Annotated in this window: 54 protein-coding genes; 31 read left to right on the top strand and 23 right to left on the bottom strand. The window is 70.6% G+C overall.

The features are described from left to right. The first annotated feature begins 424 nt into the window (after positions 1-424). The 3 genes from VGX25_RS34080 to VGX25_RS34070 all read left to right on the top strand — a co-directional run bounded on the left by VGX25_RS34080 (position 425) and on the right by VGX25_RS34070 (position 2046). The gene (locus tag VGX25_RS34080; RefSeq protein ID WP_326922101.1) at positions 425-1195 is read left to right on the top strand and encodes a hypothetical protein; all 771 of its coding nucleotides are present in this window, start codon (positions 425-427) and stop codon (positions 1193-1195) included. A 243-nt stretch (positions 1196-1438) separates the two neighbouring features. After that, positions 1439-1726, top strand: coding sequence for a hypothetical protein (locus VGX25_RS34075; protein ID WP_326922100.1), 288 nt, complete (start codon positions 1439-1441; stop codon positions 1724-1726). 2 nt (positions 1727-1728) lie between these two features. After that, positions 1729-2046: a methyltransferase domain-containing protein gene (locus VGX25_RS34070; RefSeq protein ID WP_326922099.1), complete on the top strand. Its 318-nt coding sequence runs from the start codon at positions 1729-1731 to the stop codon at positions 2044-2046. A gap of 67 nt (positions 2047-2113) precedes the next feature. On the opposite strand, the gene VGX25_RS34065 is transcribed toward VGX25_RS34070, so the two are convergent. Next, on the bottom strand, positions 2114-2941 hold the full coding sequence (locus tag VGX25_RS34065) for a PhzF family phenazine biosynthesis protein (RefSeq protein WP_326922098.1): 828 nt from the start codon (positions 2939-2941) through the stop codon (positions 2114-2116). A gap of 169 nt (positions 2942-3110) precedes the next feature. On the opposite strand from VGX25_RS34065, the gene VGX25_RS35875 reads away from it, so the two are divergent. The 3 genes from VGX25_RS35875 to VGX25_RS34055 all read left to right on the top strand — a co-directional run bounded on the left by VGX25_RS35875 (position 3111) and on the right by VGX25_RS34055 (position 4160). Beyond that, positions 3111-3536 carry a response regulator gene (locus tag VGX25_RS35875; protein WP_414636074.1) on the top strand — a complete coding sequence of 142 codons (426 nt, stop codon included), beginning with the start codon at positions 3111-3113 and terminating at the stop codon, positions 3534-3536. A 7-nt stretch (positions 3537-3543) separates the two neighbouring features. Then, a complete protein-coding gene (locus VGX25_RS35870; protein ID WP_414636072.1) occupies positions 3544-3717 on the top strand; it encodes a LuxR C-terminal-related transcriptional regulator in 174 nt (57 codons plus the stop codon). Positions 3718-3824: 107 nt separating this feature from the next. Continuing rightward, on the top strand, positions 3825-4160 hold the full coding sequence (locus VGX25_RS34055) for a hypothetical protein (protein ID WP_326922097.1): 336 nt from the start codon (positions 3825-3827) through the stop codon (positions 4158-4160). A gap of 13 nt (positions 4161-4173) precedes the next feature. Here VGX25_RS34055 and VGX25_RS34050 read toward each other — a convergent pair whose 3' ends face one another. From VGX25_RS34050 to VGX25_RS34035, 4 genes are read right to left on the bottom strand one after another with little or no spacing between them, the layout of a single operon-like run. Then, positions 4174-5238 (bottom strand): NAD(P)H-dependent flavin oxidoreductase, encoded by a 1065-nt coding sequence (locus VGX25_RS34050; protein WP_326922096.1) that lies wholly within the window; start codon positions 5236-5238, stop codon positions 4174-4176. Continuing rightward, on the bottom strand, positions 5235-5948 hold the full coding sequence (locus VGX25_RS34045) for a CoA-transferase (protein WP_326922095.1): 714 nt from the start codon (positions 5946-5948) through the stop codon (positions 5235-5237). Before VGX25_RS34045 ends, VGX25_RS34050 begins: the two co-directional genes overlap by 4 nt. Next, positions 5945-6736, bottom strand: a complete 792-nt coding sequence (locus tag VGX25_RS34040; RefSeq protein ID WP_326922094.1) for a CoA transferase subunit A — start codon at positions 6734-6736, stop codon at positions 5945-5947. Before VGX25_RS34040 ends, VGX25_RS34045 begins: the two co-directional genes overlap by 4 nt. Further along, positions 6736-7500, bottom strand: coding sequence for an enoyl-CoA hydratase family protein (locus tag VGX25_RS34035; protein WP_326922093.1), 765 nt, complete (start codon positions 7498-7500; stop codon positions 6736-6738). The genes VGX25_RS34040 and VGX25_RS34035 overlap by 1 nt, the downstream gene beginning before the upstream one ends. 45 nt (positions 7501-7545) lie before the next feature. Here VGX25_RS34035 and VGX25_RS34030 point away from each other — a divergent pair, with 45 nt between their 5' ends. Continuing rightward, the gene (locus VGX25_RS34030; RefSeq protein ID WP_326922092.1) at positions 7546-8307 is read left to right on the top strand and encodes an SDR family oxidoreductase; all 762 of its coding nucleotides are present in this window, start codon (positions 7546-7548) and stop codon (positions 8305-8307) included. Further along, positions 8291-9082 carry an alanyl-tRNA editing protein gene (locus VGX25_RS34025; protein WP_326922091.1) on the top strand — a complete coding sequence of 264 codons (792 nt, stop codon included), beginning with the start codon at positions 8291-8293 and terminating at the stop codon, positions 9080-9082. The genes VGX25_RS34030 and VGX25_RS34025 overlap by 17 nt, the downstream gene beginning before the upstream one ends. Here the strand turns inward: VGX25_RS34025 and VGX25_RS34020 are convergent. Both VGX25_RS34020 and VGX25_RS34015 read right to left on the bottom strand, forming a co-directional pair. Further along, entirely contained in the window at positions 9058-12540 is a 3483-nt protein-coding gene (locus VGX25_RS34020; protein ID WP_326922090.1) for a P-loop NTPase fold protein, read from the bottom strand. The two genes, VGX25_RS34025 and VGX25_RS34020, sit on opposite strands and share 25 nt — an antisense overlap. Positions 12541-12543: 3 nt before the next feature. Beyond that, positions 12544-15396: a helix-turn-helix transcriptional regulator gene (locus VGX25_RS34015; RefSeq protein WP_326922089.1), complete on the bottom strand. Its 2853-nt coding sequence runs from the start codon at positions 15394-15396 to the stop codon at positions 12544-12546. Positions 15397-15563: 167 nt separating this feature from the next. Here VGX25_RS34015 and VGX25_RS34010 point away from each other — a divergent pair, with 167 nt between their 5' ends. Then, positions 15564-16328, top strand: coding sequence for a class I SAM-dependent methyltransferase (locus tag VGX25_RS34010; RefSeq protein ID WP_326922088.1), 765 nt, complete (start codon positions 15564-15566; stop codon positions 16326-16328). On the opposite strand, the gene VGX25_RS34005 is transcribed toward VGX25_RS34010, so the two are convergent. Together VGX25_RS34005 and VGX25_RS34000 are read right to left on the bottom strand one after the other, a co-directional pair. Continuing rightward, positions 16325-16477, bottom strand: coding sequence for a hypothetical protein (locus VGX25_RS34005; RefSeq protein WP_326922087.1), 153 nt, complete (start codon positions 16475-16477; stop codon positions 16325-16327). The two genes, VGX25_RS34010 and VGX25_RS34005, sit on opposite strands and share 4 nt — an antisense overlap. Before the next feature lie 81 nt (positions 16478-16558). Next, on the bottom strand, positions 16559-17677 hold the full coding sequence (locus tag VGX25_RS34000) for a steroid 3-ketoacyl-CoA thiolase (RefSeq protein ID WP_326922086.1): 1119 nt from the start codon (positions 17675-17677) through the stop codon (positions 16559-16561). A 166-nt stretch (positions 17678-17843) separates the two neighbouring features. Here VGX25_RS34000 and VGX25_RS33995 point away from each other — a divergent pair, with 166 nt between their 5' ends. Then, positions 17844-19070, top strand: a complete 1227-nt coding sequence (locus tag VGX25_RS33995) for a cytochrome P450 (RefSeq protein ID WP_326922085.1) — start codon at positions 17844-17846, stop codon at positions 19068-19070. 4 nt (positions 19071-19074) lie between these two features. Here the strand turns inward: VGX25_RS33995 and VGX25_RS33990 are convergent, their stop codons facing one another. Further along, on the bottom strand, positions 19075-19560 hold the full coding sequence (locus VGX25_RS33990; RefSeq protein ID WP_326922084.1) for a MarR family winged helix-turn-helix transcriptional regulator: 486 nt from the start codon (positions 19558-19560) through the stop codon (positions 19075-19077). Positions 19561-19627: 67 nt separating this feature from the next. Between VGX25_RS33990 and VGX25_RS33985 the strand changes: the two genes are divergently transcribed. Both VGX25_RS33985 and VGX25_RS33980 read left to right on the top strand, forming a co-directional pair. After that, the gene (locus VGX25_RS33985; RefSeq protein ID WP_326922083.1) at positions 19628-20266 is read left to right on the top strand and encodes an NAD(P)-dependent oxidoreductase; all 639 of its coding nucleotides are present in this window, start codon (positions 19628-19630) and stop codon (positions 20264-20266) included. Between the two features lie 88 nt (positions 20267-20354). Next, on the top strand, positions 20355-20735 hold the full coding sequence (locus VGX25_RS33980; protein WP_326922082.1) for a hypothetical protein: 381 nt from the start codon (positions 20355-20357) through the stop codon (positions 20733-20735). Here the strand turns inward: VGX25_RS33980 and VGX25_RS33975 are convergent. The 5 genes from VGX25_RS33975 to VGX25_RS33955 all read right to left on the bottom strand — a co-directional run bounded on the left by VGX25_RS33975 (position 20732) and on the right by VGX25_RS33955 (position 25268). Next, on the bottom strand, positions 20732-21154 hold the full coding sequence (locus VGX25_RS33975) for a nuclear transport factor 2 family protein (RefSeq protein ID WP_326922081.1): 423 nt from the start codon (positions 21152-21154) through the stop codon (positions 20732-20734). The genes VGX25_RS33980 and VGX25_RS33975 overlap by 4 nt on opposite strands. Continuing rightward, the gene (locus tag VGX25_RS33970) at positions 21154-22020 is read right to left on the bottom strand and encodes a TIGR03619 family F420-dependent LLM class oxidoreductase (RefSeq protein ID WP_326922080.1); all 867 of its coding nucleotides are present in this window, start codon (positions 22018-22020) and stop codon (positions 21154-21156) included. The genes VGX25_RS33975 and VGX25_RS33970 overlap by 1 nt, the downstream gene beginning before the upstream one ends. Continuing rightward, entirely contained in the window at positions 22017-23165 is a 1149-nt protein-coding gene (locus VGX25_RS33965) for a thiolase domain-containing protein (RefSeq protein WP_326922079.1), read from the bottom strand. Before VGX25_RS33965 ends, VGX25_RS33970 begins: the two co-directional genes overlap by 4 nt. A gap of 69 nt (positions 23166-23234) precedes the next feature. Beyond that, on the bottom strand, positions 23235-24299 hold the full coding sequence (locus tag VGX25_RS33960; protein ID WP_326922078.1) for a thiolase domain-containing protein: 1065 nt from the start codon (positions 24297-24299) through the stop codon (positions 23235-23237). A 9-nt stretch (positions 24300-24308) separates the two neighbouring features. Next, positions 24309-25268, bottom strand: coding sequence for a Zn-ribbon domain-containing OB-fold protein (locus tag VGX25_RS33955; protein WP_326922077.1), 960 nt, complete (start codon positions 25266-25268; stop codon positions 24309-24311). Between the two features lie 65 nt (positions 25269-25333). On the opposite strand from VGX25_RS33955, the gene VGX25_RS33950 reads away from it, so the two are divergent. Next, positions 25334-25699, top strand: a complete 366-nt coding sequence (locus VGX25_RS33950; RefSeq protein WP_326922076.1) for a DUF1801 domain-containing protein — start codon at positions 25334-25336, stop codon at positions 25697-25699. Positions 25700-25959: 260 nt separating this feature from the next. Here the strand turns inward: VGX25_RS33950 and VGX25_RS33945 are convergent, their stop codons facing one another. Then, a complete protein-coding gene (locus VGX25_RS33945) occupies positions 25960-26394 on the bottom strand; it encodes a DUF6247 family protein (protein ID WP_326922075.1) in 435 nt (144 codons plus the stop codon). 7 nt (positions 26395-26401) lie between these two features. Here VGX25_RS33945 and VGX25_RS33940 point away from each other — a divergent pair, with 7 nt between their 5' ends. Together VGX25_RS33940 and VGX25_RS33935 are read left to right on the top strand one after the other, a co-directional pair. After that, entirely contained in the window at positions 26402-27433 is a 1032-nt protein-coding gene (locus VGX25_RS33940) for an LLM class F420-dependent oxidoreductase (protein WP_326922074.1), read from the top strand. Positions 27434-27454: 21 nt separating this feature from the next. Further along, positions 27455-29005, top strand: a complete 1551-nt coding sequence (locus VGX25_RS33935; protein WP_414636071.1) for an acyl-CoA synthetase — start codon at positions 27455-27457, stop codon at positions 29003-29005. On the opposite strand, the gene VGX25_RS33930 is transcribed toward VGX25_RS33935, so the two are convergent. Continuing rightward, positions 29002-29799, bottom strand: coding sequence for a crotonase/enoyl-CoA hydratase family protein (locus VGX25_RS33930; RefSeq protein ID WP_326922073.1), 798 nt, complete (start codon positions 29797-29799; stop codon positions 29002-29004). The two genes, VGX25_RS33935 and VGX25_RS33930, sit on opposite strands and share 4 nt — an antisense overlap. Before the next feature lie 61 nt (positions 29800-29860). Here VGX25_RS33930 and VGX25_RS33925 point away from each other — a divergent pair, with 61 nt between their 5' ends. Both VGX25_RS33925 and VGX25_RS33920 read left to right on the top strand, forming a co-directional pair. Next, entirely contained in the window at positions 29861-31459 is a 1599-nt protein-coding gene (locus tag VGX25_RS33925; RefSeq protein ID WP_326922072.1) for an acyl-CoA synthetase, read from the top strand. Between the two features lie 9 nt (positions 31460-31468). Further along, positions 31469-32572 carry a nitronate monooxygenase family protein gene (locus VGX25_RS33920; RefSeq protein ID WP_326922071.1) on the top strand — a complete coding sequence of 368 codons (1104 nt, stop codon included), beginning with the start codon at positions 31469-31471 and terminating at the stop codon, positions 32570-32572. Here VGX25_RS33920 and VGX25_RS33915 read toward each other — a convergent pair. Further along, the gene (locus VGX25_RS33915) at positions 32569-32901 is read right to left on the bottom strand and encodes a hypothetical protein (RefSeq protein ID WP_326922070.1); all 333 of its coding nucleotides are present in this window, start codon (positions 32899-32901) and stop codon (positions 32569-32571) included. The genes VGX25_RS33920 and VGX25_RS33915 overlap by 4 nt on opposite strands. 79 nt (positions 32902-32980) lie before the next feature. Between VGX25_RS33915 and VGX25_RS33910 the strand changes: the two genes are divergently transcribed. Beyond that, positions 32981-33874 (top strand): helix-turn-helix transcriptional regulator, encoded by an 894-nt coding sequence (locus VGX25_RS33910; protein ID WP_326922069.1) that lies wholly within the window; start codon positions 32981-32983, stop codon positions 33872-33874. Next, positions 33871-34086 (top strand): DUF397 domain-containing protein, encoded by a 216-nt coding sequence (locus VGX25_RS33905; protein WP_326922068.1) that lies wholly within the window; start codon positions 33871-33873, stop codon positions 34084-34086. The genes VGX25_RS33910 and VGX25_RS33905 overlap by 4 nt, the downstream gene beginning before the upstream one ends. A 131-nt stretch (positions 34087-34217) precedes the next feature. Here VGX25_RS33905 and VGX25_RS33900 read toward each other — a convergent pair whose 3' ends face one another. The 4 genes from VGX25_RS33900 to VGX25_RS33885 all read right to left on the bottom strand — a co-directional run bounded on the left by VGX25_RS33900 (position 34218) and on the right by VGX25_RS33885 (position 38410). After that, complete coding sequence (locus VGX25_RS33900) at positions 34218-34361, bottom strand: DUF5302 domain-containing protein (RefSeq protein WP_414636070.1); 144 nt, start codon at positions 34359-34361, stop codon at positions 34218-34220. A 99-nt stretch (positions 34362-34460) separates the two neighbouring features. Next, entirely contained in the window at positions 34461-36113 is a 1653-nt protein-coding gene (locus VGX25_RS33895; protein ID WP_326922066.1) for a long-chain-fatty-acid--CoA ligase, read from the bottom strand. Positions 36114-36127: 14 nt separating this feature from the next. Further along, complete coding sequence (locus VGX25_RS33890; protein ID WP_326922065.1) at positions 36128-37225, bottom strand: acyl-CoA dehydrogenase family protein; 1098 nt, start codon at positions 37223-37225, stop codon at positions 36128-36130. Between the two features lie 3 nt (positions 37226-37228). Then, positions 37229-38410 (bottom strand): acyl-CoA dehydrogenase family protein, encoded by a 1182-nt coding sequence (locus tag VGX25_RS33885; protein ID WP_326922064.1) that lies wholly within the window; start codon positions 38408-38410, stop codon positions 37229-37231. A 99-nt stretch (positions 38411-38509) separates the two neighbouring features. Here VGX25_RS33885 and VGX25_RS33880 point away from each other — a divergent pair, with 99 nt between their 5' ends. From VGX25_RS33880 to VGX25_RS33825, 12 genes are all read left to right on the top strand, one after another. Next, positions 38510-39595 (top strand): Zn-dependent alcohol dehydrogenase, encoded by a 1086-nt coding sequence (locus VGX25_RS33880; RefSeq protein ID WP_326922063.1) that lies wholly within the window; start codon positions 38510-38512, stop codon positions 39593-39595. Further along, positions 39592-40428, top strand: coding sequence for an SDR family NAD(P)-dependent oxidoreductase (locus VGX25_RS33875; protein WP_326922062.1), 837 nt, complete (start codon positions 39592-39594; stop codon positions 40426-40428). The genes VGX25_RS33880 and VGX25_RS33875 overlap by 4 nt, the downstream gene beginning before the upstream one ends. Beyond that, positions 40425-41936 carry an aldehyde dehydrogenase family protein gene (locus VGX25_RS33870; protein WP_326922061.1) on the top strand — a complete coding sequence of 504 codons (1512 nt, stop codon included), beginning with the start codon at positions 40425-40427 and terminating at the stop codon, positions 41934-41936. The genes VGX25_RS33875 and VGX25_RS33870 overlap by 4 nt, the downstream gene beginning before the upstream one ends. Beyond that, on the top strand, positions 41933-42682 hold the full coding sequence (locus tag VGX25_RS33865; RefSeq protein WP_326922060.1) for a glucose 1-dehydrogenase: 750 nt from the start codon (positions 41933-41935) through the stop codon (positions 42680-42682). Before VGX25_RS33870 ends, VGX25_RS33865 begins: the two co-directional genes overlap by 4 nt. Before the next feature lie 24 nt (positions 42683-42706). Then, positions 42707-43495, top strand: coding sequence for an ABC transporter permease (locus VGX25_RS33860; protein WP_326922059.1), 789 nt, complete (start codon positions 42707-42709; stop codon positions 43493-43495). A gap of 4 nt (positions 43496-43499) precedes the next feature. Continuing rightward, positions 43500-44363, top strand: a complete 864-nt coding sequence (locus VGX25_RS33855; protein WP_326922058.1) for an ABC transporter permease — start codon at positions 43500-43502, stop codon at positions 44361-44363. After that, entirely contained in the window at positions 44360-45688 is a 1329-nt protein-coding gene (locus VGX25_RS33850; RefSeq protein ID WP_326922057.1) for an MCE family protein, read from the top strand. The genes VGX25_RS33855 and VGX25_RS33850 overlap by 4 nt, the downstream gene beginning before the upstream one ends. Then, positions 45685-46734 (top strand): MlaD family protein, encoded by a 1050-nt coding sequence (locus tag VGX25_RS33845; RefSeq protein ID WP_326922056.1) that lies wholly within the window; start codon positions 45685-45687, stop codon positions 46732-46734. Before VGX25_RS33850 ends, VGX25_RS33845 begins: the two co-directional genes overlap by 4 nt. Positions 46735-46824: 90 nt before the next feature. Continuing rightward, entirely contained in the window at positions 46825-47844 is a 1020-nt protein-coding gene (locus tag VGX25_RS33840; protein ID WP_326922055.1) for an MCE family protein, read from the top strand. Next, positions 47841-49037, top strand: coding sequence for an MCE family protein (locus VGX25_RS33835; RefSeq protein WP_326922054.1), 1197 nt, complete (start codon positions 47841-47843; stop codon positions 49035-49037). The genes VGX25_RS33840 and VGX25_RS33835 overlap by 4 nt, the downstream gene beginning before the upstream one ends. Next, complete coding sequence (locus VGX25_RS33830) at positions 49034-50191, top strand: MCE family protein (RefSeq protein ID WP_326922053.1); 1158 nt, start codon at positions 49034-49036, stop codon at positions 50189-50191. The genes VGX25_RS33835 and VGX25_RS33830 overlap by 4 nt, the downstream gene beginning before the upstream one ends. Further along, positions 50191-51414, top strand: coding sequence for an MCE family protein (locus VGX25_RS33825; RefSeq protein ID WP_326922052.1), 1224 nt, complete (start codon positions 50191-50193; stop codon positions 51412-51414). The genes VGX25_RS33830 and VGX25_RS33825 overlap by 1 nt, the downstream gene beginning before the upstream one ends. Before the next feature lie 374 nt (positions 51415-51788). On the opposite strand, the gene VGX25_RS33820 is transcribed toward VGX25_RS33825, so the two are convergent. After that, positions 51789-52794: HNH endonuclease signature motif containing protein (locus VGX25_RS33820; protein ID WP_326922051.1), on the bottom strand; the 1006-nt coding region annotated here is incomplete at its 5' end.

Genomic DNA, 52794 nt, shown 5'->3' with positions numbered 1-52794 from the left:
ACGGGCGGTGGCGCCGGTGGCGGTGGTGCCGGTGGCGATGGCGCGGGTGGTGGGGGCGGCACGGGCGGGGGCGTGGTCGGCGGCGGGGGTGGCGGTGGCGTCGGCGGCTCGGGGGACGGCGGGTGCGGATCGGGGCAGGGCGCCAGCAGCGGCGGCAACGTGAGTATGTGGCACAGGATCGGAATCGGCGGCAGGAGCTGGGACCGGCAACCGGCGGAATCACATTCCGCAGTAGGCGCCGCCGCTGCCGGCGCGACCGCTACCAGCACAATCACCGCAATCGACGCGAGCACGGCCGCGGAAAATGACGCTCCGCGATCCATAAATGATGTTGATGAATTTCGCATCCGTGCCCGATCTCGAGTCGACGTATTCACACGCAACGGTAGCCGGTGATCTAATGGAGTACCAGAAAGGAATGCGGATGAACATCTATGTGGCCGGTGCCGTCTGGGTGCTCGGCATCGCCGCGCTGGCCGCGGGGGTCACCATTCTGGTGCATCGTTACCGCTCGGCCGACGGCGACGGCAACGACGCGATCGCCACGGTGTTCGGCGTGATCGGCGGCCTGCACGCGGTGCTGATGGCGTTCGTCCTGATCTCCCTGTTCGACACGGTGACCACCGTCAACGAGGGTTCCCACACCGAGGCGAACAGCCTGGTCGCGGTGTACTGGGCCAGCGACGCGCTGGCCGAGCCGGCCAGGGGGCAGATTCAGGAGCTGGCCAGGTCATACGCCAGAACAGTGACCGATCAGGAGTGGCCGAGCATGCGCGAGGGCGCGCCGGTCGGCCCGCAGGGCTTTGCGCTGCTCGAGCGAATGCGGTCCACCATTGACGGCGCCGCCGCCGATACCGACTGGCAGCAGGAACGCAAGACCGAGGCGGCCAGTCAATTGTGGAACGTGTACCAGGCCCGCGATGCCCGGTTGACCGCCGCCGGTAATGCCGGAGTCAGCACGGTGGTCTGGCTCGCCCTCATCGTCGGCAGCGCATTGTCCATCGGCGTCCCGTACCTATTCAGGGGGCCGAAACTGGCCACCCACGTGATTCTCATGGCGTCGCTGGCCGCGGCGATCGCGTTGCTGATGTTCGCGATCTACCAGCTGCAGAACCCGTTCAGCGGGGGAGCGCGGGTCGAGCCGGACGCGTTCACCGCCGCCATCGACCGGTTCGAGGCCAGCCGCGCCGGCTGACTACGTGCCGGCACGGATGGCGGGATCCGCCGGGCCCGACCGATCATGACCGGGTGATCCGACCGGTGTCCCGGCCATGAGCCGTCCGGCGCTCGCGCTGACCAACGCGGTCGCCACGGTGCCGCTTCTCCGCGGCGGTCCAATTGGGACTGCTCGACCGGATCGACCGGGAGCCCGGCCCGGCCGGAGGAGCTGGCCCGCACCTGCGGGGCGGACGAGCGCGGGGTTCGGCTGCTGCTGAACGTGCTCGAGGCCGGCGGATTCGTCGAACGGTTGCCCGATGGGCGGTTCCGGCCCGCGCTCACCGGTCTGGCCAACCTGCACCCGGTGATTCCACTGTGGAACCGCCTGGCGGACGCGGTGCGCACCGGCGTTCCCGTCCCAGGAGGCTACCCGCCGTCGATGGCGCTGCCGGCCGGCGGCCCGCCGAGGCGGCGGCGGCCCTGCTGCCCGCGGCGGTCCGGGTCCTGGCGGCCGGTGCGGCGCCGTGAGGCATCGCTTACGCCGCACGGAATCCGGGTAGCCGGGTGAGCGTGTCCGAGCTACCGGAGACCCGGCGCGCGGTGCGTATGTCGGGTCTCGCGGACCGGTTCGACCACCTCGTGGGAGCCGTGTTCTCGGTGCCATTGGCGCCGGCCGCCCACGACCTGGTCCTGCTGCCGCACGTCTGCCACCTGCTCGAGGAGCCGGCCACGCTGATCCGGCGGCTGGTGCCCGCGCTGGCCACCGGTGGCACGCTTGCCGTGATCGAGCCGGTGCCCGGTGGCCGGGACGTCGCGGTGCACGAGCTCGCGCTGTACCTGCGCACCTCCGGCGACCGGACGCATCCGCCGGAGTCCTATGTGGACTAAATGCGGGACGCCGGGCTGGCCCAGGTGTCCACCGCGGAGCTGCCGTCCGACCCGGCCACCCTGCTGATCACCGGTCGCCGGGACCCAGGATCTCGCCGTCCAGGACCGTGACCGCGTGACCGGTCAGGTGCACCCGGTCGCCGTGCACGCTGGTGCGGATCAGCCCGGTGCGGGCGGAGGCCTGCAGCCCGACCAGCCCGTCCCGGCCGAGCCGGCGCGCCCAGTACGGCCCGAGCGCGGTGTGCGCGCTGCCGGTGACCGGATCCTCCGGGATTCCCACCGCGGGGCCGAAGAAGCGCGAGACGAAGTCGTAGCCCCGCGCGGGATCGCCGGCATCCGCGGTGACGATGACACCGCGGATGCCCTCGCGGCGGCCGAGCGCCGCGAGATCGGGCTCGAGCGCGCGGACCGCGGCCTCGTCCGGCAGGATCGCCAGCAGATCGCCGAGCGAGCCGGTGTCGAAGATCGCGTCCGGCTTGGCGCCGAGCGCCTCGGCGAGCCCGGCCGGCGCGTCGATCTCGGTGAGCTGCGCGGCCGGGAAGTCCAGCGTGATCGCGCCGTCCGCACGCGTGTGCGTGACCAGCACGCCGCTGCGGCTGGTGAACCGGACCGTGCCCGGCGTTCCCCGGTCCGCGTGCATGGCGTGCGCGGTGGCCAGCGTGGCGTGCCCGCACAGGTCGACCTCCACCAGCGGCGTGAACCAGCGCAACGCCCAGTCCGCCTCCGCCTGGCCGGCCAGCGGGTGGGCGAACGCCGTCTCGGCCAGGTTCAGCTCGGCGGCCACCCGCCGCATCCACGTCTCGTCGGGCCAGGAGTCGCCGTCCAGCAGGCACACCCCGGCCGGGTTGCCCGCGAACGGCCGGTCGCTGAAGGCGTCGATGATGCGGATCCGCATGGATCCACGGTACGTGGCCGGTCGAGCGAAAATGACGTGCTGGCCCGGATGGTTCGCGGGGCCGCGTCCGGCCAGCATGGTCGCCATGACGACCGGTTGCGCGCGAACGTCGTGGCGTTGCGGCCGGCGGAGGCGTCGCTGACCGTGGTGCTGGCCGACGAGCCACCCGGTGGTGCGCGGCGGGTTGCGTGCGCTGGTCGAGGCCGACGGGGTGCGGGTCGTCGGGGAGGCGCGAACGGGGCGGGCGGCGGTGCGGCAGGTGCAGCGGCACCGCCCCGACGTGCTGCTGACCGACCTGGAACCGGGGGAGCCCGACGGGATCGCGGCGATCGAGGAGGTGCGCAGGCCCACCCCGGCCACCGCGGTGCTGGTGTTTCACGCGGTGCGAGGACCCCGCGTCGCTGCGCGCCGCGCTGCGGGCGGGCGCGCGGGGGTTCCTGCACAAGGCGGACGAGGCGGACGACATCCTGCGCGCGATCCGGAGCGTCGCCGCCGGCGCGGCGATCTTCGGCCCGACCATCGCCGGCCGGCTGGCCGACCTGTTCGGCGGCAAGGGGCCGGATCGCCACCCGTTTCCCGACCTGACCGCGCGTGAGCGCGAGGTGCTCGACCTGATCGCCGGCGGGCTGCCCAACGCGACGATCGCCGGGCGGCTCCACCTCGCCCCGAAGACGGTCAGCAACCACATCTCGACGATCTTCGCCAAGCTCGGCACTCCCGACCGCGCCGCCGCGATCGTCCGCGCCCGTGAGGCAGGTCTCGGCCGCCTCGCCTGACCAATGTGTACGAACGGCCACTCATCGCGTTCCGCGTGCCCTAGCATGTCGGCGACATGTCGCCCCCTGCGCACGTTCGTGCCGAGATGCACCGGAAGGAAGCGGTCATGGACAAGCCGTTCGGATTCTGGACTGCGGTCGGAGGGCTCGGCGTCCTCGCCCTGATCACTCTGGTCGCGATCTTCCGCTACCCGAGCACGGCGGACGCCACCGATGTCATCACGGCCGCGGGCGCGGTGATCGGAACGGTGATCGGGGCGTTCTTCGGCGTGCAGACCGGAGCGGCCGGCCGCGCGAAGGCCGAGGAGGGCAAGGATCAGGCCATGGCCGCCCTTGTCCGGGTGGCGGCCCTGTCCGACAGCGGCAGCCCGGCCGCGCGGGCGGCACGCGAGGCCTTTGAGGAAACCCCGACGTCCGCGGTCGGTGACAAGGCCGGGGAGTAGCGGGGAAGTCGGATCAGGCGCGCACGGCGGCGCCCAGCTTGTCGATCGCCGCACGGGCCTGGTCGACCATGCCGGTGATCAATTCCTGGCAGCTTGGCAGGTCGTGCAGGACGCCGACGACCTGGCCGGAGGCGAGCACGCCGGCGTCCGTGCGGCCGTCGACGAGCCCGGAGCGCAGCAGCATGGGCGTGTTGGCGGCCATGATCACCTGTGCCCAGGTCAGCTCATGACCGCGCCGCATGGCCAATCCCTCGCGCGCCATCGAGGTCCAGCTCAGTCCGGTGAGCCGGCGGAACCGGGCGGCGTTGCGCACCGCGTGCAGCAGCCCGCGCGCCGCGCCCGACCGCTCCAGCCGCTCCACCAGCTCGGTGCGCAGCACGCGGTGCGGCCGGCCGTCCACCCGGGTGGTGACGACCGTGTCGGCGAGCCCGCGCTCGAGGTAGGCGCGCTTGACCGCGTCGGGCACGGTGCTTTCCCTGGTGAGCAGGAACCGGGTGCCCATGGCGACGCCGGCCGCGCCGTAGGCCAGCGCGGCGGCCAGACCGCGGCCGTCGAAGAACCCGCCTGCGGCGACCACGGGAATGTCCACGGCGTCCACAACGGACGGAACGAGCAGGGTGGTGGCAATGCTGCCGGTGTGCCCGCCGCCCTCGCCACCCTGCACGATCACCGCGTCCGCGCCCCAGGCGGCGACCTTCTCGGCGTGCCGGACCGCGCCGACCGACGGGATCACCACGACACCGGCCTCCTTGAGCCGGGCGATCATGCCGGCTTTGGGCGCAAGGGCGAACGAGGCGACCCGCACCCCCTCCCTGATCAGCAGCTCGATCCGGTCCGCCGCGTCCACCGCGTCGGCGCGCAGGTTGACGCCGAACGGTTCGCTCGTGCGGCAACGGGTTTCCCGGATCGCGGCCGCCAGCTCCCGGTAGGTCATCGTCGCCGAGGCGAGGACGCCCAACCCGCCCGCCTCGGCCGTGGCGGCGACCAGGCGCGGCCCGGCGACCCAGCCCATTCCGGTCTGCACCACCGGATGCCGGACGCCGACCAGCCGGGTGAGCGCGGTCTCGAAGGTCGTCACTCCATCACCTCGCGGTGGCGCCGGCCATCGGGGTCGAGCTCGTCGAGCAGCCGCAGCTCCTCATCGGTCGGCGTCCGGGTGGTCCCCACATCGGTGGTGTCCAACGGAAAACCGGTCTGCTCGGCCACCTCCTCCGGCGTCACACCGGGATGCGTGGACACCAACCGCATCGTGCCGTCGACGAAGCCGAGCACGGCCAGGTTCGTGACCACCCGGTACACGTCGTGGAAGCGGCCGGCCGGTCCGTCGAGCCGGTGGTACCCGACGCCGGACACCACGTCGACCGCGTCCACGAAGACCCGCCTGCTGTGCCGGGGAACCCAGTAGCTGGTGCGGTGGTTGACCGTGTTGCCCGGCGCGCCGCGGAACCCGAGCAGCTGCCGGGTCGGCCGGGCGTGCTGGCCGATGCACGAGATGTTCTGGTTGCCGTGCCGATCGAGCTGGTTCACGCCCATCACCACGTGCCGGCTGCCGTGCGCGACCACGTCGAACACCTTCCGGTACGGCAGCCATCCCTCCACAGTGGACAAATCATCGGCGAGCAGCAGCGCCTCACCGTCGGAGATCAGCAGATCCGGCTCGAAGGTGAGCCGGGCCAGCCGGGCGCCGAGGGCCGGGATCGACCCCATGGGACTCGCCAGGATCTCGCCGTCGCCGCGGAACAGCTCGGCGCACGCCACCACGCAGACATCGGCCCGGCTCGCCTTCATGCCCACTCGTCCAGGAAGTCGGACCAGCTCTCGGCCTCCACGTAGCGCCGCTGCAGCGCCTCGTCGCGGCCGTAGTCCGGCACGCAGCTGGTGAACCGCGCGCCGCCGGGCAGCTCGATCACGCCGTCCACCATCATCCGGTTGAGCAGCAACGACTGTACGGGCGCGGCCTTGGTCAGCTCCGCGGTGTCCACGACCCGCTCGCAGGAGACGAAACGCCGCTTGGCCGCCAGGCAGAACAGGTCGTCGAAGTACGGATCGGGCCCGAGGTACTGGGCATTGCCGTGCGGGTCGGCCCGGTTCAGGTGCACCAGCGCCGCGTCAAGGTGCAGCGCCGGCATGGCCACCAGCTCCTCGTCGTCGTAGGGCGAGCGGACCGTGCGCAGCTGCGGGTTGACCGTCATGACGTCCGAGCCGAGCCCGGCCCGGATGGGCATGAACGGCAGCCGGTGCCCGGCGGCTCGGAGTCCACAGTGGAACATCCCCTCGTCCAGCTCGAGCACCTCCACCCGGCCGGCCTCGCGTGCCCGCCGGAACCACGGGTCGTACGGGATGGAGTCCAGCGAGACGAACCCGTAGACCACCCTGCGCACCTTGCCCGCCGCGCACAGCAACCCGACGTCCGGGCCGCCGTAGGACACCACGGTCAGGTCGCGCAGCGGCGAGCGCAGGATCGCCCGCACCAGGCCCATGGGCTTGCGCCGCGATCCCCAACCGCCTATCCCGATCGTCATCCCGTCGGCGAGCTCGGCGACCACCGCGGCCGCGGTCATTCGCTTGTCGCGCATCAGCTCTCCTTGGCGAGCGGACGCGAGGCCCGGGTGGGCGGGTGGGATGGCCTCGCGGGAGCGTCCAGCTGACACAGCGCGAGCTCGAAGGTGAAGCCCTGCTCGAACCGGTAGCTGCGGTGGACGTCCACCGGGTCGATACCGTTGATCGCCTCCTTGGCCCGGCGGATCACCCTGGTGTCCTTGGCCGCGATCCGGCCGGCCAGCTCGAGCGCCGCGGCGTCCAACTCGGCCCTTGGCACCACCCGGTAGACCGAGCCATACCGCTGAAGCTGGTGCGCGCCAATCGTTTCCGTGGTGTAGTACATCGCGCGGAGCAGGTGCTGCGGCACCAGCCGGGCCAGGTGGGTGGCCGCACCGAGCACTCCTCTGTCCACTTCGGGCAGTCCGAACGTGGCGTCCTCGGCGGCGATCACCACGTCCGCGTTGCCGGTGATGCCCACGCCGCCGCCGAGGCAGAACCCGTGCACCGCGGCGATCACCGGCACCGAGCAGTCGTAGATCGCGCCGAACGCCGCGTGGCAGCCCCGGTTCACCGCGACCATCGCGCCGGGATCGCGATCGAGCTCCTTGATGTCCACTCCCGCGCAGAATCCGCGGTCGCCTGCGGCGCGCAGCACCACGACGTGGGTCGACGGGTCCCGGCCCGCCGTGCGCACCGCGTCCGCCAGGTCGGACCAGCCCTGGACCGGGATTCCGTTCACCGGCGGGAAGTCGATGGTCACCACGGTGATGCCGGCCTCGCCGGTGCTGCTGATGCCCATGGCCCACCTTTCCAACCAAGCGATTGCTTGGTAGCGTAGCATGCCGTGGCACTCGAACTGGCCCTCGACGGCACGGTGGTGCTGGTCACCGGTGGCGCCCGCGGCGTGGGCGTCGGTATCACCGCGGCGTTCCGGCGGGCCGGCGCCACGGTGATCACCTGTGGCCGGCGCCCGCCCGAGGCGCCGGTCGCCGAGTTCGTCGAGTGCGACGTGCGCGAGCCGGCCGCGGTCGCATCCCTGATGGACACGGTCGTCGCGCGGCACGGCCGGCTGGACACAGTGGTCAACAACGCCGGTGGCGCCCCGCCGAGCGTCACCGCCACCGCGTCACCCCGGTTCCACGAGAAGGTGGTCGGGCTCAACCTGCTCGCCCCGCTGCTGGTTGCCCAGCGGGCCAACGAGATCATGCAGCGGCAGGACGGGGGCGGCGCCATCGTGATGGTGAGCAGCGTGAGCGCGACCCGGCCGTCGCCAGGCACGGCGGCCTACGGCGCGGCCAAGGCCGGGCTGGACAACCTCACCGCGACGCTGGCCGTCGAGTGGGCGCCCAAGGTCCGGGTGAACGCGCTCGACGTCGGCATGGTCCGCACCGAGCTGACCGAGTCGCTCTACGGCAGCGCCGAGGCCGTGGCCAGGACCGTCCCGCTGGGACGGTTGGCCGATCCGGAGGATGTCGGCCACTGCGCGGTGTTCCTGGCCTCCCCGCTGGCCGCCTACGTCAGCGGCGCGACCCTGCTGGTGCACGGCGGCGGCGAGGCGCCGGCGTTCCTGTCGGCGGTATCGTGCGGGCATGGCAGTCCCAGGTAGCAGGGTTGAGGGCACGCCGCCACCGGACGTGGCCGGCGCCGAGCTGTTCGCCACGGACGCATACCTGCGCTCGTTCGACAGCACCGTGCTGGAGGTCGACCGGGAGCAGGGGCGGATCGTGCTCGCCAGGACCGCGTTCTACCCCGGCGGCGGTGGCCAGCCGCCCGACCTCGGCGAGCTGACCTGGAGCGGCGTGACCGCACCGGTGACCAAGGTGCAGCGCGAGGGCGGCCGCATCTGGCACTGGCTGGACACTTCCGAGCTTCCCGCGTCCGGCACCGAGCTGTTCGGCTCGATCGACTGGACCCGCCGGCACCTGCTGATGCGCACCCACACCGCGCTGCACATCCTGTGCGGCGTCATCTGGACCGAGTTCCAGATCCCGGTCACCGGCGGCAACATGGACCCCGGCAGGGGCCGCCTCGACTTCCCACTGGACTCCATGTCCGTCGAGCTGGGCCAACGCGTCGAGGCCCGCATCAACGAGGAGATCGAGCGCGCCCGCGAGATCGTCGTAGAGTTCCTCGGCCGCTCCGACGCCGACCTCGACGAGTCGCTCATCCGCACCGCCGCCAACCTCATCCCGCGTGAGATCGACCCGCTCCGCGTCATCGACATCGTCGGCCTCGACCGCCAGGCCGACGGCGGCACCCACGTCGCCAACACCGCCGACGTCGGGCGGGTTGCCGTCACCGGCACCGAATCCAAGGGCAAGGGCAACAAACGCATCCGCATCGAGGTCCGCGACGCTCAGTCCACCGAGAACAGGTCGTAGGTCTCGAACCCGTACCGCGCCACCGACACCGCCCACTCCCGGTACGTGGCGGTCTCCCCGTGCACCGGGATGTCCTTGCGGATCCTCGTGATCAGCTCGGCCAGCGGATGCTCACCAAGCGCCTCAACGATGTCCTTTCCAGGTGCCACCCCCGCCAGGTCGGCAAGCAGCGTTCGGGCGTTGTGCGGCAACCCCACCAGCGCCGCAAGCAGCAGCGCCGCCGCCTGGTACGGCCCCTCGGTGAACTCGTCCAGCCGCCCCTCCGGAACCCCCAGCCGCAACAACCGGTACAGGTTCACCAACTTCTTGATCGCCCGCGGCGTCGGCAGAATCGGCGTCAGCCGAGCCAGGAACTCCCGCTCCGATTCCCGCAGCCGCAAGCCCTCCGGGTTCGGCCGCACGGCCGGCGCACCGGTCCGCGTCGCCTGCCCAACGGGTCGTCGTTGCGCCGAAATCTCCGGCCGCTCCGTCCCGGACCGCTCGGTTGCCGTAACCTTGGCCGGCCGGACCGCCGGCGTCACCTGCGTGGCGCGCTCCTCCGCCGCAGGCAGCAGCGACCGCAGATACCCCACCGCACGATCGCCCATCGGTCGCAGCGCCACGGGTATATGGAAGATCTTGTCCAGATACGCCACCGTGTTGTCGTCGAACAGTCCCTCATGGTGCCGCTCCAGCGACCTCAACAGCCAGCGCGGATCCACCGCCACCACGACCACGAACAGCTCCATGGTCAGCAGCAGGTTCACCGCCTGCAGCACATCCACCACCCGCCGCGGCGTACACCGATCCAGATCGTCCACATACAACACGATCCGCTGCAACGGCGGCGCCCCCACCGAACCCCCGTCCTCCCACTGCCGGCGCGCCGACGCGAGATCATCGCTCAACCGCCGCAGATCATGGTGGATCCGCCCGGTCAACCCCCGGTAGCTCTCGTACCGCTCCGCCGTACTGATCTCCGCCAGCAACCGGTCCAGCCGCGCCGCCGGATCCAACCGGCTCAACTCCTCGTCGGCCGCGCTGATCTGCCGAACCAGCTCCGCCCGCGCCCGCCTGGTGTACTCATCGAGCCGCCGCCACGCACCCACGAGCGGCCCGAGCGCGGCCACCACCACCGCGGCCACCCCACCGATCCACCGAACGAGCCCCGAACCCAGCAGCACCGCAACGGCTCCGGCGCCGAGCACCAACAGCACCAACCACCACCGTGCGCGCAGCTCCCGCCACACCCCGCTCAACGCCGCCCGGGCGGCCCGAGCACTACGCCACGGCAGCAGCAGCTTCCCGAGCCAACCCCGCTGCGTGTCCACCTGATCCACCGCCCGCAGCTCGGCGACCAACCGCTCCCGCTCGGCCCGCGTAGCCGACAGCTTCGCCTCGAGATCGGCAACCTCCTCCGCCCCCGTGCTGGGCCGCGCCAACTCCCGGAATAGATGCTCGACCAGCCCCACCCACAGGTGATCGTCGCTGTAATGCCACGCGTTGAACCGCACCTGCCGCACGTTCGCCGCGTACGCACTCCCACCACCCCGGGCCAACTCCTCCACCCGGTCCCACATCAACCGCATGAAGCTCGACTTCCCGATTCCCCAATCCCCCAACAGCGCAACGGAAAGCGGCGGTCTCGTCGACAACGCCGCCACCACCGCCGCAATCATGTTCACATCACCCGTGACCCCCAGCCGATCCTCATCACTCTCCAGATCACTCACAACCTCCGCCAACTGCGGAGCACGCGCCACCCCTGGTATGTCCCAGATCCGCACGGTCCCATCGGCACTGCCCGAAACGATCTGGTCGCCCGATACCGCCAGCGCATACACCGCGCCTGTATGTCCGGTGAGGACGGTGCCATCAGAGAACCGGATCGTGCCGTCCTCGCAACCGAAAACGATCCGCGAGCCGCCGAGAATCGCAACCGTCCATACGGGGCCCGCTTGGGCGAACAGCGGCTCGCCAATGGATTGGCCGGAGGCCCGATCCCAGACTCGAACGGTGCCATCCTCTCCGCCCGAGACGATCCGGCCGGCATCCGGAGACAACGCGAGCGTGTTGACCCAGCCCCGGTGTCCGGTCAGCATCTGCTGGGGCTCCTCGTCCTCCCAGTCCCAGATCACCAGGGAACCGTCCGCCCCGGAGAACAAGATCCTGGCGCCTGGGATCGCGGTGAGCCCACGGATGCCGCCGGTGTGACCTGTCTGGATTTCTCCCGCGAGCTGGCCCGTGGCACGATTCCAGAGCTGGATGGAGCTATTCCAGCCAGCTGTGATGATGTGCATGTCGCTCGGTGCCATGGCGATCGCCCGGATTCCGCCGGTGTGGCCGGTCGGGATCTCGGTCGGCGGAGTCCCGCGGAAGTCATCCCAGATCCGCAGAATGTGGTCGTTGCACCCGGAGACGACGCCGCCGTCCGGAGTGAACGCCACCGCATTGACCGATCCACTGTGTCCGGTCAGCGGCCGGAACACGGCTTTCCCGGTAGGGCGATCCCAGATCCGTACCGTGCCATCCTTGCTACCGGAGGCGATGAGGTCTCCGCTGACCGCCACAGCATGCACCGCGCCCTCGTGCCCGCGCAGCACCCCATGATCGGTCGGCCGGTCCCAAACTCGGATCTGGCCGTCCTCGCCACCCGAGATGATCTGCTTGCCGTCCGGGGTGACCGCCACAGCCTGGACCCAGCCGGTATGTCCGGTCAGCGGGTCCCCGATGGGCCTGCCGGTGCTGCGGTCCCACACGCACACCGTGCCGTCGAAGCATCCGGCAATGATGTGAGCGCCGTCGTTGGTGACGGCGATGGCACGGGCATCCACGGGGATGCTTATCACGGGATCGCCATGGGGATCCCACACCCTGATCGTTGCGTCGGTGGCCGAGACGATCTGACCGGTGGCGTCCGGCGGGAGCGCTATGGCGAGAACCGGCCCGCCGTGGTCGAGCACCGGTACCTGTTGCGTCGGCCGGCGGTAGGGGCGGCTCCACCGGCGGATCGATCCGTCAGATCCCCCGGAGATGATGTGGCTGCCGTTCGGGGTGACCACCACCGTGTTGACCCAGCCGGTGTGACCGGTCAGCGCCTCGCCGACCGGTTCGTGAGTGGCGCGGTCCCAGATGCGCACGGCGCCTGCGGCGCCGCCGGAGACGATCCGGCTGCCATCCGGAGTGACCGCCACCGAGCCGACGCCGCCCACCTCGTCGCCGACCAGTGGCTCACCGATCTGCTCCCCGGTGATGCGGTCCCAGATCCGGATGGTGCCGCCGCTGCTGCAGGAGATGATCTGGTCGCCGACCGGCGTGATCGCGACGTCCAGCACCCGGGTGGTGTGCCCGGTGAGGGTGTGGACCAGCTCTTCGGTGGCGCGGTCCCAAATGCATACAGTGCTGTCGTCGCTGGCGGAGACAATCTGGGTGCCGTCGGGGGTGATGGCGATCGCGTTGACGGGGGCGGAGTGTTGCACTGATCAGCCTCGGCGTTGGGCGTAGGCGGCGGCTTGGATGCGACTCTTCAGGTTGAGCTTGCGGAGGATGTTGGAGACGTGGACGCTGGCGGTCTTGGTGCTGATGAAGAGCTCCGCGGCGATCTCGGCGTTGGTGAGGCCGCGGCCGATCAGGGTCAGCACCTCGAGCTCGCGCGCCGTGAGATCGGGAGTGTCCGGTGTGGACACTCCGGGCGCCGGGGTCGCGGAGAGGGGGAGCCGGGCGCGGTCGGCCAGGGTGTGGATCATGGCGGCGAGGGGATCGGCGCGCAGCTCGGTGGCGATGGTCTGGGCCTGTGTCAAGGCTTCCGCGGCGCGGGTGCGGGAGCCGCGGGACTGCAGGAGGGCTTCGGCCTCGCGGAAGCGGGCGTAGGCGCACAGGTGGCGGTCGACGGAGGAGAGGTCGGCGATGGCGGACCAGGCGTCGGGGTCCGGCGAGGCGTCCAGCCGGGTGCGTTCGGCCCTGGCCAGGCCGAGCACGCGCAGGGTGCGGGGGAGCGGCACCGCACCCGAGGCTTCCATCGTGGACCGATATCGGTCCAAGGAGGACAGTAGCTCGTCGGCGGCGGACACGGTGGCCGGCGCGTCGGCGGGATCTCCGTGCACCCGGGCGTCGTCGAGGGCGTCGGCCTCGATGCGGACGCCGACCGCGACGAGGCGGGCCGCGAGGTACATGTCCTCCCCGGTGAACGCGAGGCGCAGCCCGTCGCGGACGAACGCCCTGGCATCGGCCCAGCGGCGCTGCCGGCCGGCGAGCTGGGACCGCAGGGCGGCCAGCTCGGTGCCGTACTGCACGTCGTCCTGGCCGTCGAGCACGGCGCCGGTCCGTTTGAGCAGCTCCTCGGCGGTGTCCAGCTCGCCGCGCTTGATCAGCACGTCGGCCCGGGGCAGGTCGATGAACACCCAGTTGAACGGGTCGATCGCGGGATCGTAGGGGTCGTCCCGCGAGTCCAGCGCCTCGTCCCAGCGGTGCAGCTCGGCCAGCGCCCTGATCACGTTGCCGACGATCGGCAGCAGGTAGATGTCGAAGCCGAGGGAGCGTGCCCGCTCGACGCCCTCCCGTGCCAGCCGCAGCGCCTCGACGTGCCGATCCGTCCACATCAGACCTTCGGGCAGGTTCACGTAGCCGACCCCGATGAACCGGGGATTGCCGACCCGGTGGGCGAACTCGTGCTGGCGGTGCAGGTAGCCGAGACCCGTGTCGACGTGGCCGAGCATCAGGTGCCCGATCCCGAGCGCCATCAGGCACCGGTTGGTCGCCATGTCGTCGCCGGCCCGCTCGGCCTGCGGCAGCAGCTCCTCGGCCCGGCGCAAACACGACCGGAAGCGGCCGGCGAGCATGTCCATCGCCACCGGCCAGGACGCGATCCGCAGCCGGGCCGGGGAGTCGGCCGGAACCAGCTCGAGGGCGCGCTCGCTGGTGCGGCGGGCCAGATCCCAGTCGCCGGCGCTGCGGGCCTGGTACGACAGCTTCTCGTAGGCCAGCGCCGCCCGCTCCGGCTCGGCCGATTCGTCCAATCCGGACAGTCGTTGCGTGGTCAGCTCCACCGCGCGGTGGTTGTGCCCGGCCAGGCTGGCCGCCTCCGCCGCCCGGTCCAGCAAGGCGTCGAGGTCGATGCCCGGGTCGCTCACCTCCGGCCACCGCCGCAGCGCCCGCTCGTAGTGGGCATGCGCCTCGGCCGGGGCCAGGCCCTCGTCGGCGGCTCCGGCGGCGAGCAGGGACGCGGACAGCGCCTCGTTCGGCTCGCCGGCCGCGTCCCAATGGTGCGCGAGCTCGGCGGCGACCCCGGCCGCGGACACGGTGACCGCCAGCTCCGGCCGGTCCCGCAGGGTCGCGGCGACCCGGGCGTGGGCGTGCCGGCGCTCGCCGGGCAGCAGGTCCCGGTACAGCGACTCCTGGATCAACGCGTGCCGGAAGGCGTACGCGTCCGGCTCCACGGTGACCAGCTGCCCGTGGTCGACCAGCTCGCGCAGCGCGGCGTCCAGGTCGGCCGCCGGCATCGTGGCCAGCCCGGCGAGCAGGTCGTGCGGCACGGTCCGGCCGACCACCGAGGCGAGCCGGGCGAGCTGCTGGGCGGCGGTGGACAGCCGGGCCAGCCGCGTGATCACCACCTCGCGCACGGTTCCCGGCACCGAGCCGCGGGTCGGCCAGGCGGCAAGCAGCTCCTCGGTGAAGAACGGGTTGCCCTCGGCGCGGCTGATCAACGCCTCGACCATCTCACCCGACGGTGGGGCACCGAGGATCGCCCCGGCGAGTGAGATCACCTCCGCCCGGTCGAGTGGCGCGAGAGTCACCCGTTCAGTACGCGGCGACCGGGCCAACTCGGCGACGAGCGTGGCCACCGGGTGATCCGCCGCGACCTCGTCGGCCCGGTGCGTGCCGACCAACAGCACCGGCGCGGTCGCCAGCGCCCGGTGCAGGTACAGCAGCAGGTCTCGGGTGGACGCGTCGGCCCAGTGCAGGTCCTCGATAACCAGCACGACCGGTCCGCCGGCCGCGGCGACGGCGTCGGCCACCCGCCGGAACTCCGCACCCCGGTCGCCGACGGCCCCGTTGCCCAGCAGCGGCGGCGCATCCGGCAGCCCGCGCAACGCCTCGACGAACGGGGCGTACGGGATGTCGGCCTCGAACTGCAGGCAACCGCCGGTCAGCACGGTGGATCCGGCCGCTCGCGCCCGTTGCGCGAACGTCTGCACCAGCCTGGTCTTGCCCACCCCGGCGTCGCCCTGGATCAGCACGACCTGCCCACCCGAGGCGGTGTCGGCCAGCGCGGCCTGCAGCGCGGCCAGCTCCGCCCGCCGGCCGATCAACTCCGGTACCGAAACCCGCCGCGCCACGCAGGTGAGTATCCACCAGCCCAAATAAGGAGCGCACCGGCCCGAACTAAGACTTCGCCCAATGTGTAAGGCGCGGGGCTGCCCGAGGATCACACCGGGGACAGCGGTCGCGAGCGAAGAGCGGGGACGCGGTGGGCGGATGGTGGGCGGGTAGAAAGGAGTGCGCCATGGCGTCGGCACTGATCCAGGGTTCGTTGTGGGACCGTCGGGCCCGGGACTGGACCTGCCTGCAGGAGGCCAGACATCGGCCGCTGCGCCGGGCCCTGCTCGGAGCGCTCGCGCCGCTGTCCGGGGTCCGCCTGCTCGACGTGGGGTGCGGTGTCGGGCTGCTGCTGCGCGAGGCCGCCGATCGCGGCGCCTGGATCGCCGGCGTGGATGCCGCGGCCGAGCTGCTCGAGGTCGCCCGCTGGGCGCTGCCGGACGCCGACCTGCGGGTGGGCATGCCCGAGGCGCTGCCGTACGACAACGGCCGGTTCGACGTGGTCACCGCGTGCCACGCGCTGCGCTACGCCGACGACCAGCCGGCCGCGCTCGCCGAGCTGGTCCGGGTGGTGCGCCCGGGCGGCCGGGTCGCGATCGGACAGTGGGCCGACCCGGACGGCTGCCTGACCCGCGATTTCCTGGACCGGATCGGACCCGCCGTCGCCGGGCCCGACCTGTCCGCAAGGGGCGCCCTCGAGGCACACCTGCATGACGCCGGGATGATCCGCATCGACGGCAGCGAGCTCGACTTCCCCTTCACCTACCCGGATCTGGCCACCGCGTGGTCGGCCATGGTGGCCAGGGGCTGCGTCGGCGACGCGCTCGACATCGCCGGCAAGGATGCCGTCTACGAGGTGTTCCTCGACGTGTTCGCCCCCGCCGTGCGCGCCGACGGCTCGATCCACGACGAGAACGTGTTCCGCTACATCGTGGCGGGCAAACCCGTCTAGTCGAACCGCGGCCGGTGCGGCGAGTTCTGCTCGGCCCGGGGATTCCAGACGTGCCAGGCATCCCGGAACGGGCAGCGGTACATCGCCAGCCGCCCGAGGGACTCGAGGACGAGCGCCTGCGCGGTCTCCTCGAGCAGAACCGCACGCATGTCGCATTTCTCGCAGCGTGCCGCCTGGCTGTAAACCTGTCCCGTATCCATTGGCTTCCTGGCGGGACAGTCTACGGATGCCTACATCCGCTCGATGATGCTGCCGGTCGACAGGGCGCCGCCGGCGCACATGGTGATCAGGGCGGTGGCCGCGTCCCGGCGCTCGAGCTCGTGCAGGGCGGTGGTGAGCAGGCGGGTGCCGGTGCTGCCCACCGGATGGCCGAGGGCGATGGCGCCGCCGTTGACGTTGACCAGGTCCGGATCCGGCTCGTACACCTGGGCCCAGGACAGCACGACCGACGCGAAGGCCTCGTTGACCTCGAACAGGTCCAGGTCGCCGATCTTCATCCCGCTGCGCTCCAGCAGCCGCCCGGTGGCCTGCACCGGACCGTCCAAATGGAAGTATGGATCCGCCCCGACCAGGCACTGGGCAATGATCCGGGCGCGTGGGCGCAGGCCGAGTGCGCGCGCCCGCGCGGCGTCCATCAGCAGCACGGCCGAGGCGCCGTCGGAGATCTGCGACGAGGTGCCCGCGGTGTGCACGCCGCCCTCGACGACGGGTTTCAGCGCGGCCAGCCCCTCGAGCGTGGTGTCCCGCAGGCCCTGGTCCCGGTCGACCCCACCGACCGGCACCACCTCGCGGTCGAACCGGCCCTCGTCCCAGGCGCGCCGGGCCATGGCCTGTGACCGCTCGCCGAACCGGTCGACGTCCTCGCGGCGCAGCCCGCGGTGGCCGGCGATGCGCTCGGCCGCGACGTACTGGTTGGGCAGATCGATCGACCACGAGCCCGGCCGCGGCCGACCGACCTCGCCGCCCAGGTTGGCGCGCAACGGAACCCGGCTCATCGCCTCGACTCCGCAGGCGATCCCCACGTCGATGGCGCCGGCCGCGATCTGCCCGGCCACGAGGTGGGTGGCGTGCTGCGCCGATCCGCACTGGCTGTCCACCGTCATGCACCCGGTTGCCGGCGGCAGGCCGGCGTGCAACCACGCGGTGCGGGTGACGTTGTTCGACTGCTCGCCGGCCTGCGTGACGCAACCACCGATCACCTGTTCGACGAGTGCCGGGTCGATCCCGGCGCGGTCGAGCAGCCCGCGCTGCGCGGCGCCCAGCAGTTCGGCGGCGTGCAGACCGGCCAGCCAGCCGCCCCGTTTGCCGATCGGCGTGCGCGCCGCGGCCACGATCACAGGTTCACCCACCTCCCCAAACTAGAACACGTTCGTCAACAATCGCAATCCTCAGTTACACCTGTTCACAAGTCGGGGAAGAGTGCTATGTTCGGATAGTTAACACCGTAAGCTCACGCGTCATATAGAACGCGTTACACAATGCTGCCCCCGTTCGCGTCCGGCGTAGGAGGTCCTTGTGGTCGCACCCCAGCTCCCCCTCGGCTTCGACTTCACCGACCCCGACATGTACCGGCTCCGCATTCCGGTTGAGGAGTTCGCCGAGCTGCGCGGCACCGCGCCGGTGTGGTGGAACGCCCAGCCGAAGGGGATCGCGGGGTTCTCCGACGACGGCTACTGGGTGGTCAGCAAGCACGCCGAGGTCAAGGAGGCCTCCCGGCGCAGCGAGGTGTTCTCCACCTGGGAGAACACCGCGATCATCCGGTTCAACGAGGACATGGACCGCAACGGCATCGAGGTGCAGCGGCTCATCCTGCTCAACATCGATCCGCCGCAGCACACCAAGCTTCGCGCGATCGTGCAGCGCGGCTTCACCCCGCGGGCGGTGAACGGCCTTCGCGACACCCTTGCCGACCGCGCCGAGCGGATCGTCAAGCAGGCCAAGGAGAAGGGCTCGGGGGACTTCGTCACGCAGGTCGCCTGCGAGCTGCCGCTGCAGGCGATCGCCGAGCTGCTCGGCATCCCGCAGGCCGACCGGCACAAGGTGTTCGACTGGTCCAACCAGATGGTGGGCTACAGCGACCCCGAGTTCGACATCGATCCGCGCGCCGCCTCGACCGAGCTGCTCGGCTACGCCTGGAACCTCGCCGAGGAGCGCAAGAAGTGCCCGACGAACGACATCGCCACCAAGCTCGTCAACGCCGACGTCGACGGTGCGGGCCTGACCTCCGACGAGTTCGGGTTCTTCGTGCTGCTGCTGGCCGTCGCCGGCAACGAGACCACCCGCAACGCCATCACGCACGGCATGCACGCCCTGCTCAACCACCCGGACCAGTGGGAGCTGTACAAGGCGGAGCGGCCGAAGACCACGGCCGACGAGATCGTCCGGTGGTCCACCCCGGTGATGGCCTTTCAGCGCACCGCGACCGAGGACACCGAGCTCGGCGGTCAGGAGATCAAGAAGGGCCAGCGGGTCGGCCTGTTCTACAGCTCCGCCAACTTCGACGCCGACGTCTTCGCCAACCCCGAGCGGTTCGACATCACCCGCGACCCGAACCCCCATCTCGGCTTCGGCGGCACCGGCGCGCACTACTGCATCGGCGCCAGCCTGGCCCGCCTCGAGATCGACCTGATCTTCAATGCGATCGCCGACCACATGCCCGACATCAAGCAGGTGGGCAAGCCCAGGCGGCTGCGCTCACCCTGGCTCAACGGGATCAAGGAGTACCAGGTCAGCTACGGCTGAGGGCTCAGTCCCCGGCCAGCTCGTCGGCGGCCCGGTGGCCCGCCTCGGCCACCCGGCGGAGGAAGTCGGCGATCAGAGCCAGCTCGTGCGCGTCATAACCCGAGCAGATCTTGTTGAGCTCGGCGTTCATCCCGGAGTAGAGGCGAAGCATCTCCCCGATCCGGTGCCGGGTGGGGGAGACGACGACGCTGCGCCGGTCGGTGCCGGCGCGGTCGCGGGTGATCCAGCCGCCGCGCTCGAGCCGGTCGAGGATTCCGGTCATCGTGGCCGGATGCAGGCCGGCGCGCTTGGCCAGCGCGCTCGGGCTGAGCGTGCCGTGCCGATCGAGCAGGTCGAGGCACTCCAGATCGACGTCCTTGAGCTCGACCCTGGCCCCGACGTGGTGGTTGAGCAGGGACAGCTCCGCGCGAAGATCGCGTAGCGCGTCCCCGATCGCCAGGACGAGGCGATGGCGGCGCCGGGCATCGTCTACCGAAGGTGTGCTACTCATATAGTATGGTTTCCGTATCATATGACCTACGGAAAATAATGTACCCCGGTAGCAGGGAGGTAGCCCGATGAAGGTGACCGTCTTCGGTGCCAGCGGGGCGATCGGCGGCCAGGTCGTCCGGCAGGCGCTCGACGCGGGGCACGCGGTCGCGGCCGTCGTCCGCCAGGCCTCCCGGTTCGACCTCACCCATCCCGGGCTCTCGGTGGTGCGGGTTGCCGGCCTGACCGATCCCGAGCCGCTGCTTCCCGCCCTCGACGGCAGCGACGCCGCGATCTCCGCCATCGGGCCGCGCAGCCGCGGGGACGCCGGGGTCGCCTCGACCGCGACCCGGGGAATCCTGCGCGCGCTGGAGATCGCCGGAGTGCGCCGGTTCGCCGCGGTGAGCGCGGTGCCGGTCGGCCCGGTCCCCGACGACGATCCCTGGTTCAGCCGCAAGATCGTGTATCCGCTGATTCGGGCCGTGCTGCGCGACGTCTACGCCGATCTCGCCGCGATGGAGGCGGAGATCGGGCGCAGCGCGACGGACTGGACGATCGTCCGCCCGCCCCGCCTGACCAACAAGCCGCTGTCCGGTGCCTACCGCACCACCATCGGCGGCAACGTCCCCCGCGGCAACTTCGTCTCCAGGGCCGACGTCGCCCACGCCATGCTCGCCGCCCTCGACAACCCCGCCACCGTCCGCCAGGCGGTCGGGGTGGCGAACTGAGAACCTGCCCGATCGGGCGGCCGCGGCTGCCCCGGGACCGGCCCGGCCAGGCGCGCCGCCCGCCGTACCGCTGCGGAACCCTGGTCGGGTGGGAGGGCATCGCTTGTGGCTGACCGCGGCACTGCTCGTCGCGGTCGGGTCCGGCGCTGCCGCGTGCGGGGCGAACCCGGCGGACGACTTCTGTTCCAGCTACGGCAATGCCCTGCACGAGATCGTTCAGGCGGCGCGGTCGTACGAGGCCGATCCGGACGGCTTCGCCAGCACCTACAAGTCCACAATGGACAGTATGGCGAAGATCCGGGCGAAGGCGCCGGACGATCAACTGCGGTCGGCGTTCGACCGGTCGATGTTCACCTTCTCCGTGTTCGACAGCCAGAAGGCCCTCGCCGAGTTCATCGGCCGGGCCGACTTCTCCGCCAACGCGGTCGTGGTGACGTGCGCCGAGTACGGGGTGGACGTCAAACTTTAGGCTTGGCGCATCGTGGCCATCGCCCGGTCGGTCTCCCAGAACGCACGCAGGGACGTGATCAGCCCGGCGTCGTTCACGCGGTAGACGAACACGCCCTCGGTGTCGATCCGGACGCCGCCGGGCAGGAACGCCGAGATGGTGCCGACGTTGGCCACCTCGCTGCCGGCGGCGAACGAGTCGACGATGTCGAACTCGAACCGCTCGGCGAGCGCGATCGCCTTGTCCCAGAACGCGGAGATGGCGGCCTTGCCCCGGTGCCCCGCGCCGGTCGCGTCGAACATCGACGGGCCGACGGGATCCTCCACGACCGCGTCGTCGGCGAACAGCGCCAGCCACTCGTCCTTGGCGCCACGGATCACCGCGTCCATCGACCGGCGGGCCGCCGCCCTTGCCGGGTGCGCAACCGTCGTCTCCACCATCACATCCTCGCCATGATCTCGTCGGCGAACCGCCGCATGCCGTCCCGCTTGGCCGTCAGCGGGCCGTCGAACCCCACGCCGTAGAACAGCCACGGCACCACGATCACATCGGTGACCCCGATGTCGGCCTGCGCGCGGTAGCCGTCCAGCCCGAACCGGTCGACGCACACCGCCTGGATCTCGAACGGCCCGGTGCGGCCGTACTCGGTGCGCAGCTCGTGCAACTGCTCGATGGTGTCCCGCAGGTCGTCGAACTTGATCATCGCGGAGGTCCAGCCGTCGCCGGCGCGGGCCGCGCGCCGCAGGGCGGCCTCGGTGTGCCCGCCGACGTAGATCGGCACCGGCTCGCCGGGCGCCGGGCTCATCTGCAACCGGTCGAACGCATAGAACTCGCCCTGGTAGTCGACCATGCCGCCGCCGAGGATCAGCCGGAGGATCTCGATCGCCTCGTCGGCCCGCCGGCCGCGGTGGTCGAAATGCCCGCCGCACCACTCGGACTCCTCGGGGGCCCAGCCGAGGCCGACGCCGAGCCCGAACCGGTTGCCGGTCAGGTTGGCCACCGAGCCGACCTGCCTGGCCAGCAGCACGGGGTTGCGCGGGTTGAGCTTGAGCACCTGGGTGTAGAACCGGATCCGGGTGGTGACCGCGCCCATGGCAGCCGCGGCGATCAGCGGGTCGCTCCACGGGCTGTCCGCCGTCCAGAACCGGCTACCGTCCACAGTGTACGGATAGGCCGCGGAGACGTGCTCGGAGTAGAACAGCGAGTCCGGCAGCGCGATCGAGGAGAACCCGCACTCCTCCGCGGTCCGCGCCAGCTCGGTGAGCTGGTCCAGCGGGCTCAACGCGATTCCGACCGTGAACTTCATGGCTTGTCCGCTCCCACCACCCACATCGCGAAGAACTGCGAACCCCCTCCGTACGCGTGGCCGAGCGCCTTGCGGGCACCGTCCACCTGGTGCTCGCCGGCCCGGCCCATGACCTGCATGGCCGCCTCGGCGAACCGCAGCATCCCGGACGCCCCAATGGGGTTGGACGACAGCACGCCGCCGGACGGGTTCACCGGCAGCAGCCCGCCGATCTCGGTCTCGCCGGCCTCGGTCAGCTTCCAGCCCTGGCCCTCGTCGGCGAACCCCAAGTTCTCCAACCACATCGGCTCGAACCAGGAGAACGGCACGTAGATCTCCGCGGCGTCGATCTCGGCAAGCGGGTTGGTGATCCCGGCCTGGCGCCACAGCGCGGCCGCGGCGTCCCGGCCGGCCTGCGGGTTGACCTGGTCCCGGCCGGCGAACATGGTCGGCTCGGTGCGCATCGCGGTGGCGTGGATCCAGGCCACCGGGCGCCCGACCGGCGCGTCGCCGATGACCACGGCGCACGCGCCGTCGGAGGACGGGCAGGTCTCGTCGTAGCGGATCGGGTCCCACAGCATGGTCGACGCCCGCACCGACTCCAGCGTGATGTCCGGCTGGCGCAGGTGCGCGTACGGGTTCTTGGCGCCGTTGCGCCGATCCTTCACCGCCACGATCGCTCCGATGTGGTCCGGCGCTCCGGACCGGCGGATGTAGGACCGCATATGCGGGGCGAAGTACCCGCCCGCACCGGCGCCCACCGGCACGGTGAACGGCGGGTGGATGGACAGCGCCCACATCGCGTTCGACTCGGACTGCTTCTCGAACGCCACCGCGAGCACCCGCCGGTGCACGCCGGCCTGGACCAGGCTGGCCGCCACGTTGGCCGTCGACCCGCCGACCGAGCCCGCGGTGTGCACCCGCAGCAGCGGCTTTCCCGGCGCCCCAAGGGCATCGGCCAGGTAGAGCTCCGGCATCATGACGCCCTCGAACAGGTCCGGCGCCTTGCCGAGCACCACCGCGTCGATGTCGGACATCGGCACGCCGGCGTCGGCCAGCGCGCGGTCGATGGCCTCGCGGCACAGGCCGGCCATGGACACATCGGTGCGCTTGGTCCGGTGATGGGTCTGCCCGGTGCCGAGCACCGCGGCCAGCCGACCGGCCATCAGTCCCTCCGCTGTGTCTTGCGGGACACCCGCACCCGGTCGGCAGCCATGAGCAGGGCTTCGCGATTGTCACTCATGGCCGCCTCCGGAAAGCACGCACACCAGGTTCTGCTGCAGGGCCGGCCCGCTGGTGGCGTGCGCAAGCGCCCGGTCGGCCACCCCGCGGGTGATCGCCGCGGCCGCCTCGCCGATCCGGACCAGCCCGGCGGCGAACATCGGGTTGCCGCACAGCGTCCCGCCGGACGGGTTGATCCGCACCTCGTCACCCAGCCCGAGCGACTGTCGCAACAGGATCTCCTGATGGGTGAACGGCGCGTGCAGCTCCGCCAGCTCCACCCCGCCGGCACCGGCCGCCTTCGCTGCGGCCGTTGTGGACGGTGAGCCGGTCAGGTCGCGGGCGCCGAGGTTGGCCGACTCGATGCGGTGCTCGATGCCGGTGATCCAGGCCGGCCGCGCGCAGATCTCCCGCGCCCGGTCGCCCGCGGCAAGCACCACCGCGGCCGCGCCATCGGTGATCGGCGCGCAGTCGTGCGCCCGCAACGGATCCGCGAGATACGGCCGGGCAAGCAGCTCGTCGACGTCGACGATGCCGCGCAGCTGCGCGGCCGGGTTGCCGATCGCGTCGGCCCGGCTGCGGGCGGCCACCGCGGCCATGTCCCGCTCGGTCCACAGCCCGGCCTCCAGCCCCAGCCGCGCCTGCAGCCCGGCGATGCTCACCGAGTCCGGCCACAGCGGCGCCACCAGGTACGGATCCAGCTGCAGCGCGAGCACCCGGCGGAGATCACCGGCCGAGGACTTGCCGAACCCGTACACCAGAGCGGTGTCCACCTCGCCGGTGCGGATCTTCACCCAGGCCTCGTACAGCGCCCACGCGCCGTCCATCTCCACATGCGACTCGTTGATCGGGGGAAACGCGCCGATCGCGTCCACCGCGGAAACGAACGAGAATGCCCGCCCGGCAAGGTAGTCCGACGATCCCGAGCACCAGAATTCGATGTCCCGTTTGGACAGCCCGGTGGCCGCAAGGACCTCGGCGAAGACCGGAATGAGCATCTCCACGCCGTTGGTGGTGGCGGTCGTGCTGCGTACGTTCGGCGCCTGGGCGAACCCGACGATGGCGATGTCGTCCTGCATCCGGCGTCCCTACAGGTGGTTGGCGTACGACTCGAACGGCGCGTCCGGCTCGCCGGTCGGTCGGAAGTGGTCGATGTTCCGGGTGGTGGTGCCCCACTCCTCGCGCGGCCGCCAGTGCGCCCGCACCCGCATGCCCATCCGCACCTCGTCGGGCGTGCAGCCGAGCACCAGGTGCAGGAACGCGATGTCCGCGCCGTCAAGCAGGATGTAGGCGGCCACGTACGGCGGAGTGATGCGCTGCCCGAGAAACGGCACGTTCACGATGCAGAACGTGGTCACCGTGCCGTGGTCGGGCAGCTCGACGTTCTCCCCGGTGGGCACCCCGCAGGTCGGGCACGCCCCGCGCGGCGGTACGTACACCTTGCGGCACAACGGACATCGCTGCCCGATGATCCGCCCCTCGGCCAGCCCGCGCAGGTGCACGTCCTCCCCTGGCGAGACCGTGTGCTGGACGGTCAGGTTGATCGGCGTCGTGATCATCGTGACCGGCTCGCCCGGCCGGTCCTGGGGTTCGGTGGTGGGCATCGCGCCCTCCAGCGGCTCGAAGCAGACGATGTCCCGGATTCCGTGGCCCGGCGTGGGCGACCAGCGCACCCGGACCCGCATCCCCGTGCAGATGACCTCCGGTGACCCGGCGTCCACCGCGTGCACCATCGGCGTGTCGGCCCCGTCGAGCCGAACCAGAGCCCAGGCGAACGGCCGCTCGAGTGGTTGCCCGGCAAGCGGTTGCGGCATCCATGACCAGCTCACCACGGTTCCCTCCGGGCTCACCTCGACCAGCTCGGTCAGTGGCTCCGCGGTGACCGGGTCGTACTCCATCGGCGGCACGTGCACCCGCCCGTCCGACCCCCTCGCTCCCAGCACCCGCCGCTGCGCCAGCGCCGTCATGAACCGGCTCAGCGTCGGCCCCAGCGAACGGGTGTAGTCGAACCCCACCTCCAGGGGCGCGCTCAGCGGTGCACGGCTCACCCCACGAGTGAAACATGTTCTAGTTTTTCCGGCAAGTGTCGTACCCCCGCGCGACCATGACCCCCATGAGCACCTCCACCATCCGGGCGTGGTTCGACGACCTCGACGCCCGCCACCGCGCCCACGCCGAGGAACTGGCCACCCTCGTCACCACCGCCGAGCCCCGCCTCGAGCGGGCCGTCAAGTGGGGCCGCCTCACCTTCACCCTCGACGGCAACTGGCACCACTGGCTCTACCAGATCGCCGCCCCCGCCAAGGGCGCCAAGCTGATCTTCCACAAGGGCGCCCTACTCGACGATCCCGAGGGCCTCCTGACGGGCTCCGCCCGCTACCTCCGCGAGATCCCCGCCCAGGAAGCCCTCAACCACCCCGACGCGGTCCGGTCACTCATCCACAGCGCCATCGCCCACCCGACCGACATGCTCGGCTGAGCCGTCAGCCGCCCCAAGTCACTTCCAGGACGTCCACGAACCTCTGGTCATCCAATATCAGGTAGGTGATCAGACCATAGCCGTTTGCGCCGAAAACGAGCTGCCGCATGTTCCCATCCGGTTTGCTCCTGTTGTATGGCGTGCCGTTCCACGGTGTGAGCTCAAGCGCGGCAAGCGCCTCCAGATAGTAGGGAATGGGCTTCGCTCGGCAACGAGGCTGCCTGCTCCATCGCCTCGTCGTAGGTTCGGATGCGGTACAACTACAGGCCCAGCCGCTCCCGGATCATGGCCCTGACCTCATCCGCGGAATGGGTAACAACACCAGGCGGAAGCTTGCCGGTGCGCAGCGTGTATTCGGCTCGAGCCAGCATGCGGCGGTGTGCTTCCGGACCGTGAGCGGTAGTCATCCAAGCAATTCGCCGCCAGTGCTCCAGTGTCTCGTGCACCGCGGTGAGGTCGAAGGTCTCGGTGGCCTCGGCCAGTGCCGCCCGCCACTCGCGGTCGAACACGGTGGCTTCCTCCGGGATCAACGCCGCTCGCACCTCGGCCGGCGAGGCGTCCGCGAACGGCGGGCGCTTGGGCTCCGGGTCGGGGTACGCGGCTGCGGCGGTCACACCGTCACGATGGCCGATGAGCACCGTGAAACGCGTGATATCGATCGGGTGATCGAGACAGATTAGAACATGTTCTATCATCGCCGGTATGAAGCTGGGACTGCAACTCGGGTACTGGGGTGCGGGGCCGCCGGCGGGGGTGGGGGAGCTGGTGGCGGAGGCCGAGCGGGTCGGGTTCGACGCGGTGTTCGCGGCGGAGTCGTGGGGGTCGGACGCGTTCACGCCGCTCGCCTGGTGGGGGTCGGGAACGCGGCGGCTCAGGTTGGGTACCTCGGTGGCGCAGTTGTCGGCGCGGACGCCGACGGCGTGCGCGATGCATGCGTTGACGTTGGACCATCTGTCCGGCGGGCGGGCGATCCTGGGGCTGGGGGTGTCCGGGCCACAGGTCGTGGAGGGCTGGTACGGCATGCCGTTCGCCAAGCCGTTGGCCCGCACCAGGGAGTACGTGTCGATCGTCCGGCAGGTGCTCGCCCGCGAGGCGCCGGTGCGCAACGACGGGCCGCACTATCCGCTGCCGTACCAGGAGGGGCTGGGCAAGCCGTTGAAGCCGATCGTCCATCCGCTGCGGGCGGACCTGCCGGTCTGGCTCGGCGCGGAGGGGCCGCGCAACGTCGCGCTGGCGGCGGAGATCGCCGACGGCTGGCTGGCGGTGTACTTCTCGCTGCGCGCCGCCGAGCAGTACAACGCCTGGCTGGACGAGGGGTTCGCGCGGCCGGGCGCGCGGCGCACCCGGGACGACTTCGAGGTCGCGGCGAGCGCGCAGATCGTGGTCACCGACGACCCGGGCGCGGAGTACGAGCGGCTTCGGCCGGTGGTGGCGCTCTACGTGGGCGGGATGGGCGCGGAGACGATGAACTTCCACGCCGATCTGTTCCGGCGCATGGGGTACGGGTCGGTCGTCGACGAGGTGGGCCGGCTGTTCCGGGCCGGGCGCAAGGCCGAGGCGGCCGCCGCGGTGCCGGACGAGCTGGTCGCCGAGACCGCGATCATCGGCTCGGCCGGGGAGGTCCGGGAGCGGGTCGACGCCTGGGAGAAGGCCGGCGTGACCATGATGCTGGTGGCCTGCCGGGACGTCGAGCAGGTGCGCACCCTCGGGGAAACCCTGCTTGCCGGGAACTGAAACACGTTCTAGATTGGCTCCGTGACGTCGATCGGGTTGTGGAACATTGCCGGCGAGCAGCCGGAGCGCACCGCGGTGATCGGCCCGGACGGCCGGGAGTCGAGCTACCGAGAGCTGGCCGCCACGACCAACCGGTACGGGCGCGGGCTGCAGGCCCTCGGGCTGGAGCCGGGCGACAGCATCGTGATGATGCTGCCCAACGGTCCCGAGGTGCCGGCCGTGTACTTCGCCGGCATCCAGATCGGACTCTACGTCGTGGCGGTGAACTGGCACCTGGTCGGCGCCGAGGTGGCGTACATCATCAAAGACAGCGGCGCCAAGGCGTTCGTGGCGCACGAGCGGTTCGCGGACGTGGCGTCCGACGCGGTCGTCCAGAGTGGACTTCCGGAGCAGGCGCGGTTCGCCGTCGGCGCCGTCCCCGGTTTCCGGCCGCTGGCCGAGCTCGGCGCGGGCCGGAGCGACGAACCGCCCGATCGGCGCACGATGGGCGCGGCGATGCTCTACACCTCCGGCACCACCGGCCGGCCGAAGGGGGTGCGCCGCCCGCTCACCGGGCTGGACCCGCACGAGGTCCACCCGATGGGGCCGGGATTCTTCGGCTTCTTCGGCCTGAAGCCGTTCGACGGGCACGTGCACCTGTGCGGCTCCCCGCTGTACCACACCGCCGTGCTGAACTTCGTGACCATTTCGATCCAATTAGGACATACCGCGGTGCTGATGGACCGGTGGACGCCGGAGGAGATGCTGCGGCTGATCGAGCGGTACCGGGTGACGCACACCCATATGGTGCCCACCCAGTTCCACCGGCTGCTCGGGCTGCCGGTCCGGGTCCGCGAGAAGTACGACGTGTCCTCGCTGCGCGCCGCGATCCACGGCGCGGCGCCGTGCCCGATCGAGGTCAAGCGCCAGATGCTCGAGTGGTGGGGGCCGGTGGTGATCGAGTACTACGCGGCCACCGAGGGCGGCGGCACGGTGATCACCGCCGAGGACTGGTTGCGCAAGCCCGGATCGGTCGGGTTGCCATGGCCCGGCTCGGTGGTCTCGGTGCTCGACCCGGACGGCAACCCGCTGCCGCCGGGCGAGCCGGGCCTGGTGTACATGCGCATGGGCACGGCCACCTTCGAGTACCACAAGGACGAGGTGAAGACCCGCGCGGCCCGGGTCGGCGACCTGTTCACCCTCGGCGACATCGGATACCTCGACGAGGACGGCTACCTCTTCCTGTGCGACCGGAAGAGCGACATGATCATCTCCGGCGGGGTGAACATCTACCCCGCCGAGATCGAGGGCGAGCTGTCCTGCCACCCCAAGGTGGCCGACGTGGCCGTGTTCGGCGTGCCCAACGACGACTGGGGCGAGGAGATCAAGGCCATCGTCCAACCCGTCGACGGCGTCCCCGGTGACGACGAGCTGACCGCCGAGCTGCTCACCTTCGCCGGCACCCGGCTGGCCAAGTTCAAGCTCCCGCGCACCATCGAGTACCGCACCGAGCTCCCCCGCGACCCCAACGGCAAGCTCTACAAACGAAAGCTGCGCGACCCGTACTGGGCGGGAAAGGAGCGCGCGATCTAGCGGCCGCGGAATTCGGGGGTGCGCTTCTCGGCGAAGGCTCGGGGGCCTTCCTTGGCGTCGTCGCTGGCGAACACCTCCTGGCCGAGGCGAGCGTCCACAGTGAACGCCTCGTTCTCGGGCATGCCTTCGGTTTCCCGCATGGTGCGCAGGATCGCTTGTACGGCAAGGGGTCCGTTGGTGGCGATCCGGGTGGCGAGCTCGAGAGCCTTGGGCAGGGCGTGGCCGTCGGGGACGACGTGGCCGATCAGGCCGATCGACAGCGCCTCGGCGGCGGTGATGTGGCGGCCGGTCAGGAGCAGCTCGGCGGCGACGGTGTACGGGATCTGGCGGGGCAGGCGGACCGCGGAGCCGCCGAGCGGGAACAGCCCCCAGCGCGCCTCGGACACGCCGAACCGGGCGCTCTCGCCGGCCACCCGGATGTCGGTCGCCTGCAGGATCTCCGTGCCGCCGGCGATGGCCGGGCCCTCGACGGCGGCGATCAGCGGCTTGGTCAGGCGGCGGCCCTTCAACAGCGCCTCGATCACCGACAGGTCCCAGCCGCCGCCGGCGAAGGCGTCGCCGGGGTGCGCGGAGGTCATCGCCTTGAGGTCGGCGCCGGCGCAGAACGCGCCGCCGGCGCCGGTGAGCACGCACGCCCGGATGTCCGGGTCGCCGTCCACCTCGTCCCAGGCGGACTTCATGATCGCCATCATCGGGCCGGACAGCGCGTTGCGGGCGTGCGGGCGGTTCATCGTGACGACGAGGACGTGCCCGTGGCGCTCCACCAGGCAGTGCGAGGCTTCTGTCGTGGTCATCCGCGGTGTCTCCTGACAAGTGGGGATTGCCAGAAACGATAACACGTTCTAGTTTGATGCCGTGGCCATCAACATCGCGGACCTCTTCGAGCATGCCGTCGACGCCTTTCCCGAGCGGAGCGCCATCGCCTGCGGCGACCGCACGGTCACCTTCGCCGAGCTCGAGCAGCGGGCCAACCGGCTGGCCCACTACCTGGCGAGGGGCGGGGTCGGAACGGGCGCGCACGTCGGGTTCTACGCGCGCAACTCGATCGAGGTGATGGAGACCATCATCGCCGCGTACAAGCTGCGCGCCGTGCCGGTCAACGTCAACTACCGGTACGTCGAGAACGAGTTGCGCTATCTGTTCGACAACGCCGACCTGGTGGCCCTCGTGCACGACCGCGAGTTCGCCGAGCGGGTGGCCGCCGTGCTGCCGGACGCGCCGCTGCTGCGCACCGTGGTCGAGACCGAGAACCTCGACTCGGTCATCGCCGACGAGTCGCCGGAGCGCGACTTCGGCGAGCGCAGCCCGGACGACCTCTACGTGCTCTACACCGGCGGCACCACGGGATTCCCCAAGGGCGTGATGTGGCGCCACGAGGACGTGTGGCGCGTGCTCGGCGGCGGCATCGACTTCTACACCGGCGAGCCGCTGCCCGACGAGTGGGCGCAGTCGAACAAGGGGCGGGAGGGCCTTGCGCTGACCCGCCTGGCCTGCGCCCCGCTGATCCACGGCGCGGCGCAGTGGACCGCGCTCCCGGCCCTGTTCGCCGGCGATCTCGTGGTGCTCATGCCGCAGTTCGACCCGCACGAGGTGTGGAAGGCGATCGAGCGGCACAAGGTCAAGGTGGTCACGATCGTCGGCGACGCCATGGCCCGCCCGCTCATCGAGGCCTACCGGCGGGGCGGCTACGACGCATCCTCCGTCGTGGCGATCTCCAGCCACGCGGCGCTGTTCTCCCCTTCGGTCAAGGAGGAGTACCTCGAGGCGCTGCCCAACGTGGTGATCACCGACGCGATCGGGTCCTCGGAGTCCGGTTTCCAGGGGCTGAGCCTGGTGGTCAAGGGCGGCAGGCAGGGCACGGGCGGGCCGACGGTCAACCGGGGCCCGAACACGATCGTGATCGACGACGAGGGCCGGCCGGTCCGGCCTGGCGAGGTCGGCCGGATCGCCCGCGGCGGGCACGTTCCGCTCGGCTACTACAAGGATCCGGAGAAGAGCGCCACGATCTTCGTCGAGGTCGACGGGAAGCGCTACGTCGTGCCCGGCGACTACGGCCGGCTGGAGGAGGACGGCACGCTGACCCTGCTCGGCCGCGGGAACGTGTCGGTCAACACCGGCGGCGAGAAGGTGTTCCCGGAAGAGGTCGAGGGCGCCCTGAAGTCCCACCCGGACGTGTTCGACGCCCTTGTGGTCGGCGTGCCGGACGAGCGGCTCGGCCAGCGGGTGGCCGCCCTGATCCAGCCGCGCCCCGGCCGCGGCATCGACTTCGCCGCCCTGGATGCCCACATCCGCAAGATGATCGCGGGCTACAAGGTGCCGCGCAGCGTGTGGCTGGTCGAGCAGGTCGGCCGCGCCCCGAGCGGCAAGCCGGACTACCCGTGGGCCAGGGCGCACACCGAGCGGCACGAGCCGGACTGGCAGCTGGCGTCCGCCCCCGCGGCCGCGCGGACCTGAGGCGGCCGGATGCGAACGGCGCTGTGCGACACGCTCGGCATCGAGCACCCGATCGTCGGGTTCACCCCGTCGGAGCACGTGGCCGCCGCGATCAGCCGGGCCGGCGGGTTCGGGGTGCTCGGCTGTGTCCGGTTCAACGAGGCCGCCGAGCTCGACTCCGTACTGTCCTGGATGGACGACAACACCGGCGGAAAGCCTTACGGCGTCGACATTGTGATGCCGGCCCGCGTTCCGACCGAGGGCACCCAGGTCGACCTGAGCCAGCACATTCCCGCCGGGCACAAGGATTTCGTGGAGCGCACGCTGGTCAAGCTCGGCGTGCCGCCGCTTGGCGAGGGTGAGCGCACCAGCGCCGGCGTGCTCGGCTGGCTGCACTCGATCGCACGGTCCCATGTGGATGTCGCGCTGTCGCACCCGGTCAGGTTGATCGCCAACGCGCTGGGCTCGCCGCCGGACGACGTCATCGCGCGGGCGCACGAGCACGACGTCGTGGTGGCGGCGCTGGCCGGAAAGGCCGAGCACGCCCGCCGGCACGTCGACAGCGGCGTGGACCTCGTTGTGGCGCAAGGCTACGAGGCCGGCGGCCACACCGGAGAGATCGCCACCATGGTGCTGGTGCCGGAGATCGTGGACGCGGTCGGCGATCGCGCGCCGGTGCTGGCCGCCGGCGGGATCGGCAGCGGCCGGCAGATCGCGGCCGCCCTGGCGCTCGGCGCGGTCGGCGTCTGGATGGGCTCCTACTGGCTCACCACCGCGGAGTACCGGGTGACGATGGGGGAGTCGGCGCTGCAGCCGGCCCTGCTGCGGGCCAGCTCCAGCGACACCGTGCGCTCGCGGATCTACTCGGGCAAACCCGCCCGGCTGCTCAAGTCCCGGTGGACGGAGGCCTGGTCCGCGCCCGACGCGCCGGACCCGCTCCCGATGCCGCTGCAGAACCTGCTGGTCGGCGAGGCTCACCAGCGGTTGATGCGGTCCGGTGATCCGGACGTCATCGCGATGCCCGTCGGGCAGATCGTCGGCCGGATGACCGAGGTGCGCCCGGTGGCCGAGGCGATGTCCCACCTCCTCAGGGAAACCGAAGACGCACTGTCGCGTTTGGACAAGCTGCGCTAGCCGTCGAGATCGATCACGACCTGCTCGCGGCACAGTCGAGCGGCACGGTAGAGGATGTCCGCCAGGTCGCTCCACCCGCTTGATCGCATCTCGCCGGTGATAACCTTCGGTAGCAGTGGCGGGATGGCATCCGCAAGCGCCCGTAAGGCGTAAACCAGGTCGACCTGCTCGGGCGTCGCGGCCGTGCTTGAAATTCGGTCGTTCGCCCTAGCCGCCGTGATCGGTGGCGGATCTACTATGGTGGCGAGCCGGTTGTCGGGTTGAGCTGTCATGACGGGTCCTGGTCCTGACTGGTTCGTCCATTGTTGATACAACAACTTGAACTCCACAGCTGCAAGTTGAAAGGTCTCACCCGTTTGGGTGGATTCCTGTGTGGCAGCGTGTGTCTGAACCGTGGAAGGTAGGCCCGTGGACGTCTCCTCGATACCACCCGCCCTCCGGTCCGGTAGTCCCGCGCTGTTCAAACGCACCATCGCGCTGTCCCTGCAGCGCTGGCGCAAGGAGGCCAACCTCGCCCAGCGTGACGCGGCCAAGCGCCTCGACCGCACCCCGCAACACGTCAGCAACCTGGAGAGCGGTGAGCGTCTGCCGAGCGCCGCCGACCTCGAGCTCCTCCTCGACATGTACGGCAAGCCCGACCGCATCCCCTTCATGAGGGAGTTGCTCTCCGCGGCCAGGCGCGCCCGGAATTGGTGGACCGCCCTTTCCGGCGCCGTACCTAAGTGGTTCGATCTCTACCTAGGCCTCGAATCCGGCGCGTCCGGGCTTTCCAGCTTCGACACGATGCTGGTTCCCGGCCTTCTCCAGACGCGCGACTACGCCGAAGCCGTGATCCGGGGCAATCCGGACCTCAAGGACGAACAGGTGCGGCAGGGAGTCGAGCTGCGAATAGGCCGGCAACAGATTCTTGACCGGGAGGACGACCCGGTGCATCTGTGGACCGTGCTCGACGAGTCCGTGCTCTACCGGATTCGCGGGGACGCCGTCGTCATGCACGCGCAGCTGGCGTACCTGCTGGAGCTTTCCGAGCGGCCGCGGATCGACGTCCAGGTGCTGCCCTTCGACGCCGGCGCCACGCCGGCCCAGTACGGCGCGACGTTCACCGTGATGACCTTCCCTCCGGCGATGGGGCACGACACCGGCCTCGTCTACGTCGATCTGCTCACCGGGGGCCGGTACATCGAACAACCCGAGGAGATCACCGAGTACCAGCGCGCGCTGACCCGACTCCATGCACTGGCGGCTGACCAGAAGAGGTCGAGGGAGATCATCCAGCGAGCCATGAAGGAGGTGACACGATGACCGACAACGCAACCGGTGCGTGGCGGGACGCCCGGTTCCGCAAGTCCAGCCACACGGGACCCAATGCGGACTGCGTCGAGGTCGCGCGGGCCGGGGCCAGGTTCGGCCTACGCGATTCGAAGGACCCGATGGGGCCCGTCCTCGCTGTGGCCATTGCACGGGGGGAAGCGTTCCTGACGGCGATCAAACGTGAACAGATCGCCGCGCCATAAATAGGATGCTTGCAACGGATGCCCCGGCTCCATCCCACCGGTGGGGCCGGGGCATCCGCCGTTGTCAGGTTCGGCCGGCGCGCGAGCGCCGACCCGGTCGTGAGCGTGGGACCGGCTCCCCGCCGCGCCGGTCAGCCGCTCTTGCGGCGGAACACCCGGCGGCTACTGGCCGGGCCGTGCGCGTCGTGGATCTTGGATGAGCCGTCGGCGTGACCCTCGCGCGACTTGGCCTTGGCCTGCTTGCGCTCGAGTGCCTCGCGGAATCGCGCCCTCACGTCGTCCTGCGGCTCTGCGCCGTTCCCAGACCGCTGGGTATCGGCCGGCTCCGACGTGCCAGACATGGTGGTCCTCCCGATGCGCGTACCGTGACCAACTCAGCCTCGCACGTGCCGAGTCCCCCCGTCGAGTTGAATTGGCGTGTTGTCGGGTGTAAGTGGCCGATATCTCGGCTCCGGCCCCTCGCGCCACCAGACCGCGTCGGCGCAGCGCACGCCGTGCGCCATCAGGGTCCGCTTGATCACCTTGTGGGTCGGGGTGCGGGGCAGGCGGTTGGCAACGCGGACGAACCGCGGCACCTGCTTGGCCCCCAGATCTTTTTGTGCGACAAGGAAATCGGCGAAGGCGTCGGCGTCGAACCGGCGGCCGCGGCGCAGCACGACCGCGGCCATCACCGCCTCGCCGACGGCCCCGTCCGGCACGGCGTACACGGCCGCCTCGCTGATGTCCGGATGGCGCAGCAGGATCCGCTCGATCGGCGCGGTGCCGAGGTTCTCGCCGTCGACCCGCAGCCAGTCGCCGGTGCGGCCGTAGAAGTAGCAGAAGTCGTTCTCGTCGCGGTAGGCGAGATCGCCGCTCCAGAACATGCCGTTGCGGATCCGGCAGCCGTCGGCAGCGGAGTCGCGGTAGTAGCCGGCGAACGCGCCCGCACCGGTCGTGTTGACCAGCTCCCCGACCGCCTCGCCGGGGTTGAGCAGCCGCCCGTCGGCGTCGAACCGGGCCGGCGGGCACGGCCGTGCGGTCTGTGGATCGAGGATCGCGATGCCGTCGCCCAGCCGGCCGAGCGACCCGCGCGGCGTGTCCGGTGGGCGGGCCAGCACGATGCCGCCCTCCGTGGAGCCGTACGCGTCGACGACCCGGCAGCCGAACCGCTCGGCGAACGCGGCCGCGTCGCGCTCGGCGGCCTCGTTGCCGAACACCAGCCGCAGCGGGTTGTCCGCGTCGTCCGGCCGCGGCTCGGTGGCCAGGACGTAGGACAGTGGCTTGCCGACATAGTTGGCATAGGTGGCGCCATAGATGCGCACGTCGTCAAGGAAGCCGGACGCGGAGAACCGGCGGCGCAGCGCGATGCCGGCTCCGGCGGCGAGTCCGACCGCCCAGCCGGCCATGATCGCGTTGGAGTGGAACATCGGCATCGACACGTACACGGTGTCGTCCGGCCCGAGACCGAAGCGCTCGGCGAGCATCCGGCCCGGTTCGGCGATCTTGCCGTGGGTACACCGGACGGCCTTCGGATCGCCGCTGGTGCCCGACGTGAAGATCAGCATGAGCAGGTCGTCCGGTGCGGCCGGCACCGGCTCGAGCGGGCGGTGCCGGTGCGCGTAGAGGGACATGTGCCACGCCGCCGAGTCGATGTCCAGCACCCGGCCCCGCGCGGCGCCGAGGTCGAGGTCGTCGAGCAGCTCCACGTAGCGGCTCTCGGTCAGCACGATCTGGCAGTCGGCCAGCCGGACGTCCCTGGCCAGCGCCGCGCCGCGGCGCGTGGTGTTCAGCCCGACCAGCACCGCGCCGGCCAGCGCCGCGCCACCGAGCAGGAACGCGAACTCCGGCACGTTGTCCAGCAGCACGCCGATGTGGAACGGGCCGGCCCGGCGCAGGGAGCGCAGTAACGCAGCGCGGTCGGCGCACTCCTGCACATGGTTCGCCCACGACCACCGCTGACCCTCGAACAGCAGGCCAGGATTGGTATCACGCTCCCGGGCCAGCAACAGCTCGGTCACCGTTGGTGTTGGTCGACCGGGCCGCGCCATGCAAGCCTCCCGATTTAGGCCGGTTCGGCGGCGAGTGCCGCGCCGATTCGGCGTAGCTGGGCCGTGGCCCCGCCCAAGCTGAACTCGAAGCGCTTTGCGGCAACAAAATACCGGTGCAGGGGGTAGTCCTTGTCAATACCTACGCCACCATGGATGTGGACAGCGGTATGGGCTACTCGGTGGCCGGCGTCGGCGGCCCAGAACTTCGCCGTGGCCACCTCGGTGGCAGCCGGCAGCCCCTCGGCGAGCCGCCAGGCCGCCTGCCACAGCGTCAACCGGATCGCCTCGACGTCGATGTAGCCGTCGGCCAGCCGCTGCGCCACCGCCTGGAATGTCCCGATAGGACGGTCGAACTGCACGCGTTGGGACGCGTACTCTGCGGTCAGCTCGAGCGCCCGCTCGGCGACACCCAGCTGCGCCGCGCACGACCCGACCGTGCCGTGCGCGGTCAACCACTCGGCCACCCGGGCGTCGCCGAGCACCCGGTCGGCGCCGAGCTCGACCCCGTCGAGCTCGAGCAGGGCCTCGTCGTCACCGTCCACAATCTCCTGACGCCGCACGCCAACCCCGGAATCCCTTGGCGTAACGAGGAAGACGGCCGTGCCCTCGTCGGTGTCGGCCGGCACCAGGAACAGGTCGGCGATCGGTCCGGCCGGGACGGTGGTCTTGACCCCGGTCACCCGCCACCGGTCCCCGTCCCGCTCGGCCCGGCACGCCGGATCGCCCACCTCCTCGGCCAGCGCGGCGGTGAGCACCAGGTCACCGGTGGCCGCCGGGCGCACCCAGCGGTCCCGCTGCCGCGGCGTGCCGAACTCCGCGATCGCCGAGGCGGCCAGCACGATCGACGGCAGGTACGGCACCGGCGCCACGGCCCGCCCCAGCTCGACCAGCACGGCGCACCGCTCGAGCAGCCCGTAGCCCGACCCGCCGACGTCGACCGGCAACGCGGCGGACAGCACGCCGGCCTCGGCCAGGTCCGTCCACAAGGTCCGGTCGAACCGGTCGGCGCCGGACTCGATGTCGCGCAACCGTTCCTCGGTCACGCGGTCGGTCAGGATGTGCCGGGTCAGCCCGGCAAGCTCCTGCTGGGCCTCGGTGTGGGAGAAGTCCATGGGTCACCGCCTCGCCGCCGGCAGGCCGAGACCGACGGCCGCCACGATGTCGCGCTGGATCTCATTGGTGCCGCCGCCAAAGGTAAGGATCAGCGACGAGCGGTGCATGCGCTCGATCCGGCCGCGCAGCAGCGCGCCGGGGGAGCCGGCCCGGACGTAGGCCGCCGGCCCGAGCACCTCCATCAGCAGGCGGTAGGCCTCGGTGGCGAACTCGGTGCCGAAGATCTTGGTGGCCGACGCGTGCGCGGGGTTGAGGCCGTGCCCGACGCCCCAGGCGATCCGCCAGTTGATCAGCTTGAGGAACTCGGCCTTGGCGTGCACCCGGGCCAGGTGGAGCTGCACCCATTCCTGGTCGATCACCCGGCGCCCGTCCGGCAGCTTGGTGGCCTGTGCCCATTCGCGCACCTCCCACAGCGCGCGTTGCACGGGCGCGGCCGAGGTGAGCGCGACCCGCTCGTGGTTGAGCTGGTTGGTGATCAGCTGCCAGCCGCGGTTCTCCTCGCCGACCAGGGCGGTGGCCGGCACGCGCACGTCGGAGTAGTACGTCGCGCTCGTGCTCGGGCCGGCGACCGTGTGCACCGGCGTCCAGGAGAAGCCGGGCGCGTCGGTGGGCACGATCAGGATCGACAGGCCCTTGTGCTTGGCGGCGTCCGGATCGGTGCGGCAGGCCAGCCAGACGTAGTCGGCGTACTGGATGAGGCTGGTCCACATCTTCTGCCCGTTGATCACGTAGTGGTCGCCGCCCCGGACCGCGCGGGTTCGCAGCGACGCCAGGTCGGTGCCGGCCTCCGGCTCCGAGTAGCCGATCGCGAAGTGCACCTCGCCGGCCGCGATCCCGGGCAGGTAGAACGCCTTCTGCTCCGCGGTGCCGAACTTCATGATCGTCGGGCCGACCGTGTTGATGGTCAGGAACGGCACCGGCGCGCCGGCGATCGCGGCCTCGTCGGTGAAGATCAGCTGGTCCACCATGGACCGGTTCCGGCCGCCGTACTCCTCCGGCCAGCCGAGCGCCAGCCACCCGTCCGCGCCCATCCGGCGCACGACCTCCTTGTACACCGTGCCGTCGCCGTACTCGCCGCCGGTCGAGGTGAGCGCCTCGCGTCGCTCCGGGGTGATCAGCGTGGCGAAGTACGCCCGGAGCTCGCGGCGCAGCCGCTCCTGCTCCTCGGTGTAGGTGATGCGCATCCGGTGCTCCCGACTCGGTGTGCAACGTGTTCTAGATGAGCATAGTCCAGGGCAGGCGAGGACCTTGCTCTCAATAAGAACACGTTCTAGTCTTTGGTCATGAAGGCAGCCGTGCTCAACCAGGTCGGGGACACCAAGCTCGAGCTTCGCGAGGACGTCACCACCGCCGACGTCGGCCCGCAGGAGATCCGGATCCGGGTGAAGGCGACCGGGGTGTGCCACAGCGATCTCTCCGCGATGGATGGCACGCTGCCCGCGCTCGCGCCGGGGATCATCGGGCACGAGGGCGCAGGCGAGGTGGTCGAGGTCGGCGGCCTTGTTACCACCCTGACCCCGGGCGACCACGTGGTGCTCACGTTCGTCGCGCCGTGCGACGACTGCGTCAACTGCCACCGCGGCCAGCCGCATCTGTGCGCGGTCAACGCGATCGCCGCGTTCAGCTCGCCGCGGTTCCGGGTGGGCGAGACGGCGGTCTTCGGCTACGCCGGGCTCGGCACGTTCGCCGAGGAGCTCGTGGTGCCGGCCAGCGCGGCGGTGAAGATCGACGACGACGTGCCGTTCGAGATCGCGGCGCTGGTCGCCTGCGGTGTGATGACCGGTGTCGGCGCGGTGATCAATACCGCGCGGGTGGAGCCCGGCGCCAGCGTGCTGGTGATCGGGTGCGGCGGCGTGGGGATCTCGGTGATCCAGGGCGCCCGGCTGGCCGGCGCGGCGCAGATCATCGCGGTGGACCCGGTGCTGGACAAGCACGAGACGGCCAAGCGGTTCGGCGCGACGCACGCCACCACGCCGGACGGGCTCGCGGCGCTGAACGCCGAGCTGGCCGGGAACATGGGCTTCGACTACGCGTTCGACGTCGTGGGCATCCCGGCCACGATCCGCTCGGCATGGGACAACGCCCGGCGCGGCGGCACGGTCGTGGTCGTCGGGGCCGGACGGGCCGATGCCATGGTCGAGTTCAGCGCGCAGGAGCTCTTCCTGCACGACAAGCGGTTGGTCGGCTCGTTCTACGGCGGGGCGAACGTGCAGCGCGACTACCAGCGCCTGCTGCAGCTGTGGCGCACCGGCCGGCTCGATCTCGAGGGCATGATCAGCAAGCGGATCACGCTCGACGAGATCAACGACGGCCTCGACGCTCTGCGCGGCCCCGGCGGCCTGATCCGGCAGATCGTCACGTTCTCATGACCCTGGAGGGCAAGGTCGCCATCGTGACCGGCGCGGGCGCCGGTCTCGGCCGGGCCGAGGCGGTGGCGCTGGCCGGCGCCGGCGCCGACCTCGTCGTCAACGATCTGTCCAATATAGACATAGCCGACGAGATCGAGGCGTTGGGCGGCAAGGCGGTCGTCGTCAAGGGCGACGTCGGCGAGCGGGCGACCGCGGATGCGCTGATGTCGGCCGCGCTCGAGCAGTTCGGCGGCGTGCACATCGTCGTGAACAACGCCGGCCTGCTGCGCGACCGGATGCTGTTCAACATGACCGACGAGGAGTGGGACCTGGTCGTCCGGGTGCACCTGCGCGGTCATTTTCTCCTGTCCCGCAACGCCGTCGCGCACTGGCGGGCCCGGTCCAAAGCCGACGGTCGCCCGGTGTACGGGCGGATCGTCAACACCGCGTCCGAGGCGTTCCTGCTCGGCGCCGAGGGCCAGCCCAACTACGCCGCCGCCAAGGCCGGGATCGCCGCGCTCACCGTCGCCACCGCCCGCTCGACGGCGCGCTACGGCGTGCGGGCCAACGCGATCTGCCCCCGAGCGCGCACGGCCATGACGATCCCGGTGTTCGGCGCGGCGCCGGACGGACCCGACCCGTGGTCGGTCGACCACGTGGCCGAGTTCGTCACCTACCTGGCCTCGCCACCCGCCGAGGCGATCAACGGGCAGGTGTTCATCTGCTACGGCGGCCGGGTGGGGCTGCTGTCCCCGCCCACGATCGAGCGGCGGTTCGACTCCGCAGCCGCGGTCGGCGAGTATTTCAGCCAGCGCGATCCACAGTGGACTTTTGCGATGAGGGAGGAACTGTGACGCTCACCGTGCGGCCGCACCGCGACGAGGTCGGCCTCAAGGACGGCCAGCTGTACGTGGACGGCGCCTGGCGGCCGGCCGCGGACGGCGCCACGTGGACCCACCTGCACCCCGCGTCCGGCGAGCCGATCGGCGAGTTTCCGATCGCCACCATGTCCGATGTGGACGACGCGGTGCTGGCCGCGCGCCGCGCGTTCGACGACGGGCCGTGGCCGCGATCCCGGGCCGGCCAGCGGATCCAGCTGCTGCACCGGTACGCCCAGCTGCTCCGCGAGCACACCGACGAGCTGCAACGCCTGCAGGCGCTGGACAACAGCATCCCGCTGTCGTTCGGTGGGGTGTACGCCCCGTCGGTCGGCGCGGCGGCCGACGTGTTCGACCACCACGCCGGCTGGGTCGACAAGGTGGGCGGTCAGACCCTGCCGCCCTACCAGGGCGGCGACCACCTGGCCATGACCTTCCGCGAGCCGATCGGGGTGGTGGCCGCGATCCTGCCGTGGAACGCGCCCTTCCTGCTGTTCGCCCAGAAGGTCGCGCCGGCGCTGGCGGCCGGGTGCACGATCGTGCTCAAGCCGTCGGAGTACTGCACGTTCTCCGTGCTGCACATGGTCGAGCTGCTGGTCGAGGCCGGGCTGCCCGACGGCGTGCTCAACGTGGTGACCGGGCCGGGCGACCCGACCGGCGCGGCGCTGATCACGCACCCGCTGGTGGACAAGGTGAGCTTCACCGGCAGCCGCGCGGTCGGCAGGCGGATCGTCGAGGCCTCGGCCGGCACGCTCAAGCGGGTGTCGCTGGAGCTCGGCGGCAAGAGCCCCACGCTGGTGTTCCCGGACGCCCCGGACATCGGCCTGGCCGCGATGACCACGATGGGCACGGTGACCATGGGCCTGTCCGGCCAGGCGTGCGTGGCGCACACCCGGGCCCTCGTGCACCGCGAGGTCTACGACCAGTTCCTCGCCGCGGCCGAGATGATGGCCGGCGCGATCACCTACGGCGATCCGTTCGACGCCGGCGTGCTGGCCAGCCCGCTGATCAACACCCGGCAGCTGGACCGGGTGCTCGGTTTCATCGAGCGGGCGCAGGAGGCCGGGGCCAAACTGGTCACCGGTGGCACGCGGCCGGACGGCGAGCTGGCGGCCGGCAACTTCGTCCGGCCGACCGTCTTCGCCGACGTGGCCAACGACATGGAGATCGCGCGCGAGGAGGTGTTCGGGCCGGTGCTTGCTGTTATTCCGTTCGCCTCAGATGACGAGGCCGTGCGGCTGGCCAACGACACCGAGTACGGCCTCGGCGCCGGGGTGTACACATCGGACGCCAAGCGGGCGTTCCGGGTGGCCCGCCGGCTGCGCGCCGGAACCGTCGGCATCAACGGCTTCCAGCTCGAACCGCACCTGCCGTTCGGCGGCTTCAAGCAGTCCGGGCTCGGCCGCGAGGGCGGGCGGAGCGCGTTCGAGGCCTACACCGAGCTGAAGACCGTGATGATGCCGCTGACCGAAGAGCTGATGTGAGCAGGCTGGCCGGAAAGCGCGCGTTGATCACCGGGGCGGCGCGCGGCCAGGGCGCCGCCGCGGCCAGGCGGTTCGTTGCCGAAGGCGCCCGGGTGATCATCGCGGACGTGCTCGACGACGAGGGCAAGGCGCTGGCCGACGAGCTGGGTGAGCCGGCCGAGTTCCGCCACCTTGATGTGTCCCAAGAGGACGAATGGGGCGCGGTGGTGGGCGACGAGCAGATCACCGTGCTGGTCAACAACGCCGGCATCCTGCACTTCGCACCGCTGGCCGACACGTCGCTCGCCGACTACGAGCGGGTGATCCGGATCAACCAGATCGGCACGTTCCTCGGCATGCGCGCGGTGATCCCGGGCATGATCACCGCCGGTGGCGGCTCGATCATCAACACCTCGTCGATCGAGGGACTGGCGGCGGCGCCCACCCTCGTCGCCTACACGGCCAGCAAGTTCGCCATCCGCGGCATGACCAAGGTGGCCGCGCTGGAGCTGGGGAGCAAGGGCATCCGGGTCAACTCCGTGCACCCAGGCATGATCGACACCCGGATGCTGCCCACCGCGCTCGGTGGCGTCGAGGTCGACCTGAGCCGGGTCGGCAAGCGCCTGCCGCTGCGCCGGGTCGGCCGGGCCGACGAGATCGCCGACCTGATCGTCTTCCTGGCCAGCGACGAGAGCTCCTACTGCACCGGAGCCGAGTTCGTGGCGGACGGTGGGGCCACGGCCAGCCACGCACTTTCGGTAACTTGAGCCGCTGATGGTCGTTTGTCTGGTATGAGCGTCGAAGCGGGTCCCAATGTCGGGCTACGCGGGCTGGCCCAGGTGGGCCGGCTGACGTCGCTCGCCTGGGACGTCGGACGGCTCATGTTCCGGCGGCCGTTCCAGATCCGTGAGCTGATCCAGCAGTGCTGGTTCTTCGCCAGCGTCACGATCCTGCCGACCGCGCTGGTGTCGATCCCGTTCGGCGCGGTGATCGCGCTGCAGCTGGGCTCGCTCACCCAGCAGATCGGCGCGCAGTCGTTCATCGGCGCGGCCAGCGCGCTGGCCATCGTGCAGCAGGCCAGCCCGCTGATCACCGCGCTGCTGGTGGCCGGCGCCGGCGGTTCGGCCATGTGCGCCGACATCGGGGCGCGGAAGATCCGCGAGGAGATCGACGCGATGGAGGTGCTCGGGGTCAACCCGATCCAGCGCCTGATCGTGCCGCGCGTGCTCGCCGCCATGATCGTGGCCACCCTGCTCAACGGCCTGGTCAGCGTCGTCGGCGTGTGCGGCGGCTACTTCTTCAACGTGGTCATGCAGGGCGGGACCCCGGGCGCGTACCTGGCCAGCTTCAACGCCCTCGCCCAGCTGCCCGACCTGTGGATCAGCGAGATCAAGGCGGTGGTCTACGGCTTCGTCGCCGGGATCGTCGCGGCCTACCGCGGCCTGAACCCGTCCAGCGGGCCGAAGGGCGTCGGCGAGGCGGTCAACCAGACGGTCGTGATCACCTTCCTGCTGCTGTTCCTGATCAACGTCGTGATCACCGGCATCTACCTTCAGGTCGTCCCGCCGAAGGGAATGTGAGCCCATGGCGACGATCGAGGCACCTGCACGCAGCGCGGCCGCCAAACGCGCAAGCACCGCCGCCAGGGCGCCGCAGGAGGGTCTCGCCACCCTTGGCCAGCAGCTCGCGTTCTACGTCCGGGTGCTGGCCTGGGTGCCGCGGACCCTCGTGCACTATCCCAGGGAGACGCTGCGGCTGCTGTCCGACGTGTTCTTCGGCAGCGGCGCCCTCGCGGTGATCGGCGGCACGCTCGGCGTGATGATCGGCATGACCGTGTTCACCGGCCTGATCGTCGGCCTGCAGGGCTACTCCGCGCTCAACCAGCTCGGCACGTCCGCGCTGACCGGCTTCATCGCCGCCTACTTCGACACCCGCGAGGTGGCGCCGCTGGCCGCCGGGCTCGCGCTGTCGGCGACCGTCGGATGTGGATTCACCGCGCAGCTGGGCGCCATGCGGATCTCCGAGGAGATCGACGCGCTCGAGGTGATGGCCGTGCCCAGCGTGCCGTACCTGGTGACCACCCGAGTGCTGGCCGCGGTCGGCGCGGTGATCCCGCTGTACATCGTCGGCCTGCTGTGCTCCTACGCCGCCTCCCGGCAGATCACCGTGTGGTTCTACGGGCAGTCGGCCGGCACCTACGACCACTACTTCCACCTGTTCCTGCCGCCGGGCGACGTGCTCTGGTCGTTCCTCAAGGTGATCATCTTCAGCGTCGTGGTGATCCTCGTGCACTGCTACTACGGCTACACGGCCACCGGCGGGCCGGCCGGGGTCGGCGTCGCCGTCGGCCGGGCGGTGCGGGCCGCGATCGTGCTGCAGATGCTGCTTGACTTCTTCCTCAGCCTGGCGATCTGGGGCGCGACGACGACCGTGCGGATCGCCGGATGAGCCGCACCGAACGCCCCCCGCTGCGCTACCAGCTCTACGGGCTGGTGTTCCTGGTGATCGTCGGCCTGCTGGTGGCGCTGTCGATCGGCTTCTACCGCAAGTCGTTCACGCCGATCGTGCCGGTCCGCCTCGAGGCGAGCCACGTCGGCAACCAGCTTCGCGAGCACGCCGACGTCAAGCTGCGCGGCCTGATCGTCGGCGAGGTGCGCGGCATCCATCCCAACGGTGGATTCGCCGTGCTCGATCTCGCGCTCGATCCCGACCACGTGAGCAGGATTCCCGCGAACGTCTCGGCGCGCCTGCTCCCGAAGACCCTGTTCGGGGAACGCTATGTGGCGCTTCAGGTTCCCGAGCACCCGGACCGTCCCATCGCCGCCGGCGACGTGATCACCCAGGACCGCACGGCCGCGGCGATCGAGATCGAGCAGGTCCTCAATGACCTGATGCCGGTGCTGCGGGCCGTGCAGCCGGACAAGCTGGCCGCCACGCTGAACGCCATGTCCACCGCGCTGGACGGCCGGGGCAAGCAGCTCGGCGACACCCTGGTACAGCTCAACACCTACCTGCAGCAGATCACTCCCGCACTGCCCGATCTCCGCGCGAACATCGCCAGGATCGCCGAGGTCGCCGACACCTACGCCGACGCCGCGCCGGACCTGTTCCAGGCGCTGAGCGATCTGACCACGACCACGCAAACCGTGGTGGAGCAACGGGCCGGGTTGGCGAACCTGTTCGACACGCTGACCGTCGCGTCGGTCGACCTGACCAACTTCCTTGCCGCGAACCGGGAGAACCTGATCAGTCTCGGCACGACCGCGCGGTCGACCCTCGAGGTGCTGGCCAAGTACGCGCCCGAGTACCCGTGCCTGCTCGAGCAGCTCGTGGACTCGATCCCGGCGGCCGACGCGGCGTTCGGCAAGGGCACCGCCCACCCGAACGTCTCCCGGGTGACCATCGAGATCACCTCCAGCCGCGGCAAGTATTTGCCCGGTGTGGACACTCCGCGCTACGAGGACAAGCGCGGGCCACGCTGCTATCCGGTGGCCAAGCCCCCGGCCAGGTTCCCGCAGTACCCGGCGGGCGGCCCGCTCAAGGACGGCTCCACCAAGCCGCCGCCGCCGAAGTCCGACCGGCCGCAGGACTTCCAGCCGACGGTTCCGCAGGCCGCCGCCAGCGAACCGAGCCTGCCCAACTCGCCGGCCGAGCGGGACCTGATCGCGGCGCTGATCGCCCCGTCGCTGGGCATCATGCCCGCGGACGTCCCGGCGTGGAGCTCACTACTGGTCGGCCCGCTGTTCCGCGGAGCGGAGGTGACCCTGCAATGAGAGGAGGACGGGGGGTCGCCGGCCCGCTGATCAAGATCACCGTGTTCGCGGTGGTCACCATCGGGCTCACCACGCTGCTCGGGCTCACGATCGCCAACAGCGACCTTGGCGACACCAGCGGGTACACCGCGCGGTTCACCGATGCCACCGGGCTCAACGTCGGCGACGACGTCCGGATGTCCGGTGTCCGCATTGGACAGATCAGCTCGATCGAGGTGGTGGACAACCGATACGCCGACGTCGGGTTCGACGTCGACGCGGCGCGCCGGCTCCCGGCCTCGGTCACCGCGACCATCAAATACCGCAACCTCATCGGTCAGCGCTACCTCTCCCTGGCGATCGGCGCGGGCGATCCGAACGCGATCCTGCAACCCGGACAGACGATCCCGCTCGAGCGCACCGCACCCGCGCTCAACCTCACCGTGCTGTTCAACGGCTTCAAGCCGCTGTTCCAGGCGCTCAACCCGGACGACGTGAACAAGCTGGCCGGCGAGCTGATCCAGGTGCTGCAGGGGGAGGGTGGCACGATCGACAGCGTGCTGGCCCACACCGCGTCCCTCACCTCGGCGATCGCCGGCAAGGACAAGGTGATCGGTCAGGTGATCGACAATCTGAACACCGTGCTGGACACCGTGAACGGCCGGACCGCCGAGGTGGCCGGGTTGATCGACACCGTGCAGCGACTGTCCACCGGCCTTGCCGAGCAGCGCGAGCCGATCGGCGACGCGGTCGCCGCCCTCGGCGAGCTGACCGAGTCAACCGCCGGACTGCTGTCCTCGGCGCGCCCGGCTCTGCGCGACGACATCGCGGCTCTCGGTCAACTCGCCGCCAATCTGGCGGATCACGAAGGCACGGTCGACAAGTTCCTGACCACGTTGCCGCACAAGGTCGAGGCGATCAACCGGGTCTCCAGCTATGGCGGCTGGTTCAACTACTACCTGTGCAGCGCGTCCGGTCGGGTCGGCATCTCGAAGCTCGGGATCGTCGTCGACATACCGGGTCTGCCGCTGCCGGGCACGCCGATGGCGGAGAGGTGCGGCCCGTGAGCGAGCTTGCGAGCGAACCATTGAACACTGCCCTGTCGCCGAGGGACGAGGCGACAGGGTTCGCGATCACCGAGCTTGCGAGGTGATCGAATGAAGCCCCTCAAGGAACGCAACCAGGCCACGGTCGGCGCGGTCACCCTCGTGCTGATCGTCCTCGCCGTGCTCGCCGCGTTCAACGCCGACGATCTCCCGATCATCGGCGGAGGCACCACCTACACCGCGGAGTTCAGCGAGTCGGCCGGGCTGCGGCCGGGCAACGAGGTCCGGCTGGCCGGCGTGAAGATCGGTGACGTGCGCTCGGTGGAGCTGGCCAGGAACAAGGTGCTGGTGGACTTCAAGGTGCGGGACGTGAGCATCGGCGACCGCAGCAGGATCTCCATCCAGATCAAGACGTTGCTCGGCGACAAGTACCTCGCCATCGAGTCGGACGGGGAGCGCCCGCAGAACCCGAACGACACCATTCCGCGCAGCCGCACGATGGCGCCGTTCGACATCGTGCCGGCGGTCAGCCAGCTCTCGCGCACCGTCGGCAAGATCGACACCGGTCAGCTCGCGCAGAGCTTCCAGGTCATCTCCGACACGTTCGCGCACACCCCGCAGAGCATGCGGGACGCGCTCGCCGGCCTGTCCCGGCTGTCCACCACACTGTCCACACGCGACCAGGAGCTGGCCCGCCTGCTCGGCAACACCGCCGCGCTCAGCAAGACCGTGGCCGACCGGGATGCTCAGCTGCAGAAGCTGTTCGCCGACGCCACGCTGCTGCTCGACGAGCTGTCCCGGCGCCGGGAGGCGGTCGGCGCGCTGCTGACCGGAACGAAGGCGCTCGCCGACCAGCTGCAGGGCTTCGTCGCGGACAACCAGCAACAGCTCAAGCCGGCGCTGGACGAGCTGACCAAGGTGACCGCCATCCTGCAGCGCAACCAGGACAACCTCAGCCAGGGCCTGCACAACCTCGCGCCGTTCGTGCGGATGTTCAACAACGTCGTCGGCAACGGCCGCTGGTTCGAGGGCTACATCTGCGGGCTCATCCCGCCGCCCACCAACGTCGGCGTGTTCGACATCAACCCCCAGGGGTGTGAAGTGCCCCTGACTCCAGGGGGTTCGCGATGACCGTCCGCACAAGGGCCCAGCGGAAAGCCATCACCACGATCGCGACGGCGTGCGTGCTCGCGCTGCTCATCGCCGCCGCGCTCTGGTGGATGACCACCGGGCGGGGTGGGACGGCGATCACCGCCTACTTCGACAAGGCGGTCGGCGTCTACCCCGGTTCCGACGTGAAGATCCTCGGCGTGGCCGTCGGCAAGATCGACACAGTCACGCCCCAGGGAAGCACGGTCCGGGTGGACATGACCGTCGACGATGGCGTCGAGATCCCGGCCGACGTGTCCGCCGTCGTGGTCGCGCCGAGCCTGGTCAGCGACCGCTACATCCAGCTGACCCCCGCCTACGAGTCGGGCCCGCTGCTGGCCGGCGGCGCCGTGATTCCCCGCGAGCGCACCGGGACCCCGGTCGAGCTGGACGACCTGACCGCCAGCGTGAACGAGCTGGCCACCGCGCTGGGACCGAACGGCGCCAACGCCGACGGCGCCCTGTCGAACGTGCTGGACACCGCCGCGGCCAACCTGTCCGGCAACGGCGAGCTGCTCGGCGACACCGTGCGCCGGCTCAGCGAGGCGGCGGCCACGCTGTCCCACTCCTCGGGCGACCTGTTCTCCACGGTGGACAACCTGCAGAAGTTCACCCAGGCGCTGGCCGACAGCGACGCCCAGGTGCGCCAGTTCAACGACAAGCTGGCCTCGGTCACCGGCTACCTGGCCGAGGACCGGGACGACCTCGGCGTCGCGCTCAGCTCGCTGGCCACGGCCCTGACCCAGGTGCAGGGTTTCGTCGCGCAGAACAAGGACAGCATCGCGTCCAATGTGGAGCGGTTGACCGGGGTCACCCAGGCCCTCGTCGACCAGCGCGCCGCGGTCGCCGAGATCCTGGACGTGGCACCGCTTGCCATGTCGAACTTCCTGTCCACCTACGACGCGGCGTCGGCGTCGTTCGCCATTCGGGGCAACCTCAACGAGCTGACCTACCCGCCGATGCTGATGGTGTGCCGGGTGATCGCGGCGTCCACCCCGGCCCAGCTCCCCAAGACACTCAGCGATCTGTGCCAGCAGTTGGCTCCGGTCATCGACGGCACGCTCAAGCTGCCGTCGGCCGCGGAGGTGCTCGCCGCGCTGTCCGCCGGCAAGCTGCCGCCGCTGCCGTTGCCGTTGACCCAGCTGTACGCCCCCACCCTGGGAGGCGGCGGATGATCCGGCTCCTTGCGGCACTGTGCGCGGGCGCGACCCTGCTCACCGGTTGCGGATTCTCCGGTATGTACGAGATTCCGCTGCCCGGCGGCGCCGATCTCGGCGACCGCCCGTACCGGGTCACCGCCCAGTTCGGCAACGTGCTCGACCTCGTCCCGCAGGCGGCGGTGAAGGTGAACGACGTCGCGGTCGGCCGGGTGGAGCGGATCGAGCTGGCTCAGGACAACGTCACGGCGGTCGTCCACCTGGTCGTCAACGGCGACGTGCACCTGCCCGCCAACGCAGGCGCCGAGCTGCGCCAGTCCAGCCTGCTCGGCGAGAAGTACATCCAGCTGCACGAGCCGGTGGGGGCAACACCGGTCGGCCGGCTGTCCGACGGCGCGGTGATTCCCATCCAGGCGACCAACCGGAACCCGGAGATCGAGGAGGTTCTCGGCGCGCTGTCGCTGCTGCTCAACGGCGGAATCGGCCAGCTGCAGACGATCGTCAAGGAGGTCAATCTCGCCCTGTCCGGCAACGAGCCCGAGCTGCGCGCCTTTCTGTCCAATGTAGACACCGTGGTCGCCGACCTCGACTCCCAGAAGGGCAACATCGTCAAGGCCATCGACTCGCTCAACCGCCTGTCCGGCACGCTCGTCGAGCAGACCGCGAACATCACCGCGGCCCTCGACCGCCTCGCCCCCGGCCTCGAGGTCATCAACGCCCAGCGCGATTCCCTTGTCGCCATGCTCAATGCGCTCGACCGGCTGTCCGAGGTGGCCGTCGACACCGTCAGCCGCAGCAAGGCCGACCTGGTCCGCGACCTTGAGCTGCTGCTGCCCACCCTGCGCAAGCTGGCCGAGTCCGGCGCGAACCTGCCGAACTCCCTGCAGTTCCTGGTCACCTACCCGTTCACCGACTACTTCCTCAACCCGCTCAAGGGCGACTTCGTCAACGTCGACGTGAAGTTCGACCTGGATCTGAGCGTCCTGCTGGAGAACATGGAGAACGCCAGCACGCCGCTGATCCCGCTTCCCACGCCCGGTGCGGGTGTGCCGGGCAGTGCGCCGCTGATCCCCGAGCTTCCCCTGCCGACCCTGCCGCTGCCGTCCCAGGCGCCCGCGGCGAGCGATCCGCTGTCCGCCCTCCTCGGCTCCCTGCTGGGCGGTGGTTCGTGATGTTGCTGCTCAGCACCAAGGTCCGGCTGTTCCTGTTCGCCCTTATCGCGGTCGCCGGGATCGCCTACGTCGGCGGCACCTATGCCGGTCTGGACCGGTTGTTCCTCTCCCGCGGCTACCGGGTGACGGCGCAGTTCGCCGACTCCGGCGGCATCTTCACCAACGCCGAGGTGACCTACCGCGGCGTCGCCGTCGGCCGGGTCACCGAGCTTCGCCTGTCCGACACGGGAATCGACGTGATCTTGGACATCGAGGACGGGGCCCCGCCCATCCCGGCCGACACCCGCGCGATCGTCGCCAACCGCTCGGCCGTCGGCGAGCAGTACGTCGACCTCGTCCCCGACCACGACGGCGGGCCCCACCTGGCCGACGGGTCGGTCATCCCGCGATCCCGCACGGCCATCCCCTCCGGTCCCGAGACCCTGCTGTCCAATCTCGACAACCTGGTCGCCTCGGTGCCCACCGACTCCCTGCGCACCGTCGTCGACGAGCTGGACAAGGCCTTCCGCGGCACGGGTCCGGCCATGCAGGTTCTCCTCGACAGCGCTGGCTCGCTCACCGACGCCGCCACCCGACACCTACCCAAGACGACGTCGCTGCTGGCCAACGGCCGGATCGTGCTGCAGACCCAGTCCGACCAGGCACAGCAGATCAAGGACTACAGCCGCAACCTCCGCCTGATCGCCGAGCAGCTCAAGCAGTCCGACCCGGACCTCCGCTCGCTGATCACTTCGGTGCCGGTGGTCTCCGTTCAGGTCGACGACATCCTCCGCGACTCCGGCCAGGACCTCGGCATCATCATCGCCAACCTGCTGACCACCGCCCAGGTCACCAGCACCCGAATCGACGGCCTCGAACACATGCTCGTCGCCTTCCCCATGATCACCGCCACGTCACCCGGCGCCAACCCAGACGGCACCGGCCACCTAGGCTTGGTCCTGACCTTCAACGACCCCTTCTCCTGCACCCGCGGCTACGAGGGCACCCACCAGCGCCCCGCCAACCAGACCACCGACGTTCCGACCAACCAGGACGCGTACTGCGCCGAACCACCCGGCAGCCCGATCGGTGTCCGCGGCTCGCAGAACGCCCCGTTCGGCGGGAAACCTCAGGAGGTTCCACCTCCGGCAGCAGCTCCGGCGCCGGCCGGTGCGTTGCCGGGGTCGCTATCCTTCCCCGGCCTTTCCCCGACCACGCTAGCCGGGTTGTTAGGCCTAATCTGAACTCGGTGTCGGTTTTCGTTGTTGGGTGGCGGTTTCTTGCTTTCGGCCGTTTCCGGCTGCGTCGGAACGCCGGGGTGGTCCCGTTGGCGGGGCTGGTCCTGGCGTTCCGTGGCACGGCTGTGGACAGGGGGCCGGTACAGGGTCGCGGGGCAGCCCTGTCCACAGCCGTGCACCGGAGTCGGTTTCCCTCGGCTAGTGGGGCCGGTCACTAGGCCATGACCGGGCAGGTGTGGGTGCGCCTTGGGCGGGGCTGGTGGCGACGTTGGAGTCGCGCGCCTGTGGACAGGTGCCCCGTCCACACTCGCGGGGCCCGCCCTGTCCACAGGCGCGCTCACCTTGAAAGACCTTGTCAAAATTTCTTGTGAAGAAAGAAATTAGAACGGTGGTGGATCCGGGTCCGACTCGCCTGGTGCGGTGACTGGCTCGGGCTCCACCATGTGCGTGAACCCCAAGGGGCTGGTCCATTCCAGCCGGTCCCGGGCGAGCTTGCGGACTTGCCAGGCGCCTTCGTGTTTGGCGCGGTGGTGCCGCCGGCACAGGCACTGGCAGTTGGCGTCACAGGTGGCGCCGGTTGGCCAGGGCACTCGGTGGTCCACATCGCACCGCCGGGCTCGACGCGTGCAGCCGGGGTAGCGGCAGGTGCGGTCGCGCACCTGCACAAAAGTCTTCAACGATTCCGGTGGTGTGTAGCTCGGCGAGGTGAGATCGACCACGGCGCCGGTGTGGGGGTCGGTGCGCAGCCACCGCCACGACGTCGCCTCGGCCGCCAACTCCCGGGCCGCCTGGGCGGTGACCGGCAGACCATCGACCTCCGCCGGGCCCGCCGCGGCGATGCCGGGGGCGGGCATGGTCAGGTGCACCTCCACCACCCGATTGCTGGTGTCATTGCCGAACACCAAATCCACGGCGACGTCGGCCTCGATGTGCTGCAGTGTGCGGGGTTCGTTGCCCAGCGCCTTCAATGCCCGGGCCCGGTCGGCGATGACCGCGTGGGCGGTGGCGATCTTTTCGGCGCTGTGGTGGATGGTCAGCGCCGCCATGCCCGGCCCGGTGGGGTAGGCATCGACCCGCCGCCCGCGGACCCGCTCCCGACGGCGTTCCTCGGCGCCCTCCGGGTCCACCGCCAACACTGCCTTGGCCAGCGTGTGGCGTAGCTGGGTGGGGGTCTGCTGGCCGGCCTTGTCCAGCACTTGGGCTTCCACGGCCAGGGCGTGGTCGTCGGACAACTCGGCCACCGCGTCGGCGATCAGCTGGGCCTTGTACTCCTCGATCCACCCCTGATCCAACGCCACCAACGTCTGCGGCAGCCGGTCAACCAACGTACGGGCGAACTTCAGCCGGCATCGGGCGGCCCGGTCGGAGATGTGCAGCTGGGTGGCC

The organism is Actinophytocola sp. (genome assembly GCF_035942955.1).
Lineage (GTDB): Bacteria > Actinomycetota > Actinomycetes > Mycobacteriales > Pseudonocardiaceae > DASYTH01.
The sequence above is the reverse complement of the archived record's forward strand: the minus strand, read 5'-3'. Positions and strand labels throughout refer to the sequence as shown.

Excerpts from the sequence above, each read along its gene's own strand:
- VGX25_RS33960 (WP_326922078.1), bottom strand. The coding sequence starts at position 24,299 with ATGCAGGACGACATCGCCATCGTCGGGTTCGCCCAGGCGCCGAACGTA.
- VGX25_RS34055 (WP_326922097.1), top strand. The coding sequence starts at position 3,825 with ATGGACAAGCCGTTCGGATTCTGGACTGCGGTCGGAGGGCTCGGCGTC.
- VGX25_RS33950 (WP_326922076.1), top strand. The coding sequence starts at position 25,334 with ATGAGCACCTCCACCATCCGGGCGTGGTTCGACGACCTCGACGCCCGC.
- VGX25_RS34035 (WP_326922093.1), bottom strand. The coding sequence starts at position 7,500 with ATGGGCATCAGCAGCACCGGCGAGGCCGGCATCACCGTGGTGACCATC.
- VGX25_RS34080 (WP_326922101.1), top strand. The coding sequence starts at position 425 with ATGAACATCTATGTGGCCGGTGCCGTCTGGGTGCTCGGCATCGCCGCG.
- VGX25_RS33880 (WP_326922063.1), top strand. The coding sequence starts at position 38,510 with ATGAAGGCAGCCGTGCTCAACCAGGTCGGGGACACCAAGCTCGAGCTT.
- VGX25_RS34005 (WP_326922087.1), bottom strand. The coding sequence starts at position 16,477 with ATGCGTGCGGTTCTGCTCGAGGAGACCGCGCAGGCGCTCGTCCTCGAG.
- VGX25_RS33875 (WP_326922062.1), top strand. The coding sequence starts at position 39,592 with ATGACCCTGGAGGGCAAGGTCGCCATCGTGACCGGCGCGGGCGCCGGT.
- VGX25_RS33920 (WP_326922071.1), top strand. The coding sequence starts at position 31,469 with ATGCGAACGGCGCTGTGCGACACGCTCGGCATCGAGCACCCGATCGTC.
- VGX25_RS33825 (WP_326922052.1), top strand. The coding sequence starts at position 50,191 with ATGTTGCTGCTCAGCACCAAGGTCCGGCTGTTCCTGTTCGCCCTTATC.
- VGX25_RS33850 (WP_326922057.1), top strand. The coding sequence starts at position 44,360 with ATGAGCCGCACCGAACGCCCCCCGCTGCGCTACCAGCTCTACGGGCTG.
- VGX25_RS34065 (WP_326922098.1), bottom strand. The coding sequence starts at position 2,941 with ATGCGGATCCGCATCATCGACGCCTTCAGCGACCGGCCGTTCGCGGGC.
- VGX25_RS33835 (WP_326922054.1), top strand. The coding sequence starts at position 47,841 with ATGACCGTCCGCACAAGGGCCCAGCGGAAAGCCATCACCACGATCGCG.
- VGX25_RS33830 (WP_326922053.1), top strand. The coding sequence starts at position 49,034 with ATGATCCGGCTCCTTGCGGCACTGTGCGCGGGCGCGACCCTGCTCACC.
- VGX25_RS33945 (WP_326922075.1), bottom strand. The coding sequence starts at position 26,394 with ATGATAGAACATGTTCTAATCTGTCTCGATCACCCGATCGATATCACG.
- VGX25_RS33885 (WP_326922064.1), bottom strand. The coding sequence starts at position 38,410 with ATGCGCATCACCTACACCGAGGAGCAGGAGCGGCTGCGCCGCGAGCTC.
- VGX25_RS33985 (WP_326922083.1), top strand. The coding sequence starts at position 19,628 with ATGAAGGTGACCGTCTTCGGTGCCAGCGGGGCGATCGGCGGCCAGGTC.
- VGX25_RS33890 (WP_326922065.1), bottom strand. The coding sequence starts at position 37,225 with ATGGACTTCTCCCACACCGAGGCCCAGCAGGAGCTTGCCGGGCTGACC.
- VGX25_RS33845 (WP_326922056.1), top strand. The coding sequence starts at position 45,685 with ATGAGAGGAGGACGGGGGGTCGCCGGCCCGCTGATCAAGATCACCGTG.
- VGX25_RS34025 (WP_326922091.1), top strand. The coding sequence starts at position 8,291 with ATGGCAGTCCCAGGTAGCAGGGTTGAGGGCACGCCGCCACCGGACGTG.
- VGX25_RS33975 (WP_326922081.1), bottom strand. The coding sequence starts at position 21,154 with ATGGTGGAGACGACGGTTGCGCACCCGGCAAGGGCGGCGGCCCGCCGG.
- VGX25_RS34040 (WP_326922094.1), bottom strand. The coding sequence starts at position 6,736 with ATGCGCGACAAGCGAATGACCGCGGCCGCGGTGGTCGCCGAGCTCGCC.
- VGX25_RS33940 (WP_326922074.1), top strand. The coding sequence starts at position 26,402 with ATGAAGCTGGGACTGCAACTCGGGTACTGGGGTGCGGGGCCGCCGGCG.
- VGX25_RS33895 (WP_326922066.1), bottom strand. The coding sequence starts at position 36,113 with ATGGCGCGGCCCGGTCGACCAACACCAACGGTGACCGAGCTGTTGCTG.
- VGX25_RS33905 (WP_326922068.1), top strand. The coding sequence starts at position 33,871 with ATGACCGACAACGCAACCGGTGCGTGGCGGGACGCCCGGTTCCGCAAG.
- VGX25_RS33970 (WP_326922080.1), bottom strand. The coding sequence starts at position 22,020 with ATGAAGTTCACGGTCGGAATCGCGTTGAGCCCGCTGGACCAGCTCACC.
- VGX25_RS33930 (WP_326922073.1), bottom strand. The coding sequence starts at position 29,799 with ATGACCACGACAGAAGCCTCGCACTGCCTGGTGGAGCGCCACGGGCAC.
- VGX25_RS34045 (WP_326922095.1), bottom strand. The coding sequence starts at position 5,948 with ATGAAGGCGAGCCGGGCCGATGTCTGCGTGGTGGCGTGCGCCGAGCTG.
- VGX25_RS33990 (WP_326922084.1), bottom strand. The coding sequence starts at position 19,560 with ATGAGTAGCACACCTTCGGTAGACGATGCCCGGCGCCGCCATCGCCTC.
- VGX25_RS33860 (WP_326922059.1), top strand. The coding sequence starts at position 42,707 with ATGAGCGTCGAAGCGGGTCCCAATGTCGGGCTACGCGGGCTGGCCCAG.
- VGX25_RS33840 (WP_326922055.1), top strand. The coding sequence starts at position 46,825 with ATGAAGCCCCTCAAGGAACGCAACCAGGCCACGGTCGGCGCGGTCACC.
- VGX25_RS33855 (WP_326922058.1), top strand. The coding sequence starts at position 43,500 with ATGGCGACGATCGAGGCACCTGCACGCAGCGCGGCCGCCAAACGCGCA.
- VGX25_RS34010 (WP_326922088.1), top strand. The coding sequence starts at position 15,564 with ATGGCGTCGGCACTGATCCAGGGTTCGTTGTGGGACCGTCGGGCCCGG.
- VGX25_RS33965 (WP_326922079.1), bottom strand. The coding sequence starts at position 23,165 with ATGGCCGGTCGGCTGGCCGCGGTGCTCGGCACCGGGCAGACCCATCAC.